This window comes from Sessilibacter sp. MAH3, from assembly GCF_054658275.1.
Genome location: NZ_BAAGIE010000011.1, coordinates 1 through 57671, shown reverse-complemented (window position 1 = coordinate 57671; position 57671 = coordinate 1). Strand labels below are relative to the sequence as shown.

The window sequence follows — 57671 nt, the reverse complement described above, 5'->3', positions numbered from 1 at the left end:
TAATATTGAATTTTACAGACCAACTTATTATTTCCGCAGAGTGTGTGTTTCGTCTTGAGTATCCTGATGGTTCTGTAATTGAGATTTCATGTGATAGCCCTGAGCACACAGGGCACTTGGCCTGTTTGCTTGGCAGAACTATTGAAACCATTCAAACTGAAGTTAATGGTGAACTAAATTTGGTTTTCTCTGATGGCTTTCAGTTATCTATTATTGATAGTAACGAAGATGAAGAGTCTTTTACTGTTACGATGGGTGACCATGAAATAGTTGTGTAATTTAATGTTCCAAACAGTAAATTGTTTGGAAGGTAGTTAAATGAAACAGTTGAGTTAGAAGCTAACCATCAAATTAATACACTATCGAAGAATCAACTGAAAAAGCTGGCCGCTACATCGAGAGCCGGAGTTGCTGAGTTGGGAATTAAAAGCAGAAGGTTTGAAAATCTTCAAGCTAAAATCCCAGAATTTCCTGGGCTACAAGTAGATGGGAAAAACTTCACGATTGTTGATAAGGATGTATTTATGTCTGAAGTAAGAGTTATGTTTGGGCAATCAAATAATCCTTTAAACCCTATGACAGAGAAATTAATTCTCAATCACATTGGCTCCAAATCATCATTCCCCACTACGGCAGGTATTCCAGGATTACATGCAGAGGTTCAGGCTGCGAATGATGTGTTTAATCAAATTGCAAGAAAGGGAATTGATGTAAATACTTTTGATCTAAGCAAAGTACAGGTTTCGACGTTTAGATTGGCCCCAGATAAAACTGGTGGTCAAGGTCTGGCCTTCGACGCTTGTAGTAACTGTGGAAGTATTCTGTCGCCTCCTATTAATATTTTGACTGGGAGGAAGTACTAATGCTCAGAGTAAAAGCTAGCAAACTGAGTTATCTAGATGATGTGGCTAATTATAAGGGGGCACTGTTTACTGGTATTGCATATTTTATATCAGGCGGTGTGATTGCAAAGGTATCTCGATTCAATGAGGGTGAAGAGGTTGGAAGTTATGTATGTGAATTTCTGCCTGATGCCGTACCGTTGATATCTATTGATACTGATTTATTAGAATCAGAAGACGATCTGGAGCCTTATCTTTACCATGATAAGGCATTTACGGGCTTAGCTTATGACTTTGATGGTGATAAGTGTGTTGGTGAAGCTTTATATAGAGATGGTATTCTTTGTTATGAGGCTTCTTGGTACGATACTGGACAAATTGCCACTTTGGAAATTCTTGATGAAAATCTATATCAAAATGTTTGGTGGAATAAGGATGGAAGTTATCAGTATGTAAAAATATCTGAAAAGAATTCTTTTAAACTGGATGTTAGATTTAATGAAGATAGGTTGATTACGAGCGTAAGAATTGAGGGTGATTATTTCTCTCGTGTGCCTTTTTTGAAGGAGAAAATAAGAGTTCGGTTTTTAGAGAGGCGCTCTGATATTTGTAATTTAGAGTTGGCTTCTTATTTATATCTGGCTGGGTCTGGAGTGGATGACCAATTTTTAGATGCCTTAGAAACGACGAAAGGATTTGGCGGGCTTAAAAAGCTCCATGTTAATAGTTCTGAGTTGAAGGGTCAGAGACTTATTGATTTGGTTGATCAGAATGATTTGCAAGAACTTCTTATAGATGACGACGCTAATAAATTATCAGAGGCAGCAGGAGAGGTTAAGAATAAATATCCAATGTGTTATATAGAGTACAATAGAGTCGTATTAGCATAAAGGCTTAAGGCTTTGCGAACAGCTTGATCGGCTTGCCGAGTTGTTTCCGGTAGGCGGTATTTAGGCGCAAGCTTTAATACCCATCCACACGCTGTTGTTAACGAAATTCGATGGCCAATGGATATATAAACTGGGTTGATACTGGTCTTAGTTCTTAGCACGTTGCCAATTACTTCATCGTTATCAACAAGGGGGGCAAACGCGCCTCTTGTTGTTTCTGGTTCTTGATACTCCCCGAGTAATCGTGTTTTACCACAGTCAATAGTTGGCACATCAAAAATCACTCCCAAATGACAGTCAAGCCCAAAACGCCGTGGATGGGCAAGGCCCTGCCCATCACAGACAACTAAATCCGGTGTGTATTGAAGCTTTGCAAACGCTTTAATTAATGGCGGTAATTCCCGAAATGGAAATAGCCCCGGTATATAGGGGAAGCTTTCAATGTCTTAGGCGGTTGATGTTTCAATAATCTCCAATGTCTCGGCGTTAAGTATAACGACAGCAGCAACTAGTCTATCGTTGTCCTTCTGGTAGGCGACATCAACGCCAGCAACCAGCTTTACTTCATTAATTTGGTCTGTCTTTACAACTTTAGCTGCTAGCTCTTGTTGCAGGTTTAAAGCTTCTTCGTCGGATAAAGTCCAAGGGTGATGAATGATAGGTTCCACTGCTATTTGCTTGAGCTTACTGAAAGACTAATGGCCGTACGTTTCAAAATCACGCCTACGATAATCGATTGAATGAAGTGCCGATCTTCTTCTGACATCTGGCCCACAGTCTCAACATAAACGGCGTGAATTTGGTGAGTCGGTATCTCCATTGCTTAGCCTCTGCTAACATCTAATCAACATCTATAGTCCAAATATTCAGTCTAGATAGTTCTTCTATTAAGTCGTGTGCTGTTTTTTTTGATTGAAATTCAAAGAGCGTATTTTTTTCATCAAAGAACTGTATGGTTGGTGGGGACGATAAAAGAGCTCTGTGTCCTACATATATTTTATCTGGTAGATTGTAGTTGGTATCCATTTCGTCAAAGCGGATACTGTTTTTTTCTTCCGCGTTATTTGTATAATCTATCCCGTGTTCGCTAATACATAATATATTCGCCAGCTGGTCTTCGCCGAAAAAAACGTCCGCCTTTCCTGACGGTGAATGAGACAGCGCAGGTCTACGCAGTTTCGATAATATTAAATTTTTCGATTTTTTATTCATGGTAAATTAATTTTTCGAATTTGGGTAATTGATAATAAAATGATTCCGATATTAATATGGTCTTTAATGACTTCATTTATTGTCACTTAAATATAATTGTAACAATAATATAAAACTGATTTTATTGTTATTGAAGCTCACAATATAGGATATTCACCTAATATAAAAGAACGCCCTAAAAACCGGTATTCGCTATTACTTTGGGTGGGACAAATTTGCTCCCGATGCAAAATATACCCACCAATGGGACAATAAAGGCCGCTACGATTATCGTTTTGAATGGGACGACGTCAAAAGCACTCTAAATCTATCGACAGCAATGGCAATGTACTGCAATACGAATATAGCGATCGCGGTCAACTGATTCAAGAAGCCAAACCCGACGGCAGCGAATTCAGCTACGACGATAACGGCAACATCACTCTCGCCATCGACCACACCGGCGGTGTGACCCGTTTCGCCTACAACGAAAACAACCAGCTTACTCGCTATACCGATGTCAGCGGCCGCACTACCGAATACCACTCAATACGCCGCCGCTGGATTCTTAGTCGCGCACATCGAAGGCGACCACAACAACAGCCATCAAGCCAAGCTCAACACCACCCAATTTAAACGCGATGCGTTGGGTCGCTTACTTGAAAAATTCAGTCCCGATGGCGAAGTAACCACCTTTGCCTACGATAAGCATGGTCGTCTAGCTCAGGCCAACAATGCCTCCCAACAACTGCGTTTCCACTACAACGCCAGCGGTCGTTTGATTGAAGAACACCAAGGCGAACAGGTTTTACGCCATAGCTACAACAGTTTAGGTTTGCGCACCCAAACCACACTGCCCAGTGGCGATACCCTAAAGTATCGGTTTAATAACATTGGTCAATTACAGTCGGCCTCGTTTAACGACCAACTGATTACCCAACTAAAACACAACAAATTAGGCCAAATTGCCGAACGCAAACAAGGCGAACTCACCAGCGAATACGACTACGACGCCATGGGCCGCTTGTCGGAACATCGCGTACTCAGCCAAGCGCAAAAACACGCCGTTATCCAGCGCAACTATCGCTACACCCAAGCGGGTAATCTAGAGAGTATCGACGACCTTAACAAAGGCAGCACTCAATACTTTTACGACGCGCTTGATCGCCTAAAACAAGTCGAAGGCTTTGTGAACGAACAATTCGACTTCGATCCGGCCAACAACCTTATTCAGCAAAGCGAACAGCCTAAAGCCGAGCAAGCTCAACAAAATCCAAATCAAACTACAGAAAATTCTCAAGAATTTGCAAATAGCAACATTGTTTCACTCGATAAAGCCCGCGAACAAAAAGCGGAACAACAAACCAAAGGCAACCGCCTTGCCTTCCAAGGTGACAGACACTTCACCTACGACCAACGCGGAAATTTAATCAAAGAAGCGAGAGGCAAAAACGGCAAACTCATCACTGAATTCCGTTACAACGCGCAAAACCAATTAATCGAAATTGATCATTGCGGTACTAAAACCCAATACCAATACGACGCCTTAGGCCGCAGAATCAAAAAAATCAGTGCAGACACAGAAACCCAATTTCTGTGGAATGGCGACGTACTGTTAAGCGAAACCCAACGCTTAAAAACCATAGAAAAAGACGAATCAAAAAGTACAGAAAAAACAGCAGTCGCAAAAATCTACGTCTTTGAGCCCAACAGCTTCAAACCGTTAGCGCAAATCCAAAACAACGAAATCTACCATTACCATCTCGATCACCTAGGCACGCCACAAGAACTCACCAACAATCGTGGCGACATTGTATGGAGCGCCCAATACAAAACCTACGGCAACCTCGCCCTAAAAACCGTAGAAATAATCGAAAACAACCTACGCTTCCAAGGACAATACTTCGACCAAGAAACAGGACTGCACTACAACCGCCACAGATACTACAACCCCAATACCGGACAATTTACCCAACAAGACCCGATTGGCTTATTGGGTGGGTTGAATAATTATCAGTATGCGAACAACCCAATACAGTGGGTTGATCCATTTGGGTTGGCGTGTAAGGAAAAGCTATTACCGAGGTTTAAGACTCAACATGATGCGGCTAGGCATGCATCTACACAAGTTTTGAAAAAATCAATATCAGAAGACATTGAATATGGAGGAATGATATACAGAAATAATGACGGTACTTTTGGTTACACTGGCCCGATTAAAGATGAGGAAGGATCTGTTGACCCTGGAGGGACTGAAAGTGTTCCAGAGGGTACATCTGTTGTTGCCTATTGGCATACACATGGTGCAGATAATCCAGACTATGACAATGAAAATTTTTCAAATTACTATGATGAAGAATATGAGGAATGGGTCGGCGATATACCATATTATGATTATTTTAAAATTGATGGGTATGTTGCAACACCAAAAGGCCAATTCAAGCATTATGACCATATCTCTAAAAAAGTAACTACGTTAAGTGGGTTTAGCTTGTGAAGCTATTTTGGGGCATTCTAATGGTTTTTTTAATAATAAACAGTAGGTTCTCAATGGCTAATAACGTTGATTTAGAAAAATTAGATGAGCAGAAAGTTAGAACAAAAATACATGGAGAGTATTTATTAGTATGGAATAAGGTTATGGAACATCTTGACAATTCTGATTCAAAGTTGAAACTAAGCGAGTATCTGATTGTATTCGATGAAACTGAAGATAATTATATAGTTACATTTACCCGTCCTTTTAAAAAACCTATTTTAGGAGGTGGAGTTGGGGAAGTCATAATTAATAAAGATACTTTTGAAATCATAAAATTTAAATTAACCCGTTAGTTGCGATGATGCAAAAAATAAAAAGGAAGGATAAAAGCTAGGTTTGAAAGCGTATCCATAAAATAAAGTAGATTTCTAATCTCACTGGTTTAATCAACGAAAATGGTGAACGTTACAGATTAGAATACGACTGCAACGAACGCTTGGTGCGAGAAGTCGATTTTGATGACCGGAGACTGTAACCAATTCTGTGTAACCACCCTAAATATATTGTAAGCGCCAATCCAACCACACTCTACACAGCCCCCAATAAAGAAGCTAACCTCTCAAACCAATTAATCTTGGAGGTTACCCATGGTCCAACGCCCTCGTCAGCAAGCAAACATAAAAGGACATCCATAATGTTGACTTTCAGCACCGCAAACAGGCTAACATGCAGACGACTCAACAGCAGTAGATGGCTCTATCAATTAATTTCATTTAAGTTAGGGACACCATGCTTCTCCTAAAAGGTAAAGATGGCGAGCGCTATGCGCTCTGACAAGGCTGAGCTCCTAAAATCTACGAAGATTTCTTTGGCCCAGGTAAGCCAATCGGCCATTTGAATGGGACGACGCCAATAAGCGCTCCAAAGCCATCGACAGCAATGGCAATGTGCTGCAATACGAATACAACGATCGCGGCCAAATCACCCAAGAAACTAACCCCGAAGGTGGCGTTACCCGCAACGCCTACGATGCCTACGGCCGGCTGATTCACACTCGCAACCTGCTCCAGGATATTTTGCTGAAGATAATTGTTATCTGGGGTGAAAGGGAAATAAGTAAGTGTCTCCGCTTTTATTAGCAATGGAATGCAGGCCTCCATACCACACCCATCTACTTTGCAAAAATGCACGCTGAGAGGCCACCGCTCTGCACAGGATAGATAAGTCTAATATTGTAGCCCATTCGTGAAACACCTCAGTACTATGCCGCTGCATTCTTAGTCGCGTCATTTGGTGCGAGAAAATACTGTGTCACAGCTACAACAAGTTTAGGTTTACGCACCCAAACCGTACTGCCCAGTGGCGATACCCTAAAGTATCGGTTTAATAACATTGGTCAATTACAGTCGGCCTCGTTTAACGACCAACTGATTACCAAACTAAAACACAACAAATTAGGCCAAATTGCCGAGCGTAAACAAGGCGCACTCACCAGCGAATACGACTACGACGCCATGGGTCGTTTGTCGGAACATCGCGTACTCAGCCAAGCGCAAAAACACGCCGTTATCCAGCGCAACTATCGTTACACCCAAGCAGGCAATTTAGAGAGTATCGACGACCTTAACAAAGGCAGCACCCAATACTTTTACGACGCGCTTGAGCGCCTAAAACAAGTCGAAGGCTTTGTGAACGAACAATTCGACTTCGATCCGGCGAATAACCTTATCCAGCAAAGCGAACAACCGAAAGCCGAGCAAGCGCAACAAAACCCAAATCGAGCCAAAGAAAACTCCAATCAAACCACAGAAAGTGCTCAAGAATTTGCAAACAGCAACATTGTTTCACTCGATAAAGCTCGCGAACAAAAAGCCAAAAAACAAACCAAAGGCAATCGTCTAGCCTTCCAAGGTGATAGACACTTCACCTACGACTCACGTGGAAATTTAATCAAAGAAGCGAGAGGCAAAAACGGCAAACTCATCACTGAATTCCGTTACAACGCGCAAAACCAATTAATCGAAATTGATCATTGCGGTACTAAAACCCAATACCAATACGACGCCTTAGGCCGCAGAACCAAAAAAATCAGTGCAGACACAGAAACCCAATTTCTGTGGAATGGCGACGTACTGTTAAGCGAAACCCAGTATGGGAAGAACGCAGAACAAAAAGAATTATTAAACGCAAAAATCTACGTCTTTGAGCCCAACAGCTTCAAACCACTGGCGCAAATCCAAAACGACGAAATCTACCATTACCATCTCGATCACCTAGGCACACCACAAGAACTTACCGCCAACGACGGCAGCATCGTATGGAGCGCCCAATACAAAACCTACGGTAACCTCGCTTTAAAAACCGTAGAAACAATCGAAAACAACCTACGCTTCCAAGGACAATACTTCGACCAAGAGACCGGCTTACACTACAACCGCCACAGATACTACAACCCCAACACTGGGCAATTTACCCAACAAGACCCGATTGGATTATTGGGTGGGATTAATAATTACCAATATGTTCCTAATCCAATCACGTGGGTTGATCCGTTTGGTTTAAGTTGTAAAGAGGGGAAAAATCGTCAATTACCGTTAACTCCAGAGAGTGCGCCAAAAAGAGTAGACTTCTCTAATCTAAACCCTGCATTTATGGAGTTGTGGAAGAAAAGCTTTCCGAAAGGAATAAGCCAAGAGCACGGAGGAACTTTAGTTTCAATTAAGGGGAAAATACAATTAATTAATAAAGGTGCGGGGGATCGAGGAAGTTTTTCCTCTGACTTAAATGTTCCTGATGACACCCAGGCTGTTGGGATTTTTCACACACACCCTTACGATGAAACTGAAGGTGGACACACGGGCATATCTCTCAGTGGTGGTGATGCCGCATATTTAATTAATCAAAACCACGTTTTCATGATAGCGCAAAGTGGTCAAGAACAGTTTATGTATATAAGGACACAAGGCACTCCGAATTCTGTAGATGCAGTTAAATTAAACGATCAACAGAATGAACGCATGTACGAGCTAATGGATGAAGGATATTCATTTAAGGACGCGAGTAGGATTGCAGCTGAGGAAACTGCGAAAAAGTATAAGTTAGCTTATTATGAGGGGAGTGGTGGAAAATTTGTCAAAACTGATTGGTAGCTTAATCATTTTGGTGTTAATTAGTTCAATGAGCTATAAATTACAGGCCAAAGAATGCCACAATAATGAACCAAAAATATTTGATCAAAAAAGGCTGAATATGCTCGAAAAGGTAAAGAAAAAACTTTATTTGGCGAGAGAAAATATTATTTCCGAATGCTTTGATATGTCCATTAAACTGTCTAAAGAAGGGATTGATGTATTGGGAAAAAACTACCTTTCAGATGGAATGATTGATGATACTGGAATGAAGTTTTCCCTTGCCCGTATAGAAGAAAAGAAAAATAATCTAAAATTGGCTGCGACCATATATAGTGGTGTTTTAGAAAGTCGTATTAATCAACTTCAAATTAGGCTAGGCAATGGAAATTGTAATTATAATTTGAGGTATTGAGCTTCGAAATGTGAATAATCGAAGTTTGCCGAGAGCTTCAAAGTGTTCACAAGCAACAGGGATTAGCATGATAAGTGATTGGGATCTTGTGTAGAGGTACTACTACTGCTTCAAACGGCATTGGATATTCTGCTTAAGGAGCGAGAAATCCTTAATTGTGTATACAGTGATGAGTCTGCTCCGGGGTATTGTGTAGAAGAAAGTTATTTTATTGATCTGTTAGATATAACCTGACTTCAAGTTTGAAGTGCGACAAAATAGTTAATGTTCATTAAACACTTCCTCTGGGGTTTTATATCGTAAACATTTTCGTGGTCGTTGGTTGAGTTGCTTGGCAATATAATTACATTGGTGTTGTGTTACGGATTCCATACTTTGGTTTTTGGGTAAATATTGCCGGATTAACCCGTTAGTGTTTTCGCTTAAGCCGCGCTCCCAAGAATGGTAAGGGGTGGCAAAGTAAAAGGTCACACCACTGAGTTCTTCAATCGCTTGGTACTGATGGAATTCGGTACCATTATCAGCAGTAATTGTTTTGAATCGAGAAGCATTTTGCAGAATCAACTTCAAAACTCTTTGATTCAATTCTTTAGTCGATTTGTTGGGCAATTTGCCAATCAAAAGGTATTTCGATTTACGTTCAACCAGAGTTACGATGCAATGCTTACTGCCTTTACCAAAAACTGTATCGATTTCCCAGTGACCAAAAAACCGTTTATTTTCAACGCTTAAGGGGCGTTCAGAAATAGACTTTTTGTTCGTTAATCGGCCACGGCTGTCATAAGCGTTATACCGTTTACGGCGTTTCTTAGATGATTGTCTCAGGAGTTGCCATAAGGTACCTCCGTTACGTTTATCTTCCCAAATGTATTGATAAATGGTTTCGTAACTTATAGAGCGCTTCAATAATCAAAGAAGCGAGATCGGATAAATCGTATCTCGGCAATTTACTGGCTATCAACTGCCTCAATCGCATAAAAAAGCGAAAGGCTGTATTGGGGGGTACTCCAAGCATTTTAGCCGCCGCCCTAGCAGTTGCTCCAACGACAAAATATTCAATAAGTCTACTTTGTTGTCTAGGTGTTAACCGGCTTTTTCTTGTATACATGAGCTTTAAACTAGCCTCTATGGCTGCTCTTAGCTACTTCAGCCCCAAATTTAAAATCAAAAAAATATAGTGATTTTATTTTTAATTCAGATCTTTAGATTTGGATATTTGTAAGCGAAGAGGAGGATTTTACGAAATTTATGGGCGAAGCCTACGAAGATACGTTGCAATCGATTTTATTCATTTATCTGAGTTTAAATGGTAAAGCTCCAGAGGCGATTATTTACGCCTTTTAATGATGTTTATACTACTTGTTGTTATTTCATAAAAATTAGATGCGCCATCTCTATCCTGCTTCAGTGTAAAAGCAATAATAAGTTATATTGTTCTAATGAATTGCCATCATAAAGTATAACTATGTCGATATCTGATTAACTCGTCCCTGTTTTAATCAGAGGTCGAGTAAATCGGGGTTTTCTATAAATAGCCGAAATTATGGTGAACTCCTTCACTGAAATATAAATCTTCTTCCCTCAATAAAAGTTATACCTACACGAAATGATTTGGATCAATTGTTACGAATTGTTTTAAAGGCACACTGATCATAGTTACATAAATAATGAAAATAAAAGTAAGGATTTTATCTTTAAGAGTTTTTGATTAATGTCGTCCTGATTTAATCAGAGCTTCTTTTATATTAAGTAATAAAAAATAGATAAAACCACTTTTTTAAATTTTTGTTAGAAAAATTAATTGTGATGCCATTAAGCAGTAGGTGAGTTCATGAATACGAAAGTGTACCGATTAATAGCCGTTTTGGGTTTGATGTCTAACATAGATGTTGCATTGGCTGAGGAGCCTATTCAACCGATAGCTCCGGTTAAAGAAATTAATTTAGCGCAGGTTGAGCTAGGTAAAAAATTGTATTTTGATCCTCGGTTGTCAAAGTCTGGGTTTATTTCTTGTAATTCTTGCCATAATTTAAGTATGGGTGGTACGGATAATCTAAAAACATCCATTGGTGATCATTGGCAACGAGGTCCTATTAATGCGCCTACGGTTTTAAATTCGAGTTTAAACGTAGCGCAATTTTGGGACGGGCGAGCAGACAGTCTTAAAGCGCAAGCAGGTGGCCCCATTGCAAATCCCGGCGAAATGGGTTTTACCCACCAATTAGCTGTTGATGTGCTTGCGTCTATTCCACAGTATCGAATCGAATTTAATCAAGTATTTGGTACCGATACCATCACTATCGATCACGTAACTACCGCTATTGCAGAGTTTGAGAAAACCTTAGTCACGCCGAATTCGCGTTTTGACCAATGGCTTTTGGGTAATCAGGATGCGCTCACCTCTAAAGAATTATCGGGCTATCAATTATTTAAAAGCAGTGGTTGTATAGCTTGTCATAATGGTGAAGGCGTTGGCGGAAACTCGTTCCAAGTGATGGGAATTGTTGAACCCTATCAGGCAAAAAGTCCGGCGGAAGGATTAATTGCGGTTACCGGTAAAGACGCCGATCGTTTTAGATTTAAAGTGCCTACCCTACGTAATGTTGAAATGACTTATCCGTATTTCCACGATGGTGAAGCGGAAACTTTAACAGAAGCCGTGGATGTAATGGGGCGGTTACAGCTGGGTAAAAAATTTACCGATCAAGAAAATGCCCAAATTGTAGCATTCTTAAAAACGCTTACCGGTGATCAACCTAAATTCCAACTACCTATTTTGCCACCGTCTACGGAAAATACTTTGCAGCCACGCCCTTTTGAATAATAACCAGTAGGAACTTCTATTAATTCAGACATTTTCGGAACAAAAACTTACCGATTTTAAACGCCGTAAGTGATTTAAGCTCAGAAGAGATCTAAATTTTTATTTCTAGTTAATTCAAAATTGTCTTTACACAGATGACCTGTAGAAGCCTCTGATTAATTCGTTCGAGATTTAATCAGAGGGCAAAGGTTGAAAGTACGATTGTCTAATTGTTCGTAATTTCAACCATTTAAAGCTCTTAAAATCAAGGCTATATTCTGGCATCGCAAGAAATACGAGCTTCACCCGAATTTTCCATAAATTATAAGTGGATTTAATAGATCTTGCTGATATTGGTCTACACTCATAAGACAGTCACGATGTTAAGTGGAAGTGTAAGAATAAAACGTTAACTGTCTGAGAATTTTTATGAATAACAACGATGCCGCTTTAGTTAATGATTACATGAATAATTTTAGTAAAGAGGTTGAAGGATGGTTTTTTCCTATTGATATGTTGTTGTTTGCATTACTGAATGAATGGCAGCAGACCGTTTCGGTGCAAGGCAATATTGCTGAGATTGGGGTTTATAAAGGTAAGTCTCTGATTTTGCTGGCACTCTTAGCTCGTGAAGGTGAAACCATTTATGCAATGGATTTATTCGAAGACGATTTGTTGCCTGCTGCCAAAAATGCAGTATCTAGATTTGTGCCGAATAAAAAGCAAGAACAAATACTCTATTTTAAGGAAGATTCTGCTAACTATACTCTGGATTATTTGAGAGAGAATTTCCCTACGCCTTTAAGGTTTTTGCATATAGATGCCGGCCATGAACATCACGAGGTCTTGCACACATTAACGCTATTATCGCCTTTGGTCACCGATGCCGGAGTAATTATGATGGATGACTATCAGGACAGAGAATTTCCAGGTGTAGGATCCGCGGTTCTGGAGTTTTGTTACGGGGATAAAAGAAGTAATTTTGTCCCATTTTTGGTGGGTGCCAACAAAATGTACTTGGCTAATCCCTATATCGCCAAACAAATTCAAAAATATTTATTGCAACACAATTTATTATTGGATAAATGTCGTTTAACCAGAACTCACGACGATCCTGTATTAATTGCATTGAGTAAATTGCCGCAATTGTCTGATAAATTAATTCGTCAATTAAATCACTACGATCTATCAACCATTGATACCGCGAAAATAGATTTTTTAGCGAAAAAAGCCAGTGTTCTTGGTCAGCAGAAAATTTCTTAGAAATAAGTAATATTGATAAAAGAGGTTTATGTACAAATCAGACCGCAAATAATGAATCTACGGTCTGATTCGATGTTTGTAAATAATTAGGCGAATTGGGTAGAGAGTGTAGACTTACGACGACTACTCTCTGATCTTAGCAGTAACAAACCCACTAACAAAAACGCAACAATCGATCCGCTTTTAGCGTTTAATTCGGGAACAGCCACTGGTGGCCTTGTTACTGTCGGTAGATCGGGCGAATTAATTGCTAAGAAAATAAAGGAATCCCCACTACCAAATAATCCTGCATCGGCTATGGAGATTTCCAATGTATGGGTCGAGCTTGTTGAATCGAAAAGAACTTGGGAGAAGCTAATCAGGTCGCTAAAGCCATCTGCTTCAGTGGCGAAACCACCATCAAGACCAGTACCTATGGCGGCGTCTTCATTTAAGTTTGAATTAAATAAATTTGCTAAATCACCTTGTCGGTTGATCCTATCAACGGATAAAGCATCACCAAAGAAATTTCCACCATCGATTGATATAACCGCTAAATCATTGGGTTCACTAAATCCCTGACCGTTAAAAAATTGGTACTCATCGGACGCGAACACAACATCAATATCGATCGTTGGAAAGAAAAATTCGCCGGCAGTATCAATATTATCAATTTCAAAGTTAAAGCTTAAGGTCACGCCATCGGATGAGCTTCTACCGCTAACGTTTGAGACTAGGTCCGATCCAGCATTTCCGAAATTAGTACTGATTCGATTACTAGTATTCGTTGTACTTACAGCGTCAAACACCGAGCCGGTAGACAAAACAATGCCAGAACTTAAACCGAGATCATCTAAAAATGAATTACCGTTGGTAGAAAAAATACCGCTTTGTAAGCTGTCACCAATATAACTAACGTTAGAAATTGATACAGCGCCTAGGCTGTTGGTGAATAGATTTGCAGCAAGTTGTTCTGCACTGGCCGACGCGTTTAAATTAATGATATTCGCTTGCGCGCCAATCGAGCCTGTAACTCCTAAACCTAGCAACGCCGCAGTTAGTAGTGGTTTTGATTTCATTGTAATGCCTCCCTAATGTCCTTGAATGTTGGTTATTAAACCGTAGGCATGGAGAAATGCATAATAATCAAAAAAACTATGAATATTTTTTAATAGACGATTATCTAAATGTTAATAACGATAACGTATAAAAATTAGATCTGTTGATCAATGATTCGTCGAAATGGAAGAAATTGTAGTAGTCATAGAACTTATACGAAACAATTCTACGATTGATTAGAATGTAAATTAGCAAAGCTATTTAATATAGATCAACCTTTATTGTAATGAATTTTTATCTTCCCTAATATGTAAATTATCTCTAAGAACCTCTGATTAATTCTTCTGCGATTTAATCAGAGGTAGAAGGTCTACAATATTAGCCAGTATCGCATCAGTGAATGTTCAGTTTGCAAACACATCATTGCAGCTTGTATAACTTGAGATCAATTATCTCTCTAGGCCTTAAAATGCGAACTTACCAAAAAGCTGGAAGCGTCTTAATTCTAGGTCTTCGTCTAAGCCATTAAATTGTGTACGTTTTTTCTCGGCGCGAATAATCTCGGCTCCAAAAGTTAGTGGCTTGTATGGGTTGTAGACTAGGTTGATGTGGAAGGAACTGAAATCACCCATATCGTCGCCGTCTAAATCGTTTTCGGTTTTTGCGTATCGTACAGTAGAGCGTAGGGTTGGTGTAAATACGTGTTGATAGGCGAGCTTGTAGCCGGTTTGTTCAGAGAGTTCGATTTCGTTATTAACGATACCAAAAGAGGCTTGGTCGCCAAAGTTTAAGTAACGGCCAAGACCTTCACCGCTAATTACGGCAAATTTCAAATTGTCTTTACCCAGATTAATGCGGCCAGAAACACGCCCTGCAAAAGCATTTTTTGCTTCGTCAATCTCTTCAGCGTCATCGTTAATTTGTTGATACAAGGCGCCCACGGCGATGTGACCAAAATTACCTCGCCAGGTGTATTTTGCTACTAGGTCTGGAAGTTTTGGATCGGGAGAGTTTAATGGTTCTTCGGCGGCAATTTCTAAAGTGTCTTTTGCAAAATGAAAGGTATAGCGAATTTGTGATTGTCTTACGAATACACGTGCAGCCGGGCCACCAAAGTCTGCGGTTTCAGCAAGAGCGCCAAGATCCATAAAGGTTGACCAAGTTTGGCCGAGGGTTAGATTGTCTTGGGTAAAATAGGCGTGTCGTAAATTAAAGATATTTTGGTTTGCGCCAGAATAAAAATCACCTTCAATTACCGCCGATAAATCACCTACCGGTGTACCTAGGCTTTTGTGCGTAAATTTAATTCGCGATTCAAAAGCAGATAATGTTAGGTCGTCTTCTTCGTCTTCGGGTTCGTTTTGATTCAGCGTTAATAATGCTTGTTCTCGTAAACCGCCAGCGCCATCGTTTTCGGATGAAAAAATTGCGTCGAGTTTAATGTAGCCGTTAATTTCGTTGGTAGAAACAATTTCTGCCTGGCTGACCGAGGTGCAACCGGCAAGAATTAAGGTCGTTGCAGTTCTGGTTAGAAAGGTAGGTTTATTATTATTGAACATGAGTATTCCTCTCTATCGTAATCGTTATGGTTTTTAAGAGTGGTTTTTTATCGTTAAGGAAGCTTTCCGATGACAATAATTTATCTCTCTGCCATAACAATGGCCTACCGTAAGATGGTAGGTGTTGAGAAAAATTATGGAATTATTTCCCTATTAAATTATTTACGCTTGGTGTTTAAAAAATAAAATATGGGATATAAAAATATTCCTACCGTAAATTGGTAGGAGAAGAAATTAATTTTTGTTTAATGACAGGGTTGTGTAATTCGTGCTGGTGTCACAGTTTTACGATAGCGGTTGTTATCGCAATAGGAATGGAGGTAGTATTCTGCGGCAATAAAAATAACTACTAAGAACTTCTGATTAGCTCTTGCTGATGTAGTCAGGGTTTGCGACAACCAAATAATAACAACTAGGGCATGTTATGTACGATATCGTTATTGCAGATGATCATCCTTTATTTAGGCGAGCGCTTACCGAAGCGTTAGCAGAAACCCGATTTGAGCACCGAGTGACCGAGTGCGAAACCTTTAATCAAACCTACGAGTGTCTGCGAGCCAATAGACCCGACTTACTGCTGTTAGATCTTAAAATGCCGGGCGAAAGTGGTTTATTTGGATTAATGCACATTCGTGCAGAATTTCCAGAAGTTGCCGTCGCTGTTGTTAGTGCCAGTGAAGACAGTCAAATTATACATTCTGTTCGTCAAGCCGGTACCTTGGGATTTATTCCTAAATCCAGCCGAATTGAAGAGCTGGTGACGGCCTTAGAAACGGTATTACAAGGGAATCTGAGTTATCCCAGTTATACCGATTACGCCAATAACGCGGTAGCCAACAAACTTGCCTCCTTAACGCCTCAACAATTAAGAGTTCTACAATTGATTGCCGACGGCGCGCTCAATAAGCAAATTGGCTACACACTGAATATTAAAGAGACCACCGTTAAATCGCACATTAGTGATATTTTTCGTAAGCTCGATATCTATAATCGCACTCAGGCTGCATTGTTGGTTCAGCAACTCGAAATTCCCGATTGATATTTTATCCCAAGCGATTGATCAGTGAACGCAGTGCTAAGGGTTTTACCGGTTTGCGTAACAGGTAGTAACCGAGTTCCTGAATTTGTTGTTTAACTTCATCGGTATAATCGGCAGTGACAACAATGCAAGGAATAGATTTGCCCCACTGTGCCGTTAGCTCTGCCATAACATCAAGTCCTGTCACACCACGATCAAGATGATAATCAACAATAGCGAGTGCTGGAACAGTCGAGCCTAAATTTGATCTTGCCTGATCTAAATCTTTCGCTAAGGCGATATTAAATCCCCAATCGGTGAGCAAATTAGCCATGCCGTCGAGAATTTGTTGCTCGTTATCAACGCATAAAATGATGCCGTTAAAGGCGCATTCATGGAAAATTTGCCGGTTCATTTGTGCAGGGTCGAGAGCAGGTTTAGACACCATCGGAACGCTCACAGAAAAACAACTACCCTGATTGGGTGCAGATTGCACATTCACGGGATGTTCGAGTAGAGAGCATAATCGTTCGACAATAGAGAGACCTAAACCCAAGCCTTTGGTTTGACTGGCTTCTATACCAGAATCTAAGCGCAAAAATTCTTCAAAAATTAATTTTTGTTGATCTTTGGGAATACCTAAGCCAGTGTCGATGACTTGAATTTCGGCGATATTATTTTTTCTGCGGACACCCAAAAGCACCGAGCCCGATTGTGTGTAACGCAGCGCGTTGGTGAGCAGATTTTGTAGCACGCGGCGCAATAAAACCGGATCGGTATCGACGACAACGCTGCTTGCAACATATCTTAATTGCAAATTTTTCTGTTCCATTAAGGGTTGAAATTCTTGCGCCAAAGAATCCAAAACTTCTTTAATGTTTAAGGCGCGTCGGGCCGGTCGAACAATATCGGCATCGAGTTTAGAAATTTCTAATAATTTACTTAATAGTGATTCCGCAGACATCAACGATTGATTTAGATGTGTTGCTACCGGCAGTAGCATTTTGGTAAGTGTTTGATCGTCTTTGGCGTATCGATTTAATTTATTGATAATGGATTCTGAAAATAACGAAGCAGAATTTAACGGCTGTACCAGATCATGGCCAGCGGCGGCCAAGAAGCGTGTTTTATTGGTATTGGCCTTTTTAAGATCTTCATTGAGCTGAGTGAGCGATTGGGTACGTTGTTCAACGCGTTCTTCTAGTACTTCGTTGGCGCTACGCAATTGGGCCTCGATTTTACGGTGTTCGGTAATATCGGAATAAACTGTTACATACAGGTTGGCATTGATCGGAATTCCGCTCAATTCAATGTGACGGCCATCGGCAGTTTCGCGAACGTAGTGTAATGGCTGATGTTTTCTGACTTCTTCTAAGCGTTTATTTACCAAGGCTTCGATGTCGCCGGTGCCGTAGCCACCGGAATGGGCAATAAATTGCACTACCGCAGTTGCGGTTTGGCCAATGTATAAATAATTTGCCGGAAACTGATACAAATTGGCGAAGGTTTGATTCCACGCAACTAGATTTTGGTTTTCATCGATAACCGTAATGCCTTGATTTAAACTGTGCAAAACGGCATTTAAGACATCGCGATTGAATAAAACCACTTCAGATACTTCGTCCATTAAGGCGTTTAAGTTGGAGTACTGTGTGCTGTGACCTTCCATTAAATTACGCAGTAAAAAATCGGAACCACGTCGGCCCATCACCGAGCGCAGCAATCTATCGGCGGATTTGAGCATGTCGTCATCAACGCGATCACGATGAATTAATCGTCCCGTCAACGGATTACTGCGTGCGCGAAAAAAAGCGGAGACTTTTTCGGGTGTCAAAAAACGTTGTAACAAAGCTCTTAAATCTTCGTTGCTTAAGTGATAACCGCGATGACTTTGGGTTTCGGTACTGTGTTGTCGATAGACAAAACGCTGCGCTTGTTCAATGTCGGAAAACCGTGGTTTGTAATACAAAGAGCCAATCACCAAGGCAATGCAGTTAAACATTAAACTCCAAAAGGTGCCGTGAACGGTTGGGTTTAATCCTTCTAGGCCTAATAGCGAATGCGGACGTAAGAAAGCAATGCCAAATGGCCCCAATAAAAACTCCCGTGATATCCAATCGGTTTCGACAAGCAGCGGCAAGAATAACGTGTACATCCATACGCAAAAACCAATGCCGATTCCCCAAAAAGCGCCAACACGATTAGCGCCGTGCCAAATTAAACCAATTAACATCGCCGGTGCAAATTGTGCAACGGCAACCAAAGAAAGCACGCCAATTTCTGAAAGGCTGTGATATTGCGATAAAAGTCGGTAATAAAAAAATCCCAACAGTAAAACAAAAATAATCGCAATACGGCGAATTAACAATACGCGATGCTTAATGTTGCCAGAATCGCTAAACCAACCCAGTTTAATAAAAAGCGGTAAAATTAATTCGTTACAAATCATGGTCGCCAAGGTAATTGACGAGATAATCACCATGGATGTGCCCGCCGAAAACCCACCTAGGAAGGCTAATAAGGCGAGCCAGTCTTGTTCAAAGACAATCGGAATTCGCAGTGTTATAAACGTAAAATTGCCGATTAGATCTTGGTTCATTAATGCAACCAAACCTAAGGGTAATACGAATAAATTAATGAGCAGTAAATAAACCGGAAATAACCAGCGCGCGGTTTGAATATCCCGTTCGCTGCGATACTCAACCACGGTTACGTGAAAATGTCTTGGCAGTGCAATAATGGCGATAGCGCCCAGCAACGCTTGGGTAAGATACGCACTTGGGTTGGAATATTCAGTGAGAGTGCGAGCGATATCGATTTGACTAAAAGATTCTTTAATCAGATCGCCGAAACCATCGTAAATACCGTAAACCGCAAAAAAACCAACCGCGAGTAAGGCAACGAGTTTAATTAATGACTCAAACGCAATTGCCAGCATAATACCTTGGTGGCTTTCGCTCGAGTCTACGGTGCGCGTACCGAATAAGATACTAAACACAGCCATAATCACCGAGATATAAAATGTCGGATCGGATAACCAATTTAATTCTACGGACGTGGTTTGCGTTAATAATTGAAAACTGCCAGAAACGGCCTTTAATTGTAGGGCAATATAGGGCACAACGCCCAATAAACATAACAACGCTACGACCATGCCTATGCCACGGCTGTGACCGTATCTTGCTGAGATAAAATCTGAAATAGTGCTGCTGTTTTCTTGTTTGGCAACACGAATAATATGATCGAAAACTTTCCAACCAATAGTAATTAACACAATCGCGCCCAGATAGGTTGGGGCTAAAATCCAACCGTGGGTTGCTGCTTCGCGAACCGTTCCGTAAAAGGCCCAAGTTGTACAAAATATCGCGAGGGTCAGGCTATATACGTAAGGCTGCCAGGACGCACGCATTACTTTGTGCCCCCAAGTCGCAATTGCGAACAAAAACGCAACGTACATCAATGCAACGGCTCCTACAAACCAAGTTGCCGTTAAAAAGCTGCCCATATTTGTTCTCTTCTCATGATGTTCGTGTTTTTGAACGCACAGTTTGATTGATCAAAAATATTCTGTGTTAAAAATCTGCAAATTTACGGTTTGATCATCAATTCATAATCAAAGGCGTTATTTTTTAATCAACTGTCTAAAAATTCCGAAGTTAAAACCCAGTTTGTTCAAAAATCTACCGTAAAAGCCTCGTAATACGGCCATTTAGATGGGTATCTATAGTTGGAAAATTTCGCCATTTTGACAACCTACTTTGGTAGGTTTTGCGGGCTTCCCCTACGAAAGAAGGGTTGGATGGTGGCGCCAGTATTTTATAGTTTTTTCACATTCAGGCAGGCGAGCATGGTTTTGTGTTCTGCCAGTCATCAAACAATAATAATTAGGAACAGGCTATGAAAAAACCACTACAAACACTACTTGCCTCTTCAGCGTTAGCACTGTGCTGTGCAGCCGCCCATGCAAAACCCGTCTTGCTAAAAACGCCAATTGCGTTTGGCTCCAACTTACCTGCATTGGGTACACCCATCGCCTGGGTTGCCGACCAGTTACCGCTGGTCTCCGGTGGTGAAGTAAAAATGAAGATATACGAGCCGGGCAAACTGGTTGCGCCTTTACAAATTCTAGATGCGGTTTCTGCCGGTAAGGTGAATTCGGGTTATTCCATTGCCGGATACTGGGCAGGAAAAATCCCCGCTGCCGCGATTTTTTCAACCATTCCGTTTGGCCCAGAAGCGCCAGAGTTTTTAGCGTGGATGTATTACGGCAACGGTTTAACGCTCTATCAAAAAATGTACGACGATGCCGGTTATAACGTACACGTTGAGCCTTGTTCATTGGTGAGCCCAGAAACCTCCGGTTGGTTTAAAAAACCTGTGGAAAAAGTCGAAGACCTAAAAGGCTTGAACATGCGCTTTTACGGTTTGGGTGGTGAAGTTATGCAGAAACTGGGTGTTTCTACCTCGTTAATTCCCGGTGGTGAAATTTTTGGCGCTTTAGAAAAAGGCGCTATTGATGCAACGGAATTCAGTCAACCGGCCATTGATGAGAAATTGGGTTTTTATAAAGTTGCCAAACACAATTATTTCCCAGGCTGGCATCAGCAGGCCACGGTTTTCGAGTTATTAATTAACAAAGATACCTGGAATGAAATGACCGATCAGCAACGCGCTGTGGTGTCTACCACCTGTAAAGCGTCCATGACCAACTCCATTGCTGAGTCGGAATACATTCAGTTTGAAGCTATCAAGAAAAATACTGAAGAGCGTGGTGTAACGGTTCATGAATGGTCGCCAGAAATGCTCGATGCCTTCCGTAAGGCATGGAGCGAGGTTCTGGAAGAACAGAAAAAAGACCCAACGTTTGCGGCGGTTTATGAAGACCTTTCTACCTTCCGTGAAAATTATAAATTGTGGTCTTCACGCGCATTTGTACCCAGAGAACAATAATTTTTTAGAGCAGTTGAGGTTGCAGGCGATTTTCGCTTGCAACACGTTTTTTTGCTGCATTTTTCAGGAAATCCCATGAATCAAACAACTCCTCAAGAAGCTGGTAGTGTCCGCTTTGCCGAAATTATCGACCGAGCGCTTATCCGCATTGGCCAAGCTGTGGCTTGGATATTTTTTATTTTAATGCTGGTGATTTTAGCGCAGGTAACTTTACGTCGAGGATTTAGCGCAGGTTTGATCATTCTCGAAGAATTGCAGTGGCACCTTTATGCCATTGGCGTATTTATGGGTGTGATTTACGCACAAGCTCGTGATACGCACGTGCGTGTGGACGTTTTGCGTGAACGCTACAGCCAAACGGCCCGACATGTTATTGAAATTCTTGGTTTAACTTTTTTATTAATGCCATTTTTATGGGTAGTTTTTTACCACGGAATTGCCTTTACCTACGAGGCGTGGCGCATTAACGAGCGGTCGTTGGCACCCGCAGGCTTACCTTGGCGGTGGTTAATTAAGGGATTAATTCCATTAACAATGGGTTTATTAATGATTGCGGTATTAAATCGAATCGCCAAAGAAAGTGTTTTATTAGTGCGTCATATCAAAGGAGGTGTTTGATATGGAAACCAACGAAATTTTAATTGTGGCGATGTTCGCGACATTCATCCTCCTGTTGTTTACCAGTTTTCCGGTTGCTTGGGTTTTAGCCGGTGTAGGAACATTATTCGCGTTTATTGCTTATTTATCGGATATCCATCTCGACACGCTAACGGGTATTGATTTTACTTCCATCGGTTTGGTGGTAGATCGAACCTATAAAATTATGGACAACTGGATTCTGGTTGCCTTGCCCATGTTTATTTTTATGGGCAATTTGCTGGATAAATCCGGTGTGGCCGAAAAACTTATGACGTCGTTTCAAGAGTTATTTGGTCGCGTACGTGGTGGTCTAGCCATTACCGTTGTATTGATCGGCATTATTCTGGCCGCTTCTACGGGAATTGTGGGCGCTTCGGTGGTTTTATTAGGTGTTATGTCTTTACCGGCGATGTTAAAGCAGGGTTACAGTAAAACCGTAACCGTTGGCACTATCGCAAGCTCGGGAACACTTGGTATTTTAATTCCGCCGAGCATTATGCTGGTGATTATGGCCGATCAATTAGCGCTATCGGTTGGCGATTTATTTATGGGTGCCGTTTTACCGGGCTTATTATTGGGCGTGTTATACATTGTTTATATTCTGGGTTGGGGAATTATCAAACCCAATTCAATGCCCTTATCAGAAGACGTTAAGCCTGTTACTAGAGCGGTTTTGTGGAATGTCATTAAGGCGGTAACACCAACCTTAGCCATGATATTAGCCGTGTTAGGCAGTATTTTTGCGGGCATTGCGACACCTACAGAAGCGTCTGCGGTAGGTGCGGCAGCGGCAATGGCACTGGCTTGGCAAAATGGCCGCTTGAGCATAAAAGTTATTCAAGAATGTTTGCGCGATACACTTAATGTTAGTGGCTATATTTTTGCGATTTTTATCGGTGCAACCATGTTTGCATTAGTGTTGCGCGAATTAGGTGGTGACGAATACATTGAATCTTTATTAACGTCTTTGCCTTTTGGTCCTTACGGAATCATTTTATTTATTTTGTTTGTGGTGTTTTTACTGGGCTTTATTTTAGATTGGATCGAGATCACATTAATTATTTTACCGCTTGTTGCGCCGGTAATTAATGCATTGGAAATTTCGATTAACGGTTATGGTGTGTTGGATAATCCAACGCTGGTGTGGTTTGTAATGCTGGTTGCGCTCACGCTACAAACGTCATTTTTAACACCGCCGGTAGGCTTCTCATTATTTTATTTAAAAGGTGTGTGTCCACCGGATGTGAGCTTGGCGACAATTTATCGTGGTGTGGTGCCGTTTATTATCTTGCAACTTACTGCCCTTGCTTTATTGATTATTTTCCCGGCTTTAGTGAATTGGTTCCCCGCCGTGGTGTACGGATAACTCCCTGTCAGAATACCGCTAGGTCACGCCGCTTGCTGAAACGCCGCCAAAGATTTTTCATGGCGGCGTCTTTTTTTGCCAATTTCTTCACAATTTCAATCACTTACAGTTCTTGAAATTGGCGACACATCCTTGTGTCGCTAGAAACTCTAAGTTAATCAGAGTTTCCTATAGTCTTATTCAAGAAAACTTTGATTAAATCCTAGAGAAGTTAGCCCTAGTCTCCCAAATACTTATCGAGCACTTTGTTGTTCATAGATGAGTTCATCTAAAAAACGCTGCTCGGATAGCAGAGATTCGCGAATATCGCTTACCGCGTTGATTAATTCCACGTTCTCATCTTCAATCGCGCGCAATTCTTCCAGCGCTTCTTCTCGTTCTTCGCCTGTGGTTTGGTCGCTGACAAGGACTGCTTCTAAATGTTCGATTTGATGATGATTATCTTCGATAGAATGGTTTAGAGAATTGATTTCTGATTGTAGCTGGTGTATCACGCGATTTTGTTGGTATCGCTCATAACCGTGCTCATAACCCAGATTAAATTCGGCCAACGTTAGAGCCGGACAATACTCTGGACGGGATCGGCCGACGTTTCCTAAGAGCAGACCGTTGTCGTAGGTACAGTAGCGCAACAAACCTTGAGTATGGCCTTGCTCGTAGGCTTCTCGGTCTGGAGTAACACCGGCTTTAGCACAGGCTTTGCGATGACGACCAAGCGTTAAAGGGTCTTTGCCTTTGTTGCCGTCTTCTAATCCTATTTGATACCAGTCTGCGTACAGACATTCTTCTTTCGAGAGGGTGGCGCAACCTTGCAATGCGAGGGTAATGCAACCTAATAAAAATGCAGTAGACGCTCTTTGTGACATGAATGACCTTATTGTTTGAGTTATGTGTTCCGTCTATTTAATGCGCTCCGAATTCATCAGAGCTTTCTACAGTTACTTTGATTTACTGCTCCATGATTTAATTGAAAGAACAGAAATTGAACATACGCTTTCCAATTTCTTCACGGTTTCAATCAATTACCGTTCTTGAAATTGGCGACTCATTCTATGTTGCTGAAAACCCCTGAATAATCTGAAGTTCCGTTAGTTTAATCGAAGCGGTGCGGATCTTAAAATCGGCCAATGCTGGTTCATCAGACCTAAACTCATGCTGTTCCGTTTACATACATTCCGTAATTAACCAGATTTTGAACATTTGTACTGAGATTGCCGATGCATTTCTTTTTGAACGCACTTGTTAAAATATTAAATATCGGTTTTTTAATGACAATTTTAATAATGTAGCGTGTTAGCTGTATGCTTTATTAACAGCGCACTGCGTGAGTGAATAGTTATGCAATCGTTAAATAAAAAAGCGGGAATTTTGGTAATTGCGATGGCCTCTGCCGTGGCGCAAGCCCAAGAGCGTGTGCTTATTAAGGCCGGTGCGTTTCAAATGGGGTGTTCAATAAACGACACCCATTGTGAGCAAGACGAAGGTGAAGCGGGTGGTGTGCGTGTTGAGGTACCGAGCTTTTATATTGACCAGTACGAAGTTACCGTCGCGCAATATCAAGGCTGTATTGATGAGGGTAAGTGTGATCGCCCCAAAGACCATGATCGAAACAAATACTGTAATTTAGGGGCTCCGGGACGAGACAATCATCCGGTGAACTGTGTTGATTGGCAGCAAGCATTGACTTATTGTCAGTCAAAAAATGGCCGCTTACCCTATGAGGCCGAATGGGAAAAAGCCGCTAGAGCAACCAGTAAAACACGTTACCCTTGGGGGCAAGAAGTCTCTTGTGCAAACGCCATTGTTGACGACGGTGTGACTCAGGGATCTGTTGCTAACGAACCCGACGGCTGTGGCGAAGATCGCACCTGGCCGGTAGGTTCAAAGCCTGCGAACGGCTACGGCCTTTATGATATGCACGGCAATGCCGGTGAATGGACCATGAATTGGTATACCGCAAATGGCTTAAGCATCTACGCCGAGGGTGATTTACAAGCACCGGCAAATGGTGCCCGCAAAGTCGTACGTGGTGGCTCTTGGGATGAAAATAAAAATAACCTGCGCAGCTCGTTTCGCAACGTAAAACTACCCGACAGTGGCAAAACTGTGTACGGTTCTATTGGTTTTCGCTGCGCCTACGATTTATAAACACAGGAACCTCTGATTAAATCATGGATGAGTGAATCAGAGGCTTTAAAAGAAGTTTCTTAGAAAACGAACAAAATTGCAGTTAACGAAACCGTTTTTATCACGCGTTAATTAACGTTGTGCCATTTGCGTTGGTGTTCCGATGCGTAAAAAACGATAATGATCAACGTTAAAAACTACTCTTTTCATCTTCTTCAACATTCTTTCTGGGCAATATTATTAGGCGTTCTGCTGAATGGTTTTGCTTTCACAATTGCCACCGCGGCTACTTTGGACGGCAAGTTAATTGTTGAATAGATATTTTCGTAAGCGTTCGCGATTGCTAAAGAAATTCACCAAAAGTTCTGGAATAAAAATTATTGGCATGAAAAATAGTTATTGTCCTTCACCTGTTAACAATGAAAGATAAAAACCCTAAAAATAGCTAACTATTTAGGGTTTGTAGTTGCTATTTTTGCGGCCTTTATAATATTGATGTTCACAAGCCCAGCAAGCAGAGCGCGCCATCTATGCATTTGATGAAAACTACTTTTGTATCTTGCGGTTTTATTGTTGTTGCACGAATGCTTTCTTAGCAACTTTTGTTCGCATGTTTGGGTATCTGTCTAAACAAAACTAAATTAAAGATAGTTTGTGTATTTCTTTTTGTTATTGGAATTTTATGGTCTATATTTACACAATTAGGCAACTCGGATTCTTCGCAATACTTATTTGAAAACGTTATCGAGTTTATGATTTCTTATTCGAGTGTCAGTACTTTGGTTGTGTTAACAATCATTGGAATAACTATAAAGTGACCACGTTTGAGAGGGTTAAAATGAATAATAATAACAGCCTGTTGAATAACACTGTGATTGATATTGATCACAAAAAATCGGTAATAGTGACTTTATTCGGCGGATTTATAGCTCTGGTTTTTTCGATTGTAGGTGGTTTATTTGTTGAATCTTGGGTGCATTTTTCCCTTACTGGAACGGTTTCTAATCCCAATGAACCGCAGATTTATCTTTTACCCACAATTTTGACCTCATTAGTGAGCTTTTTCTGCCTTACCAGTCTTTTGATTAAGTTTTCTGGTCGTTATGCTATTTATTATGTAAGTCTTCCTCTGTTATTTTCTTGTTTTACGTTATTTTTAGGCTATGAGCCTAGTTACCCTTTAGCACATAACATCGCTATATTATTTGCGATGACAACGGGTGCCTTGGCAGCTATATACAAGAATCACTATGTTGTTAGTAAACATCATTAGTTTAATCGGATTGTCAGTACTAAATTTTTTTAAACGTTAAAAGTAATAACCCAAACCCTTATTGGTATTAGCATTTTAGTATGCTAATACTGTCGCCTATAAAATTCTAAAAACCTCTGATTATCGCCACTAAGGTTTAATCAGAGGTTTCTCTCTTGATTCCCTAACAAAAAAACCTCTCTAGAACTTAAAAAGTTCTCACTCTTGTTTGGTTTCAAAACACAGTTGCTGTGATATTGCTGGTAAGTTTTTTGTGAATGCCTATCGAGAAGCTTCTGTTCAGAATGGAGCTTCTTTGGGTAATGCAGAAGCAATTTAATAACCTGCTCAATGCGATTACGCCGTTTAGAGATGAAAATTAAAAATTGCATTTTGTGCAACGGAGCAGGTTTTGTTGATGGACATCACAAATATATGCTGAAAAGATCTTTTTTTATTTAGATTTATAATTAATTACACGCGTTCTTATAATTTTATATCACTGGATGAAAATTCTCTTTGCGAATCTTTTACGGCAGTAGTAACCTTCTATAGATACAAACAAGGGTTACTTGGGGTGTTTCCTATCGTTTGTGAATACCCAAGAGCAGCTTCATGAGGCCTGATAATTTCGTATTCATAGATTACGGCCCATCTACGCTCATCATAATAATTAATGTGGAGAATTATCATGGCGACTCTGCCTACAGTTGTATACGGTACCGAAAAGGTTGGTGATTTGGAGATTTTTTATCGCGAAGCTGGCGATCGCTCAAATCCAACGATTGTCTTGTTACACGGCTTTCCAACGTCTTCGTTTATGTATCGAAACATTATCAATGGTCTAGCGGATAAATATCATGTAATCGCTCCGGATTATCCCGGCTTTGGTAACAGCAGTTGTCCTAGCCCAAGTACGTTTAAATACACTTTCGATAAGCTAGCAGACGTCGTTGATCAATTTCTTGAGCAAAAAGAAATTTTCAAATTTTCAGTTATGATGCAAGACTACGGTTCGCCTGTTGGTTTTAGAATTGCGACTAAGCATCCGGAGCGTGTACAAGCGATTATTACGCAAAACGGTAATGCCTACATGGAAGGTGTAAACACAGATACATTTGCACCAATTATTCAGTATTGGCAAACTCAAACCGAAGAAATTGAAAATATGATTATCGATAATATTTTCTCACTTGAAGGTTTAAAGTGGCAATATGTTCACGGCGTACAAAACCCTGAAAGCATTTGTCCTGATAACTGGATGCTTGATTTTGCATGTATGCAGCGTCCCGAGTTGCATCGCTTGAACTTGGATTTATTTTTAGATTACCAACATAACGTTGCTCTCTACCCTGTGTGGCATGAATACCTTCGCGATAGCAAAGTGCCTGTTTTAGTGGTTTGGGGTAAAAATGATGCATTCTTCCCTGAAGCCGGCGCGCATGCGTTTGAGCAGGACGCGCAAGATTTGGAGATTAACCTGTTAGATTCTGGTCATTTTGCGCTAGAAGATCACCATAATTTTGTTTGTGAAAAAATTGCTGCCTTCTTATCAGCTAGAAATATTCAATAATTTTTAAGTATATTTATTTCGATTCTTTCTTTTTAAATTAAGGCGTCGAAAAAGGCTGATATTCGTATACTATCGAAATATTTTACGTATTTTGCACTGATATAGATAAAATAACTAATCTATGGCGGTACTGGATAGTAACTTGATTAAGTGATGCACGTTAAATTAACTGCCATACTATTTTTCAATGTTGTGTTTTCAATGTTGTGTTTTCAATGTTGTGTTTTCAATGTTGTGATTGCCTCTTGTTTAACCGCTATTCTTTAGACTCTGTAACGTTTACGAGTCTTTTTTGTATGTAAGAGTTTTAACTACCACAAGCCCTAGGCAGCACTTAGTGCTGCCATTTTTTTATTTGTGTGTAATAGCTGCTGTTAAAACAACCGAAGCATCGGTGTTGTGAATTTTGACGGATGAATAATTTATGACAAATACCATGTCATTTAATGTTTGTTCGTTGATAAAAAGCCGTGATGTTATTTTTGCGTGATTTGAAAAGCGTCAACAACTGATATTGTATACCAGTTCTAGCTTACATGAGCATTATTGATTGTAAGTGGAATAAAGAATTTATTTTTTTAAAACAAAATAACAAGCTCTATGGTGAGAAATATGTTCAATCGTTTATATGACGCTATAAAAAATAAATCGGCGTTGGTTCTTTCATTGGGAATTGTGTCTTTTACTGCAATGGCTGAAAGTACAATAACCGAAGCAGAGTTTGTTGATCAAGGCATCGCCAATGCCAAGGTATACAAAGAGTTTGCGGCGCGTGGTGATAAAAACGCAGCGGTTTCAAGTTTGACGGTGTTTGAGTGCGGCAAAGTACAATCGCCGGATCGTTCACACTGGTCACCGGGTGTTGATGTTAATGTTGCCCATAAAATGGTGGCAAGCTGTTATCTTCTAAAACACGGCGATGACTACATGGTATGGGACACGGGAATCCCGGCGCCGGTAGCGAACATGAAAGATGGTCTTTCTATTGCTGGTGGTAAAATCAATTTATTTTTAGATACCCCTTTCCCAGTATTGTTAAAAGAATATGGTGTTGAGCCTACAGACGTTAAATATTTGGGGTTATCACACATGCATGCCGACCACACCGGCAATGCCAATGTGTTTACCAACGCGACTTGGTTTATTCAAGAGGTGGAATACAACGCGGCTTTTGGTGAATTGGCTCCAAAATTAAATTTCAATCCAAAAACCTACGATAAGCTAGATCAAAATAAAGTGGTAAAATTAAACGGTTATCACGATGTATTTGGTGATGGTTCTGCGGTAATTATTCCGGCACCAGGTCATACACCGGGTCATCAAATTTTGTTTGTTAATTTAGAGTCTGGTCCAATTATTTTATCGGGTGATTTGTGGCACTTTACCTCTAACTACACTAACGAACGTGTGCCCGGTTTTAATTTCGATATGGAACAAACTCGTGCAAGCATTCGTTTAGTTGATGCCTTGGCAAAGGTATCGGGCGCGAAAATTTTAATTCAGCACGATCATGAGCGTAACGAGCACGTACCTCATGCTCCAGATTCAATTCATTAATGCTAAGCAACAAAAAAGGCTCCATGGGAGCCTTTTTTATGTTTATCGCTTCATGAGTGAGAGTACCATAAACAGAATTATTGCTCAGCTTATTAACTGCACTCAAATTTCTTGCGCGACGCTTTTAAAGACCTTTCCAGATTTCATCACAAAATCAACATCCAAAAGTTCTTCGATGTTTTCAAGAGGCGATCCTTGCGTGGCGATGATATCGGCGGCTTTGCCAACTTCTAAGGTTCCAATCGAATTACTCATATCAATTAAGTCTGCGGCATTTACTGTAGCAGAAACCAAAATGTCCATCGGTGACATACCGGCTTGATGCATTAATACCGCTTCTTGTGCGTTTATACCGTGTCTTGATACGCCGCTGTCGGTACCAAAGGCGACTTTTACTCCAGCCTTATGAGCTTTAGCAAAATTAGATTGCATATCGCCACCGACCCGAATGGCTTTTTCTTTGATGGCTGGACTCATAAATTCAGAGTTTTCGGCCAAATGTTTTACCGTGTCTCCAGCCAGTAAGGTTGGCACCAGGTAAGCACCGGTTTGTTTAAAAAGTTTAATGGCTTTAGGGCCTGTGTAAGAACCATGTTCGATACTGGCAACACCGGCTTCTAATGCCGCAATAATGCCATCTTCTTGGTGAGCGTGGGCAGCAACCTTTTTACCCATAGATTTCGCCGCTTCGACAACTTCTTTGAGTTCGTCATTGTGCATTTGCTGGCCGGTACCTGTGGCCCGATCGGTAAGCACGCCACCGGTGGACGCTACTTTAATGAGGTCGCCACCAAATTTGATGGCTGATCGAGCAGCGCGACGACAGTCATAAGGGCCGTCGCAAATTTGCTTGGTGGTGTAAAAATCCAAAAGCTCGTGTTTCATACCACTGACATCGGTGTGACCGCCGGTAATGCCCACGCCACCTGCGGCGATAATTCGCGGGCCATCAACCCAGCCTTTGTTAATGGCGTCGCGCAACGCGTACATGTATTGTGGGTTAGAACCAACATCGCGAACGGTGGTAAATCCGGCCAATAATGTTTTAAAGGCAAAATGAGTGGAGCGCATGGCCATAAGCTCATCCGACATCTTTAGCGCTTCGGAGTCGTTCTCTGGGCCGAGCTCGCCTTGCAGATGCACGTGCATATCCATTAGGCCTGGCATTACAAAACTGTCTGTTAAATCAATGATGTGATCGAAGTCATCGCTTTTAATATAACCCGATTCGATGGCGGAAATTTTTCCATCTTCGATAATAACGGTTTGTTCGGTGAGTGGTGTTTTACCGGGAATAGAAAGTAAGGTTCCCGCATAGATCGCCGTTTTGTCTGCATAAGAAGCATTGGCTATGAAAAGCGCTGAGCACAGGCCGAGAGTTGTTATCGTTTTTAGCATAGTAAACCCTTATCGCTTATTTTAAGTAACACGTCTGTCAACGAGTTAGCATCGAACAACCTCACTTATTATGGTCATTAAAATAAACCAATTCGAATGAGGTTTCGTCTATATTCGAAATTGACAAACAATCTTGTTGGTAACGACTATGTATAAATTAATTTTCAGCATTTTGGCACTGGGTTTTTTACATGCTTGCGTGTCTGTGAACGCCGATGAGGGGCAGAGATTTCCCTATACATCGGAAAAATTAGACAGTTTTGATACCGGCGATGCCGAGAGTGTTCAGATTAATGTAGCCGTTGGTGAAATCGAAATTATTGGCACCGACAGCGATACCATTAATGCGAAAATCGAGTTGAGCTGTAAAAAGGTTAACGCTAAATGCGAGCGTCTACGCGAAAAACTGGCTTGGCGTGTTGACCAAAATAATCATCAAATAACACTGCATTTAGATCCTAGCGGTAAAACAACTTACAACAATGTAAATGTTCATATTTTACTTGAAGTGCCAAAAAATAAAGAACTCGATTTAAAAGTTAATGTGGGTGATATTGATGTTAAAAATATCGACGCTTGCATTAACGCACATGTTGATATTGGCAAACTTTCTGTTGAGGCCAAAAAAGATATTATCAGTGATATCTCGCTTAAGTCCGACGTTGGTGAAACCAACTTGACCGTGATCGATACCAAAATTCGTGAATCGCGTAAATCCTTGGTGGGTTCATCCAGTAAGTGGTCTGGTTCGGGCAGTTGTGATTCTAAAATGACAGCTGATATTGGTGAGGTTTCTGTCACGCTCGTAGAATAGATTTTAGGAGCCTCTGATTAACTCATCCGTGATTTAATCAGAGGACAGAAATTGCAAATGCGATTTCCAATTTCTTCATAATTTCAATCACCTACTGTTCTTGAAATTAGCGACACATCCTCGTATCGAGGGAAACTCTAGGTTCATCAGAGTTTCCTTTATTTATACTTGAAAGGCGAGAGGATAGTTCGTATGAAAAATTCTAGATCCACTGAAGTTTTTATCGCTTTGTGAGGTAATTATTTAAATTACTCTGGGTGAAGAAACGTTGCTGCTTAAAAGAATCAGAGCCTTTGGCAATAGGTAAGACCAAAGGCTCCTGATTTATTATTTTTTAAGATGCCATTAGTGCTTCAATTTCTTCAACCGTTTTTGGTACCGATGCCGTCAATACTTCGTGTCCATCTGTGGTAACCAAAACATCGTCTTCAATACGAATACCAATGCCGCGCCATTTTTCATCGACATTTTCATTGTCGGGCGAAATGTATAAGCCCGGTTCAACGGTTAAACACATGCCGGGTTCAAGAACTCGCCATTGACCCGACACTTTATAATCACCCACGTCGTGCACGTCCATTCCAAGCCAATGACCAGTGCGGTGCATGTAAAAATCAACATACGCTTGGTCGGCAATTAATTCGTCCAAGTTACCTTCAAGCAAACCCAAATCAATTAAACCTTGGGTCAATACTTTTACCGCAGCTTCGTGGGGTTGATTCCAATGATTACCGGGTTTTACTGCATCGATTGCTGCGTATTGAGCGTTTAGAACTACTTCGTACAAGGCTTTTTGTTCTTCGCTGAATTTTCCGTTGACCGGAAATGTACGAGTAATATCGCCCGCGTACATTTCGTATTCGCAACCGGCGTCAATTAAAACAAGATCGCCGCTTTCGAGTTTTTTGGTATTTTCGATGTAATGCAAAATACAGCCATTCTTACCACTGCCAACGATGGTGTTGTAAGCCGGTGCACGCGCGCCGTTTTTCAAAAATTCGTGGTGCAGTTCGCCTTCGAGCTGATATTCGTACATGCCGGGCTTGCAGGTTTTCATAGCGCGGATATGCGCTTGTGCAGAAATTTCCCCGGCGCTTCTCATTAGCTTTGCTTCGGTGGCGCTCTTAAATAAACGCATGTCGTGAAGGAAGTGATCCAGATCTTGCAGTTCGCCGGGAGGCACAGCACCGGCTCTTGCTTGGGCACGCAGTGTGTTTATCCAGCCCATAATGCGTTGATCAAAATTAGGGTCGCGGCCAAGGCTGTAATAAACGCGATCGCGGCTTTCAAGCAAGCCGGGTAGAATTTCGTCGATGTCATCAATGGGGAAGGCGTCGTCTGCCCCAAAGTTTTCGACAGCACCTTCAGGGCCTTGGCGGTAGCCGTCCCAAATTTCTTTTTCACGGTTGCGTTCACGTACGAACATAACAAATTCGCCATGTTCGCGACCGGGAATAAGTACAAGCACGGCTTCAGGCTCGCAAAAACCACTTAAATAATAGAAGTCACTGTCTTGGCGATAGGTAAAGTGTGTGTCGCGACTGCGGGTTTTTTCTTCTGCCGCAGGAATAATCGCAATGCTGTTTGGCTCGATCATGGCCATCAATTCTTTGCGACGGCGAGCAAATTCTTGAGCATTAATTTTGGCTGACAAGGTGGCTTCCTCAGTGAATCAATTTTGACGGTCCAGTGTTATTTGCCGACGAGTTATTGGTGTTTGTGGGACGTTTAGTGTCGAAATTCTCGTAAAGCGTAAGCACCGCAACCTTTACATATTCGGTAATTTCTACGAAATCAAATTCGGATTGATCATCAAGTTCTTGGTAGTTTTCTGCGGTTTGCTTGCTGATTTGGGCGAGATCCATGATCAACTCTTGGGACTCTTTTGAAAGTGCCTCCATGCTCAGCGCGGTCTTGTCTTTACTTTGCGCAAGTCCTGCTAAAAAACCGTGAATCCACTCTGATAATGCTAGGGCTCTTTCTGAAAGAGGCGCATCATCGGTGTTTGGCAGTTGTGGCTGAAAGCTTAATGAGTTTTGCGCGAGTACTTTTGCGCTGGCCAGATAAAAGCTCAGCAAGGCTGTTCCTAAAGCTTCGTGTTCGGTTGGACTCTTATCGATGAGTATTTGCAAATCTTGGAGCCACAGCTCAGGTGGCAGTCGTCTGCACAAATACGCGGTTAGAAAGCCGTGAATTTCACTGGCTCCGGCCAGTGCATCGAATTCATCCAGCGTTTGGGTCAATTGTGCATAAGAGGTATCGGCTTGGTTATCAGACATAAGGCAGTATTTAACGGGTTGATCTGTTGGTATAAGTCTACAAGGCGGTAAGTTGTTGGGGCATTTCCCAAAATTCACCAGTATTGCCGCCATGCTATCATGTTTCTTAATTGTGGCTGGGAGTTCTGTGAGAGCCCAATCACCAAGCCAATAAGAATTAGTGCCTAATAACGGCAAATTCGTAAAATTTAAACCTAAGTATCGGCTAAAATTGATTATTTGAGACTTGCAGGTTGATCAAGGTTTGATCCAGTCTGCAGCCAAGCAAGTGAGCGATTGACCCGCATAGATCGCCGCAATATAGTTAGTCGATTCGATAGGACGATACAAATAGTTATGGTAGACGATATTCCGCCAGAGCAATCTCTTGTGGCGATGGAGCGCAAGATCGAGGCTCTGATTAGCGCTGCTCAACAACTGTTGAAAGAAAATCAGGCCTTGCGTGCTAATGAACAACGTTGGCAGCAAGATCGCGCTCGCTTAATCGAAAAAAACGACCTCGCACGGACTCGTGTTGAGGCCATGATTCATCGCTTAAAAAGTTTAGAATCCCAGCCGTAGCTGTGATTTTGTCGATAAGAACCCTATGCAAAGCGCCAAAACCGTCATCGTTAGCATTCTTGGTAAGCAATACCAAGTCGCTTGTGCTCCTGAGGAGTACGAGGATTTGCTGCGTGCTGCCCGCCAGCTTGATGAGCGTATGCGCGCTATTCGTAACTCCGGAAATGTGATTGGCATTGAGCGTATCGCGGTTATGGCGGCGTTGAATCTCTGCCACGAGCTGCTTGCCGCTCAATCGCAACCAAAACCTATCTTTGACGAGTCTATGCTTGAGCGAATGTCGTCTAAACTGGATGATGCGTTGTCAAAATTAAACGATCAGTAGTTTCTTTAATACTCATACGTTATAAATTGGCAGCTATAAATTAAAAATCATCTAGATACAAGAGTTTTTCCGGCGACAGTTTTCGGTATACTAGATCTCCCCTGAGGTACTCGCCAGTCGACAAGTCCTCGAGCCGATAATGTTACCCCCGGAGGTAACTCGCAAATACCGGTGTGCATGTCCGCGTGACGGAAAGCCTAAAGTATTTCAGTTGCCACCCCTTGAACCCTACGGTTCAAGGCCAAGTTGGCAGCGGTATTCTCGGGGTTCCTATACCTAGGCCACAGTCGCTTGCTCTTTAGACACAAAGTGAACAACAAGCATGTATGATTTAGGTTCAGTTGAGCGTAAACAAGACCTTCGTAAACGACTTCGTCGCGCACGTGCACAGCTGGATATGAAAGCGCAAATAGCGGCCGGTGAAAAGCTTGCCGAACAAGTTGCAACCAGTTTGATGTTCTTGAGTGCCAAACGTATTGCGATTTACCTTTCCTATAAAAGCGAAATTCAAACACGCCCCCTTATTGAAAAAGCGTTGTGCTTTAGCAACAAGCGGATTTTTGTGCCCGTAATTGATGAGCACAGAATGTACTTTCAACGCTTTGATCATCAGACGGTATTGGTGCCTAATCAGTTTGGTATTGATGAGCCTGAGCGAAATCTTATCCAGACGATAAGTCCGCGGTTTTTAGATATTGTTTGCCTACCACTAGTGGGTTTTGACAGTAAGCTTAATCGGCTGGGTATGGGCGGCGGCTATTACGATAAAACGTTCGCTTTCAGAAAAGAGCGAGGCAGAAAGCCGTTTTTACTGGGATTGGCGCACTCTTGTCAGTTTAGTGAAGATCCCATTCCAACCGAACCTTGGGATATTCAATTAGACGCAGTGGTTACCGAGCAACGCTGGTATTTTGCCAACCAATAGCAGTGATATTTTGACTATAAAAAAACCGGCAATAGGCCGGTTTTTTTATGGGGGATTTTCGTAAACCTTATTTAAAGGCAACACCCTGTTGCAGTTGCGCAGGCGGTTCGGACTCTGACTTAAACAAATCGCTAGCCCCAACGCTGGATGCCAAAACGCCAATAAAAAATATTGCTGCAGCCAAGGTAAGTACATCATGTTTCATATGAATGTCCTTACATTTCACTCTTCTTGTGATAATAATTTTTTTTAATAAGCGATATTGGAAGAGCAAGCTTTATACCTAAAAATGCTGACAAGACCAAGTACTTATGAAGCCATACTTATCACAAATTAGTTCTCAGAACGGTGGGTATTCTAAGCAATGTAAAATCCTATAGATGCTAAGCGGATCACAACGAAAGTGAGTGCATGCTAACAAACTGTGAAGGTTTCTTTACCGTGGGAATCTGTGCTTAAAGACGGCCTAATAGAAGAATTTCGTGATATTTTGAAGAACTTGAATAATACCAATTTTGGTCTACGGCGCTGACGCGAACGGTAGGTAGGTATCAGATGAGCGCACAGAAAGATTTGTGTGTGCGCTCATTGGGCAAAAGTTCGAGCCGAGCTTACGCTAAGAACAATCGGTAGGCTTCGTTATCAGTTTCATCCCAGAGTCGATAGCCGTCTAAGGAGCGTAAGAAAGCCTCCGCTGTTTCAATTTCGTTTTCTGGAATCTGCATGGCGACCAGAATCCGAGCGAAAGCACTGCCGTGATTACGGTAGTGGAACATGGAAATATTCCATCGTCCGGCTAAGTGCTTTAAGAATTTCAATAAAGCCCCTGGGCGTTCTGGGAATTGGAATCGATAAACTCTTTCGGTTAAGGGTTTACCTTCAACGATGGGCCTGTGCCCGCCAACCATGTAACGAATGTGAAGCTTGGCCACTTCGTTATCTGTTAAATCAACAACTTTGTAGCCTTTTTGCGCTAACTCATCGACCAATTCTTGGCGACCGTTACCACCGTGAGAAACTTGGATACCCACGAAGATGTGAGCCTTATCTGATGTGGTAAAGCGATAATTAAACTCGGTAATATTGCGTTGACCCAAATCAGAGCAGAATTGCGCGTAGGCACCAGGCTTTTCAGGAATTTCTACGGCGATAATTGCCTCGCGCCGCTCACCGATTTCGGTGCGCTCAGAGATGTAACGTAGGCGATCAAAGTTGGTGTTGGCGCCGCTATCGATAGCGATCAACGTTTTATCTTTAGCACCATTTTGTTCCACGTATTTCTTTAGGCCTGCCAGTGATAAAGCCCCGGCGGGTTCGGCAATGGAGCGCGTATCTTCAAAAATATCTTTGATGGCTGCGCAAATTTCGTCAGTATTTGCCGTAATTACGCCATCAATGGTGTCTTTAAGAACCTCAAACGGCGCCTCACCAATCTGTGCCACGGCTACGCCGTCGGCGAAAATTCCGACCTCTGATAAGACTTCGCGCCGACCCGCTTCCATAGCCAATTTCAAACAGGCGGCATCTTCCGGCTCGACGGCAAACACTTTGATGTTAGGTCGAACGTATTTGATGTAAGCAACTACCCCAGCGGCAAGGCCGCCACCACCGACGGGAACAAAAATCGCGTCTATGTGCTTCGGATGTTGTCGCAGGATTTCCATCGCGACGGTGCCTTGTCCGGCAATAACATCTGGATCATCGTAAGGTGGAATATAGGTGTAGCCTTTTTCCTTCACGAGGTTTTGCGCATAGCGAGACGCTTCGTCGAACATATCGCCGTGTAAAATTACGTTGGCGCCAAATCCACGTACAGCGTTAACCTTAATCGCCGGCGTAGTTTTGGGCATAACGATAGTGGCACTGACACCTAAGTGCTGAGCGCTATAGGCAAGTCCTTGAGCATGATTTCCGGCCGACGCGGCGACAACGCCTTTCGCTTTTTCTGATTCAGATAATTTCAAAAGCTTGTTATAGGCGCCGCGAATCTTGAACGAAAATACCGGTTGTAAATCTTCGCGCTTAATATAAATCGAATTATTTAAGCGTCGAGAAATTGATTTTGCATAATCGAGGGGCGTTTCAACAGCGAGATCGTAGATGCGAGCGTCTAAAATACGCTTTATATAAGAATCCAACATAGCAAGAACACGAGTTTTGGTTAGCAAAGGCGGCAATACTAACTTAACTTAGCTAGATAAGTCATGAAAAGGGCTTTATTCCGATTAGACGGTGACTATAATGGCGCCAAAAATTGAGGGGAAACCGCAATGAACCAAGATCAACTCAAGCAAGCTGTGGCGAAAGCCGCCATCGATTATATTGCACCTAAATTAGAATTGGATTCGATTGTGGGTGTAGGTACTGGCTCGACGGCGAATTATTTCATCGATTATCTTGCCGAAATCAAAGGCACCTTCGACGGAACCGTCGCCAGTTCAGAAGCTTCCGCCGAGCGTTTAAAAAGTCATGGCATTCCTGTGTACGATCTCAATGTGGTTGATCGAGTTTTGGTTTATGTTGATGGCGCCGACGAAACCGATCCTAAAAAAATGCTGATTAAAGGTGGCGGCGCGGCACTAACACGCGAAAAAATTGTTGCCGCGGTTGCCGACGAATTTGTGTGTATTGCCGATGGCAGTAAATGGGTTGATGTACTTGGTGCGTTTCCGCTTCCGGTTGAAGTCATTCCCATGGCGCGTTCTCACGTTGCCCGTGAGCTTGTTAAATTAGGTGGAAGTCCTGTGTATCGAGAAGGCGTGGTTACCGATAACGGCAATATTATTATTGATGTTCACGACATGCAGATTCACGATCCTGTGGCGTTGGAATCGCAGATTAATCAAATTGTTGGTGTGGTTACCAATGGATTATTTGCGGCACGTAATGCGGATGTATTACTGCTTGCGACAGCCGAAGGCGTTAAAACCCATTCGTAAATATTGTGTTTAAAATGAATTTAATAATGTAAGTAATAAATTCAGAAAAGTTGTATCAAGTGGTTGTTAAAGTCTAGGGACCTCTCATTAACGCATTCGTGATTTAATCAAAGGGAAGAAATTGAAAATGCGATTTCCAATTTCTTCACAATTTCGATCACTTATACTTCTTAGAGTTGGTGGCACATCTCTGTGTCGCTGGAAACACTAGGTTAACCAGAGTTTCCTCTACTTGATTACGTCACAATAAAGGCCGATTTTTATCGGTCTTTATTTTTTATTAAGTGCTAACTTTACCTAAGCTGTGATGGATTATGATTGATTTCGAATATTGGAGCTTTTTCTTTGTTGCAGCACTTGCACTTAATTTATCGCCCGGTCCAGATTTAATTTATGTGCTAACGCAAACTATTTCTGGTGGCAAAAAAGTCGGCGTTGCCGCTGCATTAGGTGCTTGTTCCGGTGCTATGGTGCACGTTTGCGCTGCCGCATTGGGTGTTTCTGCGGTTATACAATCCTACCCATTCGGGTTCAAACTTATTAAGTATTTAGGCGCTGCTTATCTGGTTTATCTTGCTATTCAGGCGTTTAAAACATCTAAAATATCGCTCACCGATTCAAATATAAAAGACAAAAGCCCTTGGCAGGCGTATAAACACGGCGTATTAATTGACCTTTTTAACCCCAAGGTTGCTATTTTCTTTTTGTCTTTTTTACCACAATTCGTTCGTAAAGATACTGGGCATGCAGGGCTACAAATGTTACTGCTGGGAGCCATTATCGTATTTATGGCCGCGATCGTAGAAGTAATTGCTGTACAGCTTGCTGGTAAAATTTCGTCAAAATTAAGAAATGAGCCAAAATACGGTGTGTGGCTTAATTATTTTGTTGGTTTTGTATTTACTGGTTTAGCGGTAAATCTGCTGATTCCTTAAATGAAATTTTTAGTGTTTCCAACAATTTTTTGTGCGGTAAGGTTGCCGAGAGACGTTATAGAATTGTTTAGAAAATTCTATTAAAGTCCTCTGATTAAGTTATGAAGAAATTAATCAGAGGGAGGAGGTCAAAAAATGCGATTTTCAATTTCCTCACAATTTCAATTACTTACCGTTCTTGAAATTGGCGATACATTCTTGTTTCGCGAGAAACTCTAGGTTGATCAGAGTTTCTTATGCAATTGATTCGAGCTTTTTGTTCAAAGCAATAGGTAATTCTCCTTTGTCTTTGCATTCCATATACTTCGAACGAAGTCGTACCAAAAGAGTTGTATAATCATTCAGCTCTTCTTCTATTTCATAAAGTTCATCGTCATCTATTTCGTTAGATTGGACAGCTTCCCTTAGTTTTTCAATATTTGAGATAAGTGAGCCAAAAAGAATAATACAATCCGACCAACTAATTTCAATTTTTTCAGCACTCATGTCTATGCTCTCCTCCCAGATAGTTTCGACTTGTTTAAAGCCATTTCGGCCTGTATGTTCTCGATTTTTTCAGCCTTTTCAAACATTGTTTCTAGCAATGTAATATATTCGCTTTGTTTCATCTTTCTGGTAGCGACAATATGAACGTGTCCAGGTGAAACCAAGTCAACAGCAATAGCAAGGCCATTCGGTATCACTGAGTTTGCTTCGATCTTCCACCGATTCTTACCTCCATCAAAAACTTCATTTGCAGAGACGCCAGCATGTGAAGGAAGTACATACGTTATACCAGTTCGAGGATCTGTAAATAATTTTGAGTCTTGAGGCCTTATATCTCCATCTTTATTAGTGAATTTAGGAATCTTACCATTACCGTTACGATACAGATCTTTTTCGATTTGACGAATATCTGATATATAAAAATCTCTTTCTGTCTTCATTAAACTTTCCTTTTTATGGTGATGCAGAAATTGTAACTTGTGAATATATACAGATAAGTATTGCCATTTTGAGAGATAAAAGATGTAGAATTACGCGACAATATATGCGATCGAGCGCACAAGAACGGAAATTTTATTGTTAATAGGCGTTTCCAATTTCTTTTCTAAGTAATTATCTAGAGTAAAATAACAGAAAATTTAATGCTTTAGTTTATTTTTATAGGAACCTCTGATTAATTCCTTGATGATTTAATCAGAATTTCCCAAAAATGCGCATATTTATATTTGCTTAAATGTCTTCTCTAATATGTCCAGTGTATATTTTCTTTCTTTGGCATAATCAACAATGGGTTTAGGATAGTTTAATGTTGCGCACTGTGTGTCTGTGGGTTGATGGATTTTTTTATCGGTAATGGATTTTAGTTCGGGAACGAATCGTCGAATATAATCGCCATTGGGATCAAATTTTTCCGACTGTCGGTAAGGGTTGAATATTCGGAAGTAGGGCACTGCGTCGGCACCTACTGAAGCGCTCCATTGCCAACCACCGTTATTACTAGCGAAGTCGCCATCGATAAGATGTTGCATAAAATAGGCTTCGCCGAGATGCCAATCAATGCGCATTAATTTTGTAAAAAACGCGGCGACGATCATCCTTACTCTGTTGTGCATCCAGCCGGTTTGATTTAATTGTCGCATTCCTGCATCAACGATTGGGTAGCCGGTTTGTCCAAGACACCATTGATCAAACAGTTTGTCATTGTTCCACGGAAGGTTATCGCCAACGGGTTTAAAGCAATAACCTTTGCTGAGCTTTTTATCTTTGGCCATTAGATGGCGATAAAACTCTCGCCAAATTAATTCCGTTGTCCATTGTTTTTCTAATGCTTCGTGTCCCGAATGTTTTAATAATGTGTTTAGGCATTCTCGAACACTTAAGGAGCCAACGGTTAAATATGGCGAGACGGTACTGGTACCGTTGATGTTCGGAAAATCACGGTTTTCTTCGTAGTCAGATTCTCTATTTTGGATAAAAGACTCAAGATGTGCGTGTATTTTATTGGCGTCACTCAGCCACAAATCTTCACGATAATTTCCGCCGAAAGCTGGAATTTTATCGCTTTTTATAGCGCTTTCTGATTGTTTTCTGGGGGCTTTTACAACGTCTAAATCCGATAGTGTTATGGTTTTTCGCCAGCGGTTTGCAAACGGCGTGAACACTTGAAACATGCTGCCGTTGCCATTTACGACGCTACCGGGTTTTGCAATAACGTCTCCGTCAAAGCGGTGAGTGTTAACACCAATATGCGATAAGGCCTTTTCTACCTGTAAATCACGTTTGGCTTCGTTAACAGGGTATTCGTTATTAAACCAAATCGATTCGACATTTAATTTACTGCAAAGCTTTGCGAGTTGTTTGGGAATATTCGCATACCAGTCTGATATTAAAATTTTTACAGGGATATTTTTGGTATTTAGTTGTTTCGCTAACGCAATTAATGTGTCTCGTATAAGACCTATTTTTGCGGGACTATCGTTGTGCTCTTGCCATTGTTTTTCGCAGATGCAAAACACGGCAACCGTAAAACCGTTTTTGGAGGCGTTATAAAGAGCTGGATTATCGGTGATGCGAAGGTCGTTACGCAGCCAAACCAGCTGCGTTTTTTCAGTCTGTGTCATTTATATTTGATTGCGTAGGCCGAGTTCAAGAGGATAGGGGTCTAGGTAGACTTGTGATCGAATATAGTCGTTACCGTAGCGATCGACATAATGTTTGATCATGGTTACCGGTACACTTAACTGCACAATACCTCGGCGGTATAGGTCGATAACTTCTAATAAGTCTTTGCGAATTTCTCCGTCAACGGTTCGCTTTAGATAACCCAAAATATGTTGCAGGGTGTTGCAGTGATTTTTTCGCGTTGCCGGTTTGCTGAGCGTAGCCATAAAGCAATGAATGTATTGGTCGAGTACTTCGCGTTCGGACTTTTTGTTGTGATTGGCCACGATTCGGCCAGCTTCACGATAACCTTTCTGCGAATGCGCCATTAAGGTGTATTTGTAGCGACTGTGGAAGTCAACCAGGGCAGCAAAGGACGGCTTTTTCTCTACGGATTCACGCCAGTAATGCAGGGCGAAAACGCGCAAAATAAAATTCTCGCGCAATGGAGGGTCGTTTAATCTGCCTTCTTCCTCAACCGGCAGCAGCGGATTGTTGTCCATCACTGCTGCGGCAAATACGCCCCTACCTTTCTCTTCACTGGGATAGCCGTAGCTCTTGCTACTGGTATCGTCGTTGTAGACCTTTACTCGAAATGCACCACAGCTTGGTGAGTTCTTGATAAAAATATAGCCGCACAGATCAGTTAATTGTTTTGATGTGGTATCGCTGTAACTGTACATGCGCTCGGTAACATCAAGGTTTGGATCGTCGCTGCCGATAACGCGCGGTTTTTCGGGGTCACCCACCAAGCGAATGGTTGGTCTTGGAATACCCAAGCCGATGGCAACTTCTGGGCAATAGGGTTTGAAGTCGAACACTTTACTGAGAATGTCGGTACAAAATCGCGACCGTTTATGACCGCCGTTATAGCGAACTTCTTGGCCGAGAACGCAGGCACTGATACCAACGGGTATGTTTTGAGAATGTATTCGGTAGGGCAAGATTAATATCCAATAAGCTGTATGACTGTGTACGACTTAGAAGTGATTACGCGTAAGCCAGTCGTGATTAATCGGAAACACTAATCGGCTCGTCCCTTTTTAACGCTTTCTTTAGTTAGTCGATAAAAATACAGAGGCAATTAGAGTGTTCGATAATAAATTTACGTACGTTACAGATTACAGCTTAGATCAATTAGCAGCGGCTTTTAGAAGGCCGCTGTAATTTTTTAGACATTTATTGAAGAGGGAACCCTGATTAATCTAGAGTTTCTCTCGATACAAGGATGTGTCGCCCATTTCAAGAACGGTAAGTGATTGAAATTGAAAAGAAATTGGAAATCGCATTGTCAATTTCTGTCCTCTGATTAATTCATGGATGAGTTAATCAGAGGTTCCAAGAGTTTATCAAGGGCACTGGTACATGCTGAATTGTTGGCGGCCTTCTACGGGCTGGTCAATTGGTACGATCACGTTTGCATTCATGGCTGCCGCGTCGTTGCGCGCTTGGGTGAGCAGTTCTTTTTCAACCTTGTCTTTATTGCGTGAGATTCCGGTAACCTTATCAACGCCGCTGACGGTTAATACGCCCAAAGATTTACAATTGGCGACACTGGTGGATCGTCTCACGTCCACTTGCTCACCTTGATCAGTCAGTTTTACCCAGCTACAAGCACTTAGGCCGCTTACTAGCAGCACCGCAGCCACGATGGCGGTCTTTTTGTACAACATTTGTTCCTCGCTTTTGTGTATTTCTCAAATTACCAATAACGTGTATATGACAACTCTTTGATTAATTTTGTCGCAAAAATTCACCAATTTCAGCAATCGCTTGATTGGCTTCCGGCAAAATTGGCGCAAAACCTTGGAATACGTGAGGCATATCGGCAAACACCGATAATGCCACAGGGCTGCCCTGTTGCTGCGCTGCGTCGATAAATTCTTGGGCATCTTGCAGCAATATTTCGCGATCGCCCACTTGCAAAAGCGTTGGTGGTAATTCGTTTAGATCGCCAAAAACCGGAGACACCAGCGGATTATTGAGAGTCGCTTGTTCCTGCAAATAATTGGCAACTACATACGGCAGCGCTTTTAAGCTCAAAATAGGATCGTTGTTGTCGGTAAGATTTTTGCGCTGGTAGTTTAAATGTATTGCCGGAGACAATAGCACGCAGGCGTCCGGCAGCTTATGTTGTTGCTCTTTTAAGGCCAATACCGACGCAAGCGCTAGATTACCGCCCGCAGAGTCGCCGGCAATGTAGCAGCGTTCGGCTAGGTTCTCGGAGTCTGGGCCGTGTTTGATTAACCATTGAAAGCCGTGGATGACATCTTCTAAGCCATTTGGGAATGGGAATTCCGGCGCTAAACGATAATTTAGCGCTAAAACCGCGCTTTGACTGGCCTCCGCGATGCGAGAAATCAGGGCTCGATGGCTTGACGACGAGCCTGCCATCCACGAGCCGCCGTGCACGTACAAAAGTCGTCGCTCGGTTTGGCAGGTGGCTGGAAGAATCCACTCACAGGGCAGATCTCCCACCAGTACGGGTTTTATGGTTGTGCTTGGCACTAGGTTGAGTGTTTCGGGACTGGCTGCGAAATACAAATCCAATAGCGCACGTTTGTGCATCGGGTGGTTACCACTCGACCAAGAAAGATCCGCAATGGATTTCATGTGTGCAATCACGGTATCCAGACTCATCGTAAACCTCAGTCAGTTAGTTGTACGTTTACCGATTCAGGTTCGAATACTAAAGCCGGTAAAAAGATTAATTACTGATCAGCACTTGGGAACAATCAGGTCTGTGCTATTATAGCGCCCCTTTTTCGCCGCAGAGCGCTGTTTAATTGCGCTGACTCGGTGATTAGAGTTTCGAAGCGTTAGGGATTTCTGATGAATTTATTCGTAAATAATTCAGAAAACAGGCATTTCAATAACGCGATGGTTATTGAAATTAACGACACCTTTTTTGTTTGTGTCGATGCAGTTTTATTTGTGTCGATAGAGTGTGTCGACAGAAGCTCCGCATTTATGCGAGTTTCCTATTATAACTCCATGAGAGAAAGCGCTACGGCGCCAAGCAATTAGCTGGTTCAGCGACAGCTGACTGGCACCACCGCCAATCAACGTTACAGTGATTGCAACCATTTAGTTGAGGTTAAAGAGCATTATGGCCAACACGTCGCTCAATAAAGACAAGATTAAGTTTCTCCTGCTTGAAGGCGTGCATCAGTCGGCGATTGATACACTGACCCAAGCCGGTTACAGCAACATCGAATACATAAAAACCGCAGTGCCCGAAAACGAGCTGATCGAAAAAATCAAAGACGCTCATTTCGTTGGCATTCGTTCCCGCAGTCAATTGACTCGCCGAGTATTTGAAAACGCAGAGAAGCTAATCGCAGTAGGTTGTTTCTGTATTGGTACCAACCAAGTTGATTTAGACGCTGCACAAGAGCACGGTGTTGTGGTGTTTAACGCACCATATTCAAACACACGTTCTGTAGCTGAGTTGGTAATTGCTGAGGCGATTTTATTATTGCGTCGAATTCCTGAGAAAAACGCCGATGCACATCGCGGCGGCTGGCAAAAAAGCGCTGAAGGCTCCTACGAGATTCGCGGAAAAACCTTGGGTATTGTGGGTTACGGCTCGATTGGTACTCAAGTCAGTGTGCTTGCCGAAGCGTTAGGCATGAAAGTGTGTTTTTACGATACCATTACCAAGCTTCCTTTGGGTAATGCAACGCAAATTCGCGATCTGAACGAGTTATTAGCCATTTCTGATATCGTCAGTTTGCACGTACCAGAATTGCCATCCACCAAAGATATGATCGGTGAAAAAGAAATTGCAGCCATGAAAAAAGGCGCAATTCTTCTGAACGCTTCTCGCGGATCGGTTGTGGTTATTGAAGCATTAGCGGCGGCACTTGAGAGCGGTCACCTTGCCGGTACGGCTATCGATGTATTCCCGGTAGAGCCACGCGGTAACGACGATGAGTTTATTTCTCCTCTGCGCGGCCACGATAACGCGATTTTGACGCCACACATTGGTGGTTCTACACAAGAAGCGCAAGAAAATATCGGTTCTGAAGTGGCTGAAAAATTGGTCAAATACTCAGATAACGGTACCACTATTTCTTCTGTGAATTTCCCAGAGGTTGCGTTACCGGCACACACGGGTACACACCGCTTGTTGCACGTTCACAAAAATATTCCGGGCATCTTGTCTGAAATTAACCGAGTATTTTCTGAAAACAACATCAACATCTGTGGCCAGTTCTTACAAACTAAAGGCACCGTTGGTTATGTGGTGGTTGATATCGACGCAGACTACAGCGAAATGGCTCTAGAGCGTCTTCGCAAAATCAACGGCACAATTCGCGCGCGCATCTTGTTTTAATAGCGTTTGCTATTAACAACCGTTGAAATAAAAAAACCTCGCATTAGCGAGGTTTTTTTATGCGTTAATCAGAGGATAGAAATTGCAATGCGATTTCCAATGTCTTCACAATTTCAATCACTTACCGTTCTTGAAATTGGCGACATATCCTTGTGTCGCGAGAAACTCTGGTTAATCAGAGTTTCCTGTAGCATGGTTTGATTTAGCAGTAGTGCGCGGTTATTGCCGATGTTCTTTAAAATTAGCGTTCGCTTAAATCCTGCTTAATGGCATTCAGTCTTGGCACGTCGCTGATGCTTAGGCTGTTGGTTTGGCCGTCTTCTGTGTGCTCTAGCTTCACAATGCTGTAGGCCAAGTCTTTTGCCAGCCACACTCGTGTTGCTCGGTCGTCTTCGCTATCACGCTTTTCAATCAATAATGCCTCGAATTTGCCAACGTCGGTATCGATAACATCATTGCCAACAATTTCAAAATGATACTCTTTAACACCACGTTTTTTGGCAATCGTATAATCAACACCTTGTTCTTGAACCTGCGGAGCGTTACACGCTACATCTAATTGCAGGCGCAATTGGTAATTCAAAGCATCGTGTAACTCGTTGTCGAACATCACCGTGTTTTCGCCTTTGGCGGATTCACTCACATAGGTATGCTGTTGGTAGTCGGCTTTAATGGTTAAATCTTTGCCGTCACCCATGCCTTTGCGCTTATGTTCAAATTCGCGCAGCTGCCAGCTGGGTAAATCGAATACGCTTTTTTCCTCAATTCCTAGAAATAACCAATTGGCTCTGGATTGCATTTCCCAGGCATCGTTTTCAAGGGAATTGATGGTGCGTTCAGACTTAACCGATACAGAGTTTACGGTGGCATTGTATTTAAAGGTAACGCCATCGAGCTGATTTAATATATTCAGTTCGCATTCATTGATGGCATTGTTTGGGTTACCAACAAGGGTGGGTTTAGACGGTTGTGAGCTAGAAGCAAAGGGCTCAGAGGCTACTTCTGCGTGGGCAGATGTAAGCCATAACATGCCAGAAAATAACGCCAATGAAATTGGTTTTAAACCAATAAGAGTCGGTCGCAAAAAGTGCAATCTACGAGAAATCACTCAACCCCCAAAGCTGTTTAACGCAAATAATGTGATTAATTAGAGAAGGTAAATACGCTTTACTTTAGCTCAAGTCTTGATGATAACTCGGCTTGCCTGAACGGGATCAAAACCAGCGACGTTAAGACATAAAGTCTAGCAGCTTGTTCAAACCTTTAACCAGCTGCGTTTAAACAGAATTTTTGACGGGAGCTTTTATAATTTTTGGTGAATTTAAACATTAGGAAACTCTGATTAACTAGAGTTTCTCGCGACACAAGGATGTGTCGCCAATTTCAAGAACTGTAAGTGATTGAAATTGTGAAGAAATTGGAAATCGCATTTTCAATTTCTGTCCTCTGATTAAATCATGGATGAGTTAATCAGAGGTTCCATTACTAATAGGCGAGAAGTTCTTTCTCAATAATGGCCATGACTTGGTTGCGATAATAATCGCTTTCGTTCACCAAATTATGTTGCGCGTCCATAATAATCTCGGCGGTTAAATTAGGCATTTTTTCCTGCGCCAGTGGTAGGTTGTACGTCCAATCTACGGTTTGATCGTCATCGCCTTGAATATAAATTATCTCAGACGAGTTTGATTCGAAACTATTAAAACGCGCGATCCACTCTTTTAACGCGGCAATCCATTGCATAGAGACCTTATTAAATTGCAAAGGATCTGTGCGTAAAAAATTGGCGAATTCTTTGTCGTGGCTACCGACCTGATGCAGACTTCTTGGAAAATACTTTAGCCAGGGATAAACCAAGCTGTGGGCGTTGCCAACAAAGCCCCAACTCTTGATGCGAATCAGCGGTGCTAGTAAGAGTGTTTTGGCGAAATTGTGGTCTGGATGGGTAAACAAATAATCAAAGATAACGGCGCCACCAGTGCTTTGGCCAATGGCGATTTGCGGGCCGGTAAGCTGCAAAGTATCTTGGATTTGCTCGATGATATCCTCAAAAACTCTGGTGTAGGTAGTAAACGAATCGATTTCGATACGTGCACCGCTGCTTAATCCATGCCCCGGCTCGTCGTAAGCAACCACATTGAATCCCAAGTTAATGAGATGACGAATTAGGTGATGATACAAACCGGTGTGATCCCAATAACCATGCACAACTACCGCAGTGCCGCGAGGGTTCTCCGGTTGCCAGCTTTGCACTGCAATTTGATAACCCTGTGTCGATAACTTACCAAATAGATAGTGATGTTTAGATGCAAACCTCAGTCGGTAGTAGTCGAGGTAATTTTCGTGACGTTCGGGCAGTGTTTGACCGATTTGAGCGGCTTTTGCAGCGTTCGCTAAGGTTGGCCAGTGGTTGGCCAAATCGAGAAAATCATCAGTCATACAAAGTGTTCAATGTAAGTAAAACTGCCAAGGTAACCAAAGCCTGAATCAATAACAAGGCGCAAGGTTTTTTAATGCGATCTAGGCTGGATTCCACCAGCAAGAGCAAGGCTAAACCAAGCTCTTACTGTAATTGATGTTAGTTGGAGATACGAAAACGAATTTCGATACGGAAGTTATATAGGCCTTCTTCTAACAGTGATAACGGCGGCGCCGGAAAAGGTTTGCTGTTTTCAACCGCCCGAGAGGCGGCCTTATTAAAAAAGGAATACTTTGACTCTTCGGTAACCGCAGAGTTAATTACATTGCCTTCGTTATCGAGCTGAATCGAAATGCTCACCTCACTTTCGCGGCCCAGTTTTAAACCACGTTCAGGAAAAACCACGTTTGAATAAATCAGGTCGCGAACCGATTCGTAGTAGCGCTTGTTCGAGAGAATATCTTCGGCGGTAATGGCGGCAAGATCTTCTTCAGATTCCTCTTCCTCTTCTTCAGGTAGGTTACCTGCAGCGGTGAGAGGCACGGGCGATGTGGAAAGCGACGCGGCAAGAGGCTGAGCTGCGTCCTCGTCTTCCGATTCTGGAATCGTCTCTGCTGAGCTTACGGAGTGCTCCGCAATTTGAGTCACCTCCGGCGCAGAATCGTCGGACTCTTGCTCGTCGGCAACAAGTTCTAGTGGTGGCTTAGATACCGGAGTATCGACGGTTTCAGCCGGTGCTTGCTGAGCTGGTGCGCCGCTGTTGTTGCCATTATTGCTATTGTTATTACCACTGTTGGTAACATTACTACTGTTGTTGCTATTGCCGTTACCGTTGGCAGTTTGAGCCAAGCGCTGAGAATTCCCTTGATTGGGTGCAGTTGGGGGTGTAGTTGATCCCGTTTGCGCTCTAGGTACTGGTGTTGCGGCAACGGCGACTGTTTCGGTCTCTGTTTCGCTGGGGTCCTCTGGGGCAGCCAGCCAGTTTGCTGTGATCTGCTCCAGCCTGGTCGGCGTTGCTGCTAAACTGTCGTATCGAGACTTTAATTCGGTACTAACATCTCCGGCGGCGAGAATTTGCTCTTTGAAATGAGTAGACGGTGGCACAGGGCCAATCCAGGTTTGCATCAGCAACTGGAACAGACCACGCGACTCAATGGTACCTAATGGCAAACCATTAATATCGACGGAGACTCCGGTGCCGGTATTGACGATGCGAAGTTTATCGCCCGGAATAAGACGGCCTTTGATGAGGGAGGTCAGTGAAACGAGATCATTGGCGTAGAATTCTAAGTCGTCGGGTTTGGCGTTGATGGAAACTGCTTCTACCCAGAGACGCGACATGCTGCGCGGACTGATCTTGTCGGAAACAATTTGGTATTCCATAACCGCATTCGTATTAATGCCTAACGCGGTAGTCGCATCCGTAGTCGGTTGATCTAAATAAAGCGCGGCAATGTAACGTTCTTTGCCGAAGCTTTCATACACAGACATTCCATTTAACGCTGCATTTGCAGAAACACTAAGCAGGCTACCCCAAAACAGCCCTAGAACCGCGTATGCGTTTAGATGAGATTTGAATGACATCCTCGAAGCGACTTGCTTTCTCACACAATTCCCCTTTTGCCAGTGCCAAGTCCTGAAAATAAAAAATGGCGATGTACGTTGGTGTTTTTATCAAGCTAAAAATAATTGTTATATGGGTCTAAGCCCTGTCAGGTACTCAATCAGTTAAGATTAAAATACAAACAATTTATTGACGCTTTAGACCGAAAAAGCCTTACATATATATGTGATAAAAAATTTAAGCGACAAACAATATCGTATCGTTATTGTGGTAGTGTGAAAGTTAGGCAAATTTGTTCTTATGTATATAAAAAAAAATCGGTGACGAAAAGAGGCGCGCGCTCGAAAAAAACAAAAATGGCTGTTCGAAATGTAAAAACATTTTTTATGGTCGCTTATAGTAGAGTTGCACTCGAAAAGGCTGCGTTAAGCGACAATGCAGTGCGAAAAATAGAGTCAGCGAGGCTCGTTCTTATCGACACTAAATACGAGCAAATTTAGCGCCGATAAGAACTTCGAATTTTGAGGCGGGATAATCCAAGGCTTTTTCAATTTGCTGTGGATAAGTTCCCAGAGTTTGATACAGGCCTTGGGTATCGGTGTTAAATTTTTGTGGGCTGGCTGTGTGTAATTTGTGTGTAGTGACGGACAGTTTGTCCTGCCGCCAATTCTGGTGCGTTGTCTAGCAGTGAAGCAGACTCTACGCACACCATCTTTTGATAGTCCTGTGGATTAAAATCACTCAAACGCTGCGATTTATCGACCCAAGGATTCCAAATTACCCAGCTTGGTAAATTATGACTGTGAATATCGATACGACCTTGCTGGTCTTCCTCAATCAAGTGCACGGTTGATGGTCCAGTTGGGCACACTAAATCCGTTTCTTCCGTAAAGTTGAGCGCGTCATCCTGGGATTGCTCTAACCAATTTTCGGCCGCATTAAAACAAACAGTGTCTTCTAATCCGGTTAGATAACATTTTTCAACATTATCTACCGCCAAATACGAATGCAAGGCCAGTGAATATTGGAATGCACTAAGGCCGGTATTTGTAACTGAAAGCGTTAACTTCAAGCTTTCACCAACGCGCACTTCTAAAGAAAGCCGAGCCTGATATGGCCAGGCTGGATAAGTTTGTGGCGTGACATCAAGGCTCAGCGTCAGCGTGGTTTCGTTGGGCAATGCCACAATATCATGGAGCTGCCATTGCAGATTGCGCACAAAACCATGGGCAGGAGCGTTTTCGACATCTTCAACCTGTTGGCTAATGGCTGCTGGATTGCGTTTTAAATCGCCAAACCATGGCCAGCAAATTGGAATGCCGCCGCGCAGTGGAACATCCGGTAAAAATCGATTGGCACTGCTTAAAAACAAGGTCGGTTTTTCGCCGTGGCGCTGATATTCGCTGACTTGTGCACCCTGTAAAAACACGGTGGCTACGGCCTTGTCATTGGTTACGGTTATCGCCGGTAGGCTTTTATGAATTTCAATTTGTACACCCGGTAATTCGCCAAAACGGGCGTAAAGTGTTTGAAGCGTTGTGGCAAGATCACTCGACATAGGATTTCCTCGAACATTTTCCCTATTCTCGCAAAAAATTAGCGTCGATGACGAGGCCCAATCCATAGCAAAGACGTGTTATGGACTCTGCCTGGCTGCCACTTAAGGTGAATTTGTGGTACTTTTAGATACTGGAGTAGAGAAAGCCTGAAAATGTTTTAGGCAAACTCGCCACCAACAAATTATCAACTTGCCAACCCGCCAGTTCAACGAATGGGAAGCGTTAAACTATGACCAGCTTTACTCAACAACTCGAGAAAATCAAAACGCAAAAGGGATTTATCGCCGCTTTGGACCAAAGTGGGGGCAGTACTCCTAAGGCTCTTCGCCTTTATGGAATCGAAGAAGATCAATACAGTGGTGACGAAGCTATGTTTGATCTTGTGCATCAAATGCGCACTCGCATCATTACCAGCCCTGCATTCACCGGTGAGCGTGTTCTCGGAGCGATCTTATTTGAAAACACTCTAGATCGTGACATCGAAGGAATGCCATCGTCTGCGTTCCTTTGGAAAGAAAAGAACGTTGTTCCATTTTTGAAGGTCGATAAAGGTCTTGCCGATCTTGAAAACGGCGTTCAACTTATGAAACCTATGCCAAATCTTGCTGAGCTACTTCAAAAAGCCAAAGCTCAAGAAGTGTTTGGCACCAAAATGCGTTCTTTCATTGCCGAAGCCAACGAAGAAGGCATTAAAGCAGTTGTTGAACAACAGTTTGAAGTAGGCTTACAAATTGTTGAAGCGGGATTGGTTCCAATCATCGAGCCTGAAGTAGACATCAAAAGTGCTACCAAGGCAGAAGCGGAAGAAATGCTAAAAGCAGCGCTTTTGGCTAAGTTAGATGCACTTGCCGATGATCAATTGGTTATGTTGAAACTCTCATTGCCAAGCAAGCCGGGTTTCTACCAAGAGTGTATCGATCATCCAAAATGCATCAAAGTTGTTGCTTTATCGGGTGGTTACAGCCGCGACGACGCCAACGCTAAAACCGCAGAAAACCCAGGCATGATCGCGAGCTTCTCGCGTGCATTAACCGAAGGTTTATCGGCGCAGCAAAGCGACGAAGAATTCAATGCATTGCTAGACAGTGCCATTGAGTCGATCTACCAAGCGTCTAGCACCTGATCGAATGCGATGAATTCAGTCATGATTTAATCAAAATTGTCTGAAATTTATTGGATGTTTTGAATGTCGAAAAGCCACATGAGTGTAAAAACCGTGTGGCTTTTTTGTAAGTAATAATTTCTCTGCCAGTAAATAATGTTTTTAAATTAGAAACCACTATGAAACGACCGACGATAACTGTGTTGAGTGTCTTATTACTCTCTTCTGTAGCGGTAAATATCTGGCAATATAAACACTCACTTAGCGTCGATGATCCAAAGCCTCAGGCTAAACTAACACCCAACAATTCTGCACACCCAGAGACCTCAAGTAAAACCGCTTCATCCACCGAATCACTGACAATTTCTGAATTAGCAGTCTCTTGGTTTTTAGAATACCGTTTTGATGAAGCCTACAAGGTTTATGAGTTGATCGAAAATACCGACATAAAAGCAGCGGAACAATTAAAAGCACAATTGTTGGTGGCCGTAGAAAATAAATTAGCAAACGGCGATAGCGAATATACAAGAAGTGCCCTCGATTATTGGTTAGAACAAAATGCTTATGACGAAGATTTTTTAGAGTTAAAAGCAAAGTTCTTTATTGCACAAAATCGAATTGCCCAGGCGGTCGATATTTATTTTGAGCTGACAACACTAACCACATCCGAAACGCGGCTGCAAAGTTATCGCAAAAGCATTGAGCAGCAAGCCGAGCATTATATCGCTGAACTGGTAACACAAAAAAACTGGTTAGATGCCATCGCGTTTCTCGACCAATTAATTTGGCAAGAACCAGATAACATAGAGCATCTACTAACGTTGGCAAAAATATACATTGCCGCAGAAGACAACGAAAGCGCACGAATTCCCTTAGAGACTGCCAGTCATTTCCCAGAATACGAACTTGAAGCTCACAATTTACTGGCTTTAATTACACCCAAAGAACCCGAACCGATAAAAACCAATCGCCAACTCGCGAGATCGGAAATTCAACTGCAACCGCTCAATAATCACTTCTTGGTACCATTAACCATAAATCGCAATTCTCGAGTGTCGTTGCTAATTGATACCGGCGCTTCACTAACGGTTTTGTCGCGACACAGCTTTAATCGGCTTAACATTGCCAATCGCGTTACATTTTTATCAACAGCACAAATGAATACCGCTGGTGGTATTGCTAATGCCGACATCTATCAAGTGGATAAACTCACCGTGGGAAATTTTAGTGTTGCAGATGCACAAATTGCCGTGATGGACTTGGGTGATTTGGGCGGAAGCGACGGTCTCTTAGGGATGAATTTTCTCGGGCAATTTAATTTCCAAATTGATACCGAAGACCATATTTTATCGCTGCGCCAAAAATAATCACGTTTATAAATCTCTAATTCATTTCGCAATGATTTAATCGTTGAGGCGTTGACCAGAGATTTATAAAGCGAGTTTTTCGATAAGACTATACTTAAATTAGACCAATATCTTAAATTAGACCAATTAACTTTTAAGAATAGTTACGCCAGATAGCTTTTGTAATTCATCAAGTTCAGAAGGCGTTACAAATGCCAATCCCGCTTCGGTACCAAATGAAACGGTATTAAATGCAACAAAGTGTCGTTGATTTTTATTTTGGTCTGCAAGACAATTATTGATAAAGCTAACAATGTTTAAATCAACATAGTCTGTATCACCCTCAAGATTTGCAGAATACAATTTACCTTCAAGTTCGAACTCAATAACTCTAACACGATTCTCTTCACTGAAACCTATTGCGCTGGGTGAAAATTCGCCATTAGATAACTGTTCAAATATTTTCAGTAAATAAGCATAGTCTTTCACATCATCAACGGATTCTAAGTCAATTATTTGGTGGGAATCGGCCAACAGTTCTGCAAAGGTTTTTTGATTGATATTCAATAGGTTTGTTAAGTTTACGATGCCTGAATTTGAGCGGATTTCATCAAAATCGATAATGTCTGTGAGTTTGTTTGCGACAAAAACTTTATCTTCAACCCAATTTAAAGAATGCGCATAGATTCCCTTAACGGTTCCATTCTTTTCAAACACGTAAGCTAAGCCTGTATCTTGTTCCGGGAGTTCGTTTGTCCACGCAAAGGTAAACGATTTATGTTCCTTCCAATTAGAAGACATCGAATAGGAGATCTTTTCATTGGCTTTCAAAAGAATATTTTCGCCTTCTGAAGCCATCCTATTCGGAAAGGCAAAACTTCCGTCGTTTGATGAGCGAACATTTTTTGAGTTTAATAAAAAATACTTCGCATCTAAGAACCAATGTGGGGGGCTTTTTGCTATATCAATAACATAGGTGCTATCGGGTTGTGCATCGATCAATTCATAGAGTATTTTAAGTTCTTCAGGCAGCTTAAATCCTAGTTGGCGTTCTATTTTCTTTAGCATATTGCTCTTGAGTCCCAGTTGATCTTTTATTTTCTCTAATATCGATGTCATTAATAAGTTCTACTTTTATTAAAGTTGATTATTACAACCTCTGATTAACTCACCCATGATTTAATCAGAGGACAGAAATTGAAAATGCGATTTCCAATTTTTTCACAATTTCTATCACTTTCAGTTCTTGAATAGGAAACTCTAGGTTAATCAGAGTTTCCTATTTAAGTTACCCTGTAGCGTATTTATTTGCCATGAGTTTTGGAGTACAAAACACGTCAATTTGTTATTTAATGATTATCTAAAAAATGCACCAGATCATAAGGGTAAAATTCGTGATCTTTAAAAGAGCTGTCATCGATATTAAAGAATTTTACTACTAAAGCAGCTTCCCAAGCCCAAAAACCTTGGTAATGGCTATCAATTGAATCAATTAAAGTTTTCCGGTCTTTTACTCTAATTCCTGCAAACACTCCTATTGAATGAAGGCCACGTAAATGGCCTATTAACCTCGGCCAGTCATCTAGATACTTTTTCACCAACGCCGGGCGTTCATTTATATCAGCATCAATCACTTGATCAAGCAAACCGAAGGTTTCCGGGTTCATACAGGTTTTAGCTACGATGCGATTCGGTTGATAATGTTTAATAATGGTATCAATTAAACGATCTTTTCCTGCACGCCCTAAAAATGGAGCCACTTTAGCAATTTTTTGTGTTTCACCACCGAAACAAATAAACCAACAAAGCCATGTATAAACTGAATGGTATCTGCACTCAGGGCCATCTCCGCGTAGACCACTGGTACGAGGAGTTTGATCTGTTAACAAATACATTTCTTCAAGATTGTGTTTTTTCATCTCTTGAACATAGAAAATATAATCATCCAACAGTGGCAATACTAACTCCTGCTGTATAGCCATTAAGTTATCGCCTCGGCTATAGCGTTTGGGAATCAATGTTTGCGGAAGTTCAATCAAAAAATTCGTCAAAGGGCTGATTTTTTGCACGCCGTGTTGCTCTCTTAAACAAGCCGCTTCATAACTCTTATGAGGGTTGAACTGCTTACACGCTTCTGTAAGTAGGGTTATTGATGCATCAAAAAATTCTTTTGATTCGTTCTTATCTCTCATTGGGTAGTTCCTTTTTTTATCTAACTTCCACGAATTAGTTTACGTTTAAATTTTTAGCATTATACGCGGATACTAATCAACGATTTGCGAAAAAGAATTCCTAGATGTTGAGAGTTATAAAAGGGAAAGCAGAATTTATGTGAGACGAGTAAACTAAAGAATCGCGGTTTCAGATAATAAGTGCAATTGGTAGTTGAGAGGCCAGCTGGTAGAGTCAGCACCTCTCCCGACCAAGAGA

Annotated in this window: 50 protein-coding genes, 1 other RNA gene and 2 pseudogenes (1 of these 53 running past the window's edge); 28 read left to right on the top strand and 25 right to left on the bottom strand. The window is 41.9% G+C overall.

The genetic code is table 11. From position 1 onward, the window contains the following. From ACYQ2C_RS08725 to ACYQ2C_RS08715, 3 genes are all read left to right on the top strand, one after another. On the top strand, nt 1-278 hold the 3' portion of the coding sequence (locus tag ACYQ2C_RS08725) for a DUF6188 family protein (RefSeq protein WP_460101657.1). Its footprint begins 82 nt before the window's first position; only the last 278 of its 360 coding nucleotides appear in the window; its start codon lies beyond the left edge, outside the window; its stop codon occupies nt 276-278. A gap of 138 nt (nt 279-416) precedes the next feature. After that, complete coding sequence (locus ACYQ2C_RS08720; RefSeq protein WP_460101655.1) at nt 417-863, top strand: YwqJ-related putative deaminase; 447 nt, start codon at nt 417-419, stop codon at nt 861-863. Further along, a complete protein-coding gene (locus tag ACYQ2C_RS08715) occupies nt 863-1732 on the top strand; it encodes a hypothetical protein (protein ID WP_460101653.1) in 870 nt (289 codons plus the stop codon). The genes ACYQ2C_RS08720 and ACYQ2C_RS08715 overlap by 1 nt, the downstream gene beginning before the upstream one ends. Here ACYQ2C_RS08715 and nfi read toward each other — a convergent pair. Continuing rightward, nucleotides 1699-2400 (bottom strand): annotated as a pseudogene (nfi, locus tag ACYQ2C_RS08710) (deoxyribonuclease V). The gene ACYQ2C_RS08715 and the pseudogene nfi overlap by 34 nt on opposite strands. Before the next feature lie 172 nt (nt 2401-2572). Continuing rightward, nucleotides 2573-2944, bottom strand: a complete 372-nt coding sequence (locus ACYQ2C_RS08705) for a hypothetical protein (RefSeq protein WP_460101651.1) — start codon at nt 2942-2944, stop codon at nt 2573-2575. 279 nt (nt 2945-3223) lie between these two features. Here ACYQ2C_RS08705 and ACYQ2C_RS08700 point away from each other — a divergent pair, with 279 nt between their 5' ends. Genes ACYQ2C_RS08700 through ACYQ2C_RS08690 form a run of 3 tightly spaced genes read left to right on the top strand, consistent with a single transcriptional unit; the run spans nt 3224 to nt 5755 of the window. Then, the gene (locus tag ACYQ2C_RS08700; RefSeq protein WP_460101649.1) at nt 3224-3559 is read left to right on the top strand and encodes an RHS repeat domain-containing protein; all 336 of its coding nucleotides are present in this window, start codon (nt 3224-3226) and stop codon (nt 3557-3559) included. After that, on the top strand, nt 3441-5420 hold the full coding sequence (locus ACYQ2C_RS08695) for an RHS repeat domain-containing protein (RefSeq protein ID WP_460101647.1): 1980 nt from the start codon (nt 3441-3443) through the stop codon (nt 5418-5420). The genes ACYQ2C_RS08700 and ACYQ2C_RS08695 overlap by 119 nt, the downstream gene beginning before the upstream one ends. A 53-nt stretch (nt 5421-5473) precedes the next feature. Further along, complete coding sequence (locus ACYQ2C_RS08690; protein ID WP_460101645.1) at nt 5474-5755, top strand: hypothetical protein; 282 nt, start codon at nt 5474-5476, stop codon at nt 5753-5755. Between the two features lie 501 nt (nt 5756-6256). On the opposite strand, the gene ACYQ2C_RS08685 is transcribed toward ACYQ2C_RS08690, so the two are convergent. Continuing rightward, on the bottom strand, nt 6257-6454 hold the full coding sequence (locus ACYQ2C_RS08685; RefSeq protein WP_460101643.1) for a hypothetical protein: 198 nt from the start codon (nt 6452-6454) through the stop codon (nt 6257-6259). 462 nt (nt 6455-6916) lie between these two features. Between ACYQ2C_RS08685 and ACYQ2C_RS08680 the strand changes: the two genes are divergently transcribed. Further along, nucleotides 6917-8551 carry an RHS repeat domain-containing protein gene (locus ACYQ2C_RS08680; RefSeq protein WP_460101641.1) on the top strand — a complete coding sequence of 545 codons (1635 nt, stop codon included), beginning with the start codon at nt 6917-6919 and terminating at the stop codon, nt 8549-8551. After that, nucleotides 8532-8945 carry a hypothetical protein gene (locus ACYQ2C_RS08675; RefSeq protein ID WP_460051555.1) on the top strand — a complete coding sequence of 138 codons (414 nt, stop codon included), beginning with the start codon at nt 8532-8534 and terminating at the stop codon, nt 8943-8945. The genes ACYQ2C_RS08680 and ACYQ2C_RS08675 overlap by 20 nt, the downstream gene beginning before the upstream one ends. A 261-nt stretch (nt 8946-9206) precedes the next feature. Here ACYQ2C_RS08675 and ACYQ2C_RS08670 read toward each other — a convergent pair. Then, nucleotides 9207-9845 (bottom strand): annotated as a pseudogene (locus ACYQ2C_RS08670) (IS30 family transposase); the annotation flags it as partial. Nucleotides 9846-10776: 931 nt separating this feature from the next. Between ACYQ2C_RS08670 and ACYQ2C_RS08665 the strand changes: the two are divergent. Together ACYQ2C_RS08665 and ACYQ2C_RS08660 are read left to right on the top strand one after the other, a co-directional pair. Beyond that, complete coding sequence (locus ACYQ2C_RS08665) at nt 10777-11769, top strand: cytochrome-c peroxidase (protein ID WP_460051557.1); 993 nt, start codon at nt 10777-10779, stop codon at nt 11767-11769. Nucleotides 11770-12177: 408 nt separating this feature from the next. Continuing rightward, nucleotides 12178-13011, top strand: a complete 834-nt coding sequence (locus ACYQ2C_RS08660) for a class I SAM-dependent methyltransferase (protein ID WP_460051559.1) — start codon at nt 12178-12180, stop codon at nt 13009-13011. Nucleotides 13012-13097: 86 nt separating this feature from the next. On the opposite strand, the gene ACYQ2C_RS08655 is transcribed toward ACYQ2C_RS08660, so the two are convergent. Next, on the bottom strand, nt 13098-14069 hold the full coding sequence (locus tag ACYQ2C_RS08655; RefSeq protein WP_460101638.1) for a choice-of-anchor L domain-containing protein: 972 nt from the start codon (nt 14067-14069) through the stop codon (nt 13098-13100). A 444-nt stretch (nt 14070-14513) separates the two neighbouring features. Beyond that, a complete protein-coding gene (locus tag ACYQ2C_RS08650; protein WP_460101636.1) occupies nt 14514-15608 on the bottom strand; it encodes a DcaP family trimeric outer membrane transporter in 1095 nt (364 codons plus the stop codon). Between the two features lie 424 nt (nt 15609-16032). On the opposite strand from ACYQ2C_RS08650, the gene ACYQ2C_RS08645 reads away from it, so the two are divergent. Beyond that, nucleotides 16033-16647, top strand: coding sequence for a response regulator transcription factor (locus ACYQ2C_RS08645; protein ID WP_460051564.1), 615 nt, complete (start codon nt 16033-16035; stop codon nt 16645-16647). A 4-nt stretch (nt 16648-16651) separates the two neighbouring features. Here ACYQ2C_RS08645 and ACYQ2C_RS08640 read toward each other — a convergent pair whose 3' ends face one another. After that, nucleotides 16652-20131, bottom strand: coding sequence for a PAS domain-containing hybrid sensor histidine kinase/response regulator (locus ACYQ2C_RS08640; protein ID WP_460115662.1), 3480 nt, complete (start codon nt 20129-20131; stop codon nt 16652-16654). A 392-nt stretch (nt 20132-20523) separates the two neighbouring features. Here ACYQ2C_RS08640 and ACYQ2C_RS08635 point away from each other — a divergent pair, with 392 nt between their 5' ends. The 3 genes from ACYQ2C_RS08635 to ACYQ2C_RS08625 all read left to right on the top strand — a co-directional run bounded on the left by ACYQ2C_RS08635 (nt 20524) and on the right by ACYQ2C_RS08625 (nt 23581). Continuing rightward, nucleotides 20524-21576, top strand: coding sequence for a TRAP transporter substrate-binding protein (locus ACYQ2C_RS08635; RefSeq protein WP_460101631.1), 1053 nt, complete (start codon nt 20524-20526; stop codon nt 21574-21576). Nucleotides 21577-21651: 75 nt separating this feature from the next. Further along, on the top strand, nt 21652-22194 hold the full coding sequence (locus tag ACYQ2C_RS08630) for a TRAP transporter small permease subunit (protein WP_460101629.1): 543 nt from the start codon (nt 21652-21654) through the stop codon (nt 22192-22194). Nucleotide 22195: 1 nt separating this feature from the next. Beyond that, nucleotides 22196-23581 (top strand): TRAP transporter large permease, encoded by a 1386-nt coding sequence (locus tag ACYQ2C_RS08625; RefSeq protein WP_460051569.1) that lies wholly within the window; start codon nt 22196-22198, stop codon nt 23579-23581. A 233-nt stretch (nt 23582-23814) separates the two neighbouring features. On the opposite strand, the gene ACYQ2C_RS08620 is transcribed toward ACYQ2C_RS08625, so the two are convergent. Next, complete coding sequence (locus ACYQ2C_RS08620; RefSeq protein WP_460101626.1) at nt 23815-24447, bottom strand: DUF2799 domain-containing protein; 633 nt, start codon at nt 24445-24447, stop codon at nt 23815-23817. A 472-nt stretch (nt 24448-24919) separates the two neighbouring features. Between ACYQ2C_RS08620 and ACYQ2C_RS08615 the strand changes: the two genes are divergently transcribed. The 4 genes from ACYQ2C_RS08615 (at nt 24920) to ACYQ2C_RS08600 (ending at nt 30090) form a co-directional block, all read left to right on the top strand. Further along, nucleotides 24920-25729 (top strand): formylglycine-generating enzyme family protein, encoded by an 810-nt coding sequence (locus tag ACYQ2C_RS08615; RefSeq protein WP_460101624.1) that lies wholly within the window; start codon nt 24920-24922, stop codon nt 25727-25729. A gap of 817 nt (nt 25730-26546) precedes the next feature. Then, a complete protein-coding gene (locus tag ACYQ2C_RS08610; RefSeq protein WP_460101622.1) occupies nt 26547-26981 on the top strand; it encodes a hypothetical protein in 435 nt (144 codons plus the stop codon). 670 nt (nt 26982-27651) lie between these two features. Then, a complete protein-coding gene (locus ACYQ2C_RS08605) occupies nt 27652-28533 on the top strand; it encodes an alpha/beta fold hydrolase (RefSeq protein ID WP_460101620.1) in 882 nt (293 codons plus the stop codon). Nucleotides 28534-29145: 612 nt separating this feature from the next. Continuing rightward, nucleotides 29146-30090: an N-acyl homoserine lactonase family protein gene (locus tag ACYQ2C_RS08600; RefSeq protein ID WP_460051577.1), complete on the top strand. Its 945-nt coding sequence runs from the start codon at nt 29146-29148 to the stop codon at nt 30088-30090. Between the two features lie 102 nt (nt 30091-30192). On the opposite strand, the gene ACYQ2C_RS08595 is transcribed toward ACYQ2C_RS08600, so the two are convergent. Next, nucleotides 30193-31488 carry a metal-dependent hydrolase family protein gene (locus tag ACYQ2C_RS08595; RefSeq protein WP_460101617.1) on the bottom strand — a complete coding sequence of 432 codons (1296 nt, stop codon included), beginning with the start codon at nt 31486-31488 and terminating at the stop codon, nt 30193-30195. A 148-nt stretch (nt 31489-31636) separates the two neighbouring features. On the opposite strand from ACYQ2C_RS08595, the gene ACYQ2C_RS08590 reads away from it, so the two are divergent. Next, complete coding sequence (locus tag ACYQ2C_RS08590) at nt 31637-32302, top strand: hypothetical protein (protein WP_460101615.1); 666 nt, start codon at nt 31637-31639, stop codon at nt 32300-32302. 334 nt (nt 32303-32636) lie between these two features. Here the strand turns inward: ACYQ2C_RS08590 and pepP are convergent, their stop codons facing one another. Together pepP and ACYQ2C_RS08580 are read right to left on the bottom strand one after the other, a co-directional pair. Beyond that, a complete protein-coding gene (gene pepP, locus ACYQ2C_RS08585) occupies nt 32637-33956 on the bottom strand; it encodes a Xaa-Pro aminopeptidase (RefSeq protein WP_460101613.1) in 1320 nt (439 codons plus the stop codon). Nucleotides 33957-33966: 10 nt separating this feature from the next. Next, on the bottom strand, nt 33967-34581 hold the full coding sequence (locus ACYQ2C_RS08580) for a UPF0149 family protein (RefSeq protein ID WP_460101611.1): 615 nt from the start codon (nt 34579-34581) through the stop codon (nt 33967-33969). Between the two features lie 336 nt (nt 34582-34917). On the opposite strand from ACYQ2C_RS08580, the gene ACYQ2C_RS08575 reads away from it, so the two are divergent. The 4 genes from ACYQ2C_RS08575 to ACYQ2C_RS08560 all read left to right on the top strand — a co-directional run bounded on the left by ACYQ2C_RS08575 (nt 34918) and on the right by ACYQ2C_RS08560 (nt 36392). Then, complete coding sequence (locus tag ACYQ2C_RS08575) at nt 34918-35142, top strand: TIGR02449 family protein (RefSeq protein WP_460051583.1); 225 nt, start codon at nt 34918-34920, stop codon at nt 35140-35142. Between the two features lie 25 nt (nt 35143-35167). Beyond that, complete coding sequence (locus ACYQ2C_RS08570) at nt 35168-35467, top strand: cell division protein ZapA (protein ID WP_460051584.1); 300 nt, start codon at nt 35168-35170, stop codon at nt 35465-35467. Nucleotides 35468-35562: 95 nt separating this feature from the next. Then, nucleotides 35563-35739: non-coding RNA, 6S RNA (gene ssrS / locus ACYQ2C_RS08565), on the top strand. 50 nt (nt 35740-35789) lie between these two features. Then, nucleotides 35790-36392, top strand: coding sequence for a 5-formyltetrahydrofolate cyclo-ligase (locus ACYQ2C_RS08560; protein WP_460101608.1), 603 nt, complete (start codon nt 35790-35792; stop codon nt 36390-36392). Nucleotides 36393-36459: 67 nt separating this feature from the next. On the opposite strand, the gene ACYQ2C_RS08555 is transcribed toward ACYQ2C_RS08560, so the two are convergent. Beyond that, the gene (locus tag ACYQ2C_RS08555) at nt 36460-36597 is read right to left on the bottom strand and encodes a hypothetical protein (protein WP_460051587.1); all 138 of its coding nucleotides are present in this window, start codon (nt 36595-36597) and stop codon (nt 36460-36462) included. A gap of 406 nt (nt 36598-37003) precedes the next feature. Next, nucleotides 37004-38533 carry a threonine ammonia-lyase, biosynthetic gene (gene ilvA, locus ACYQ2C_RS08550; RefSeq protein ID WP_460051588.1) on the bottom strand — a complete coding sequence of 510 codons (1530 nt, stop codon included), beginning with the start codon at nt 38531-38533 and terminating at the stop codon, nt 37004-37006. Between the two features lie 129 nt (nt 38534-38662). Here ilvA and rpiA point away from each other — a divergent pair, with 129 nt between their 5' ends. Further along, nucleotides 38663-39331, top strand: a complete 669-nt coding sequence (gene rpiA / locus ACYQ2C_RS08545; RefSeq protein WP_460051590.1) for a ribose-5-phosphate isomerase RpiA — start codon at nt 38663-38665, stop codon at nt 39329-39331. Between the two features lie 314 nt (nt 39332-39645). Further along, on the top strand, nt 39646-40266 hold the full coding sequence (locus tag ACYQ2C_RS08540) for a LysE family translocator (protein ID WP_460101604.1): 621 nt from the start codon (nt 39646-39648) through the stop codon (nt 40264-40266). Nucleotides 40267-40500: 234 nt separating this feature from the next. Here the strand turns inward: ACYQ2C_RS08540 and ACYQ2C_RS08535 are convergent, their stop codons facing one another. The 6 genes from ACYQ2C_RS08535 to ACYQ2C_RS08510 form a co-directional block, all read right to left on the bottom strand. Beyond that, nucleotides 40501-40752, bottom strand: coding sequence for a hypothetical protein (locus ACYQ2C_RS08535; protein WP_460101602.1), 252 nt, complete (start codon nt 40750-40752; stop codon nt 40501-40503). A gap of 2 nt (nt 40753-40754) precedes the next feature. Continuing rightward, nucleotides 40755-41192: a hypothetical protein gene (locus ACYQ2C_RS08530; protein WP_460101600.1), complete on the bottom strand. Its 438-nt coding sequence runs from the start codon at nt 41190-41192 to the stop codon at nt 40755-40757. Nucleotides 41193-41471: 279 nt separating this feature from the next. Beyond that, on the bottom strand, nt 41472-42872 hold the full coding sequence (locus ACYQ2C_RS08525) for a cryptochrome/photolyase family protein (RefSeq protein ID WP_460101598.1): 1401 nt from the start codon (nt 42870-42872) through the stop codon (nt 41472-41474). Next, nucleotides 42873-43856, bottom strand: a complete 984-nt coding sequence (locus tag ACYQ2C_RS08520) for a YbgA family protein (RefSeq protein ID WP_460101596.1) — start codon at nt 43854-43856, stop codon at nt 42873-42875. It lies immediately after the preceding gene. A gap of 405 nt (nt 43857-44261) precedes the next feature. Then, complete coding sequence (locus ACYQ2C_RS08515; protein ID WP_460051597.1) at nt 44262-44585, bottom strand: DUF4156 domain-containing protein; 324 nt, start codon at nt 44583-44585, stop codon at nt 44262-44264. A gap of 61 nt (nt 44586-44646) precedes the next feature. After that, nucleotides 44647-45552, bottom strand: coding sequence for an alpha/beta hydrolase (locus ACYQ2C_RS08510; RefSeq protein ID WP_460101594.1), 906 nt, complete (start codon nt 45550-45552; stop codon nt 44647-44649). Nucleotides 45553-46021: 469 nt separating this feature from the next. Here ACYQ2C_RS08510 and serA point away from each other — a divergent pair, with 469 nt between their 5' ends. Continuing rightward, entirely contained in the window at nt 46022-47251 is a 1230-nt protein-coding gene (gene serA / locus ACYQ2C_RS08505) for a phosphoglycerate dehydrogenase (protein ID WP_460051600.1), read from the top strand. Nucleotides 47252-47492: 241 nt separating this feature from the next. Here the strand turns inward: serA and ACYQ2C_RS08500 are convergent, their stop codons facing one another. From ACYQ2C_RS08500 to ACYQ2C_RS08485, 4 genes are all read right to left on the bottom strand, one after another. Beyond that, nucleotides 47493-48359 carry a DUF3108 domain-containing protein gene (locus tag ACYQ2C_RS08500; RefSeq protein ID WP_460101591.1) on the bottom strand — a complete coding sequence of 289 codons (867 nt, stop codon included), beginning with the start codon at nt 48357-48359 and terminating at the stop codon, nt 47493-47495. Nucleotides 48360-48736: 377 nt separating this feature from the next. Further along, complete coding sequence (locus ACYQ2C_RS08495) at nt 48737-49690, bottom strand: alpha/beta hydrolase (protein ID WP_460101589.1); 954 nt, start codon at nt 49688-49690, stop codon at nt 48737-48739. Between the two features lie 139 nt (nt 49691-49829). Next, the gene (locus ACYQ2C_RS08490) at nt 49830-51278 is read right to left on the bottom strand and encodes a TonB family protein (RefSeq protein ID WP_460101587.1); all 1449 of its coding nucleotides are present in this window, start codon (nt 51276-51278) and stop codon (nt 49830-49832) included. 557 nt (nt 51279-51835) lie between these two features. Continuing rightward, nucleotides 51836-52792: a D-hexose-6-phosphate mutarotase gene (locus tag ACYQ2C_RS08485; protein WP_460101585.1), complete on the bottom strand. Its 957-nt coding sequence runs from the start codon at nt 52790-52792 to the stop codon at nt 51836-51838. A 230-nt stretch (nt 52793-53022) separates the two neighbouring features. Between ACYQ2C_RS08485 and ACYQ2C_RS08480 the strand changes: the two genes are divergently transcribed. Together ACYQ2C_RS08480 and ACYQ2C_RS08475 are read left to right on the top strand one after the other, a co-directional pair. Further along, nucleotides 53023-53916, top strand: a complete 894-nt coding sequence (locus tag ACYQ2C_RS08480; RefSeq protein WP_460101583.1) for a fructose bisphosphate aldolase — start codon at nt 53023-53025, stop codon at nt 53914-53916. A 158-nt stretch (nt 53917-54074) separates the two neighbouring features. Further along, the gene (locus tag ACYQ2C_RS08475; protein WP_460101581.1) at nt 54075-55262 is read left to right on the top strand and encodes an aspartyl protease family protein; all 1188 of its coding nucleotides are present in this window, start codon (nt 54075-54077) and stop codon (nt 55260-55262) included. Between the two features lie 126 nt (nt 55263-55388). On the opposite strand, the gene ACYQ2C_RS08470 is transcribed toward ACYQ2C_RS08475, so the two are convergent. Together ACYQ2C_RS08470 and ACYQ2C_RS08465 are read right to left on the bottom strand one after the other, a co-directional pair. Next, on the bottom strand, nt 55389-56360 hold the full coding sequence (locus tag ACYQ2C_RS08470) for a hypothetical protein (RefSeq protein ID WP_460101579.1): 972 nt from the start codon (nt 56358-56360) through the stop codon (nt 55389-55391). A 230-nt stretch (nt 56361-56590) separates the two neighbouring features. Then, the gene (locus tag ACYQ2C_RS08465; protein WP_460101577.1) at nt 56591-57433 is read right to left on the bottom strand and encodes a PoNe immunity protein domain-containing protein; all 843 of its coding nucleotides are present in this window, start codon (nt 57431-57433) and stop codon (nt 56591-56593) included. Nucleotides 57434-57671: the final 238 nt, after the last annotated feature.

Excerpts from the sequence above, each read along its gene's own strand:
- ACYQ2C_RS08715 (WP_460101653.1), top strand. The coding sequence starts at position 863 with ATGCTCAGAGTAAAAGCTAGCAAACTGAGTTATCTAGATGATGTGGCT.
- ACYQ2C_RS08705 (WP_460101651.1), bottom strand. The coding sequence starts at position 2,944 with ATGAATAAAAAATCGAAAAATTTAATATTATCGAAACTGCGTAGACCT.
- ACYQ2C_RS08700 (WP_460101649.1), top strand. The coding sequence starts at position 3,224 with ATGGGACGACGTCAAAAGCACTCTAAATCTATCGACAGCAATGGCAAT.
- ACYQ2C_RS08695 (WP_460101647.1), top strand. The coding sequence starts at position 3,441 with ATGTCAGCGGCCGCACTACCGAATACCACTCAATACGCCGCCGCTGGA.
- ACYQ2C_RS08690 (WP_460101645.1), top strand. The coding sequence starts at position 5,474 with ATGGCTAATAACGTTGATTTAGAAAAATTAGATGAGCAGAAAGTTAGA.
- ACYQ2C_RS08680 (WP_460101641.1), top strand. The coding sequence starts at position 6,917 with ATGGGTCGTTTGTCGGAACATCGCGTACTCAGCCAAGCGCAAAAACAC.
- ACYQ2C_RS08665 (WP_460051557.1), top strand. The coding sequence starts at position 10,777 with ATGAATACGAAAGTGTACCGATTAATAGCCGTTTTGGGTTTGATGTCT.
- ACYQ2C_RS08660 (WP_460051559.1), top strand. The coding sequence starts at position 12,178 with ATGAATAACAACGATGCCGCTTTAGTTAATGATTACATGAATAATTTT.
- ACYQ2C_RS08655 (WP_460101638.1), bottom strand. The coding sequence starts at position 14,069 with ATGAAATCAAAACCACTACTAACTGCGGCGTTGCTAGGTTTAGGAGTT.
- ACYQ2C_RS08650 (WP_460101636.1), bottom strand. The coding sequence starts at position 15,608 with ATGTTCAATAATAATAAACCTACCTTTCTAACCAGAACTGCAACGACC.
- ACYQ2C_RS08645 (WP_460051564.1), top strand. The coding sequence starts at position 16,033 with ATGTACGATATCGTTATTGCAGATGATCATCCTTTATTTAGGCGAGCG.
- ACYQ2C_RS08640 (WP_460115662.1), bottom strand. The coding sequence starts at position 20,131 with ATGGGCAGCTTTTTAACGGCAACTTGGTTTGTAGGAGCCGTTGCATTG.
- ACYQ2C_RS08635 (WP_460101631.1), top strand. The coding sequence starts at position 20,524 with ATGAAAAAACCACTACAAACACTACTTGCCTCTTCAGCGTTAGCACTG.
- ACYQ2C_RS08630 (WP_460101629.1), top strand. The coding sequence starts at position 21,652 with ATGAATCAAACAACTCCTCAAGAAGCTGGTAGTGTCCGCTTTGCCGAA.
- ACYQ2C_RS08625 (WP_460051569.1), top strand. The coding sequence starts at position 22,196 with ATGGAAACCAACGAAATTTTAATTGTGGCGATGTTCGCGACATTCATC.
- ACYQ2C_RS08620 (WP_460101626.1), bottom strand. The coding sequence starts at position 24,447 with ATGTCACAAAGAGCGTCTACTGCATTTTTATTAGGTTGCATTACCCTC.
- ACYQ2C_RS08615 (WP_460101624.1), top strand. The coding sequence starts at position 24,920 with ATGCAATCGTTAAATAAAAAAGCGGGAATTTTGGTAATTGCGATGGCC.
- ACYQ2C_RS08610 (WP_460101622.1), top strand. The coding sequence starts at position 26,547 with ATGAATAATAATAACAGCCTGTTGAATAACACTGTGATTGATATTGAT.
- ACYQ2C_RS08605 (WP_460101620.1), top strand. The coding sequence starts at position 27,652 with ATGGCGACTCTGCCTACAGTTGTATACGGTACCGAAAAGGTTGGTGAT.
- ACYQ2C_RS08600 (WP_460051577.1), top strand. The coding sequence starts at position 29,146 with ATGTTCAATCGTTTATATGACGCTATAAAAAATAAATCGGCGTTGGTT.
- ACYQ2C_RS08595 (WP_460101617.1), bottom strand. The coding sequence starts at position 31,488 with ATGCTAAAAACGATAACAACTCTCGGCCTGTGCTCAGCGCTTTTCATA.
- ACYQ2C_RS08590 (WP_460101615.1), top strand. The coding sequence starts at position 31,637 with ATGTATAAATTAATTTTCAGCATTTTGGCACTGGGTTTTTTACATGCT.
- ACYQ2C_RS08580 (WP_460101611.1), bottom strand. The coding sequence starts at position 34,581 with ATGTCTGATAACCAAGCCGATACCTCTTATGCACAATTGACCCAAACG.
- ACYQ2C_RS08575 (WP_460051583.1), top strand. The coding sequence starts at position 34,918 with ATGGTAGACGATATTCCGCCAGAGCAATCTCTTGTGGCGATGGAGCGC.
- ACYQ2C_RS08570 (WP_460051584.1), top strand. The coding sequence starts at position 35,168 with ATGCAAAGCGCCAAAACCGTCATCGTTAGCATTCTTGGTAAGCAATAC.
- ACYQ2C_RS08560 (WP_460101608.1), top strand. The coding sequence starts at position 35,790 with ATGTATGATTTAGGTTCAGTTGAGCGTAAACAAGACCTTCGTAAACGA.
- ACYQ2C_RS08555 (WP_460051587.1), bottom strand. The coding sequence starts at position 36,597 with ATGAAACATGATGTACTTACCTTGGCTGCAGCAATATTTTTTATTGGC.
- ilvA (WP_460051588.1), bottom strand. The coding sequence starts at position 38,533 with ATGTTGGATTCTTATATAAAGCGTATTTTAGACGCTCGCATCTACGAT.
- rpiA (WP_460051590.1), top strand. The coding sequence starts at position 38,663 with ATGAACCAAGATCAACTCAAGCAAGCTGTGGCGAAAGCCGCCATCGAT.
- ACYQ2C_RS08540 (WP_460101604.1), top strand. The coding sequence starts at position 39,646 with ATGATTGATTTCGAATATTGGAGCTTTTTCTTTGTTGCAGCACTTGCA.
- ACYQ2C_RS08535 (WP_460101602.1), bottom strand. The coding sequence starts at position 40,752 with ATGAGTGCTGAAAAAATTGAAATTAGTTGGTCGGATTGTATTATTCTT.
- ACYQ2C_RS08530 (WP_460101600.1), bottom strand. The coding sequence starts at position 41,192 with ATGAAGACAGAAAGAGATTTTTATATATCAGATATTCGTCAAATCGAA.
- ACYQ2C_RS08525 (WP_460101598.1), bottom strand. The coding sequence starts at position 42,872 with ATGACACAGACTGAAAAAACGCAGCTGGTTTGGCTGCGTAACGACCTT.
- ACYQ2C_RS08515 (WP_460051597.1), bottom strand. The coding sequence starts at position 44,585 with ATGTTGTACAAAAAGACCGCCATCGTGGCTGCGGTGCTGCTAGTAAGC.
- ACYQ2C_RS08510 (WP_460101594.1), bottom strand. The coding sequence starts at position 45,552 with ATGAGTCTGGATACCGTGATTGCACACATGAAATCCATTGCGGATCTT.
- serA (WP_460051600.1), top strand. The coding sequence starts at position 46,022 with ATGGCCAACACGTCGCTCAATAAAGACAAGATTAAGTTTCTCCTGCTT.
- ACYQ2C_RS08495 (WP_460101589.1), bottom strand. The coding sequence starts at position 49,690 with ATGACTGATGATTTTCTCGATTTGGCCAACCACTGGCCAACCTTAGCG.
- ACYQ2C_RS08485 (WP_460101585.1), bottom strand. The coding sequence starts at position 52,792 with ATGTCGAGTGATCTTGCCACAACGCTTCAAACACTTTACGCCCGTTTT.
- ACYQ2C_RS08480 (WP_460101583.1), top strand. The coding sequence starts at position 53,023 with ATGACCAGCTTTACTCAACAACTCGAGAAAATCAAAACGCAAAAGGGA.
- ACYQ2C_RS08475 (WP_460101581.1), top strand. The coding sequence starts at position 54,075 with ATGAAACGACCGACGATAACTGTGTTGAGTGTCTTATTACTCTCTTCT.
- ACYQ2C_RS08470 (WP_460101579.1), bottom strand. The coding sequence starts at position 56,360 with ATGACATCGATATTAGAGAAAATAAAAGATCAACTGGGACTCAAGAGC.
- ACYQ2C_RS08465 (WP_460101577.1), bottom strand. The coding sequence starts at position 57,433 with ATGAGAGATAAGAACGAATCAAAAGAATTTTTTGATGCATCAATAACC.